Genomic DNA, 57,307 nt, shown 5'->3' with positions numbered 1-57,307 from the left:
CGAGCGCATGTCGGGCTCGGAGACAATTTCCAGCAGCGGCGTGCCGGCGCGATTCAGGTCTATACCGGACGCGCCCTGAAAATCCTCGTGCAACGACTTGCCCGCATCCTCTTCAAGATGCGCACGAGTGATGCCGACGACTTTGACCGAGCCATCCTCGAGCAGGATCGGCATCGAGCCCTTCTCGACCACGGGCTTTTCGTACTGGCTGATCTGATAGCCCTTCGGCAGGTCGGGATAGAAATAGTTTTTGCGCGCGAAGATGGAACGCGGCGAGATCTGCGCGCCGATCGCGAGACCGAACTTCACGGCCATGCGCACCGCTTCGCGATTCAACACCGGCAGCACGCCGGGATAGCCCAGATCGACCAGATTCGCTTGTGCGTTCGGCGCCGCGCCGTACGCGGTGGCGGCACTGGAAAAGATCTTGCTACGCGTTGCCAGCTGCGCGTGAATTTCCAAACCGATGACGGTTTCCCAGCTCATCATGCGTAACCTTTCGGAATGTCTCGATGCCACAGCGTCTCGTTCTGATAGCCGTGCGCGACGTTGAGCAATTTAGCCTCGGCGAAGTGCGGACCGATGATCTGCAATCCGACCGGCAGGCCATCCACCGTGCCGCACGGAATCGACATGGCCGGCAGGCCCGCGAGGTTGGCACCGATGGTGTAGATGTCGTTCAAGTACATGGTGATGGGATCGTCCACCTTGGCGCCGATGTCGAACGCCGGCGTCGGCGAGGTCGGACCCATCAACACATCGACTTGCTGGAAGGCGCGAGCGAAGTCATCCGTGATCAAACGGCGAACCTTCTGGGCGCGCAGGTAATACGCGTCGTAGTAACCGGCAGACAGCACATACGTACCGGTCATGATGCGACGTTTGACTTCGGCACCGAAGCCTTCGCCACGCGAGCGCATGTAGAGATCTTCGAGGCCTTGCGGGTTCTCGCAGCGATAGCCGAAGCGCACGCCGTCGAATCGCGACAGGTTCGACGAGCACTCCGCCGGCGCAACCACATAATAGGTAGGCACCGACAACGGCAGATTCGGCAAGCTCACTTCGATGAGCTTCGCGCCGAGCCGCTCATATACCTGCAGCGCCTCGCGGATCAGCTTGGCCGTCGACTCTTCCAGGCCGCTTTCGAAGAACTCTTTCAGCAGGCCGATCTTCAAACCGGCGAGCGGCTGATCGAGGCTCGCGACGTAATCGGGCACCGGCGTGTCGACGCTGGTGGAGTCGCGCGGATCGAAACCGGCCATGTCACGCAGAACCATCGCCGCGTCTTTCGCGGTAATGGTCATCGTGCCGGCCTGATCGAGGCTGGAAGCGAACGCGATCATCCCGTATCGAGATACGCGTCCATACGTGGGCTTCAAGCCGGTCAAACCGGTGAGTGCCGCGGGCTGACGAATCGAGCCGCCGGTATCGGTCGCGGTGGCGACCGGCGCGAGTCGCGCGGCGACCGAGGCCGCCGAGCCGCCCGATGAGCCGCCCGGTACTTTTTTCAGGTCCCACGGATTTTTCACCGGGCCGTAGTAGCTGGTTTCGTTCGACGAGCCCATCGCGAACTCATCCATGTTCGCTTTGCCCAGCATGACGACGCCAGATTGCGACAGCTTCTCGACGATGGTCGCGTCGTATGGCGCGACGAAGTTGGACAGCATGCGCGAGCCGCACGTGGTCAATACACCGTCCGTGCAGAAGATGTCTTTATGAATCAGCGGCAGGCCGGCCAATGCACCCGCCTCGCCCGAGGCCAGCAACTCGTCGGCCCGTTGCGCCGCGGACAATGCGTACTCGGGAGTGACGGTGATCAACGCGTTCAGCGTCGGGTTCAAGCGCTCGATTCGCGCTAAAAAATGCTTGGCGAGCTCGACGCTGGAAAAGCGGCGCGCCCGCAGTCCCTCGTTGAGCTCGGCCAACGTCAGGTGATGCAGTTCAGTCATGGCTCACTCGATCACTTTGGGCACGAGATACAGATCCGCTTCGACGCGCGGCGCGTTGCGCTGATATTTAGCGTGCTGGTCGGTATCCAGCACTTCGTCCGGGCGCATCCGTTGCACCTGATCCGCGAGCGGATGCGCCATCGGCTCCACCGACGCGGTATCCGCGGCGTTGAGCTGCGCGACGAAGTCGAAGATCTTCGACAGGCTGTCCACATACACCGGCAGCTGCTCGTCGCTGAGCTTGAGGCGCGCCAGCTTCGCGATGTTCTTCACATCGTTATCGGTAAGACTCATAAGCCGAAACTTCCGCTGAAAGACTTGAAAGAAAGCGCGGGCAGTGAGACCTCACGCTCGCCATGGCATGAGGCGAAAGCGTAACGAGGAGCAAAAAAGACCGCAAAAATCCCTGGAAAATTGCGGCGTAATCATACACCTGAAAGCTTGTGCTATGTGAAACCCGTTGCTAGAGTACCGCAACTTTTTTGCCTCCCCTTCCTTCGCGCCTCGACCCGTACGCTCGACGCACAACAACCATGTTTAAAAACCTACGCGGGTATTTTTCCAACGACCTGTCGATCGATCTGGGGACTGCAAACACCCTCATTTACGTGCGCGGCAAAGGCATCGTGCTGAACGAGCCTTCGGTGGTCGCGATCCGTGAAGAGCCGGGTCGCGCCGGCAAGAAGATCGAGGCGGTCGGTCAGGAAGCGAAGAACATGCTGGGTCGCACGCCCGGCCACATCACCGCGATTCGCCCGATGAAAGACGGTGTGATCGCCGACTTCACCGTCACCGAGAAGATGTTGCAGTACTTCATCGAGAAGGTGCACGGCAATCGTTTGATGCGTCCCAGCCCGCGCGTGCTGATCTGCGTGCCGTACGGCTCGACCCAGGTCGAGCGGCGCGCGATTCAGGAATCGGCCGAAGGCGCCGGTGCCCGCTGGGTACGGCTGATCGAAGAGCCGATGGCCGCCGCGGTCGGTGCCGGCCTGCCGGTTCATGAAGCGCGCGGCTCGATGGTGCTCGACATCGGCGGCGGTACTTCCGAAGTCGCGGTCATCTCGCTCAACGGCATCGTGTACGCCTCGTCGGTGCGCATCGGCGGCGATCGCTTCGACGACGCCATCATCAATTACGTGCGCCGTAACTACGGCATCCTGATCGGCGAAGCCACGGCCGAAAAGATCAAGATCGAAATCGGCTCGGCCTATCCCGGCCAGCAGGTGAACGAGATTTCCGTGAAGGGCCGCAACCTGTCCGAAGGCGTGCCGCGTTCGTTCACGCTCAATTCGAACGAAATCCTCGAAGCGTTGCAGGAACCGCTGGCCGGCATCGTCGGCGCGGTGAAAGTGGCGCTGGAACAGACGCCGCCCGAACTGGGCGCGGACGTGGCCGAGCGCGGCATCGTGCTCACCGGCGGTGGCGCCCTGCTGCGTGACATCGACAAGCTGTTGATGGAAGAGACCGGTCTGCCGGTGGTGGTCTCGGAAGATCCGCTGACCTGCGTGGCCCGCGGCGGCGGCCGCATGCTGGAGCTCATCGACGAGCACGGTCCCGCGCTATTCAATCTGGAATAGCCTTTGCGGCGAACTGTAGCTAGTTCGCCCTATCACCTATGGTGACCCTTAGCTCCGACAGCCGGAACATCATTGGCCGAGGCCCACCGCTCGGTGCCGGCTTGTTTTTTCTCGGAATTGTGTCGGTCGGCATGATGATGCTCGACCATCGCAGCAACTATCTGGAGACCGTGCGCCAGTGGCTGGGGGCCGCGGCCTCGCCGGTGTATGCCGTCGTGCAGACGCCCGGCCAGGCCTGGGACTGGCTGACCGGCAGCTTCGCCGACCGCGACCGGCTGCGAACCGAGAACAGCGAGCTTTCTGAACAGCTGCGCGAAGCACGCGTCAAGCTGCTGCAATTCGATTCCTTGCGTGAAGAGAATGTCCGTCTGCGGGCCGTGCGCGAAGCGTCGGCCGGCGTCGGCGGGCGGACCATGATCGCGGAAATCATGCGGGTGGATGTCGACCCGTTCCGCCATCGCGTGCGAATCAACAAAGGCAGCGACGACGGCGTGTTCAAGAATCAGCCGGTGCTGGACGCGTTCGGCATCGTCGGCCAGGTCGTTCAGGTGGATCGATACACCTCGACCATCATCCTGATCAGCGACGCCGAGCACGCCATTCCCGTTCAGGTTAACCGTAACGGCATCCGCTCCATCGCAGTGGGCGCGGGCGATCTGGGCAAGCTCAGCCTGCCTTACATGACGGTGGAATCGGATGTGAAGCCCGACGACCTGCTGGTGTCCTCCGGCCTCGATGGCATTTTCCCGGCCGGTTATCCGGTCGCCCGTGTGAGCAAGGTGGAGCGCAATCCGGCCGACACGTTCGCGCTGGTGGAAGCCAAGCCGCTGGCTCAGCTCGACCGCGATCGCGAAGTGCTGCTGTTGTGGGACGAGACGCCGCAGGTGGAACCACCGGCGACGAAGCCCAAACCGGCGGCTACAGAATCGAAACCCGCGGCCGAAACATCGACTGCGACACCTGCACCTGCGACGTCAGCGCAGCCGGCGCCCGCGGCTCAAGAGCCCGCGCAGCCCGCGCCGCCAGGAACGCAGCCGCTGCCGCAGACCCAGCCGCCCCAGGAATAAATGACGCCCTCCTTCCCAGTCAGGGCCCGGACGAGCCATCGTGAGTGACGGTCGTATCAGTCGCGTGCGCGTCACCTTTACGGTGATCCTGGCGATCATTTTCGCAGTGCTGCCGCTGCCCGAGCCGATCAACGCGGCCCGGCCGGACCTGCTGTTATTGCTGGTGATTTACTGGTCGCTGAGCGCGCCCCGCATCGCCGGCCTGCTGTTCGCCTGGCTGTGCGGCCTGTCCATCGATGTGCTCAAAGGCATCATTCTCGGGCAGCACGCGCTGGCGTTTCTGGCGGTGGCTTACTTGACTCACAAATTCCAGCTGCGTATCCGTATCTTTCCGCTCTCCCAGCAGACGCTCACCGTGTTTGCATTCCTGGCGCTGTATCAGTTCATCGTCTTCTGGCTGGATGGCATCATCGGCCAGCCGGTCACGACCTGGATGCGCTGGCTGCCGGTGATCAGCGGCGCGATTCTGTGGCCCATCCTGGTCGCCGGGCTGGATACCTGGAACCGGCGGAACCGCTAGCGGTCCGTCACCGAGTTAGCGATGTCTCGCTCCGTCCGCATCAAGGATCATCACGCCGAAAGCCAGCTGTTCGAACAGCGGGCGGTCATCGCGGCCGTGCTCATGGTCATCGCCATGGGCCTGGTGATCTCGCGCCTGGTGTGGCTGCAGGTCGTGAAGTACGACTACTTCGCGGACCTGTCGCAAGGTAACCGGATTCGTATTGAGCCGATTCCGCCCAACCGCGGCCTGATCCTGGATCGCAACGGCCTGCCGCTCGCGACCAACGCGCCGTCCTATCAATTGGAATTGACCAAGGAGCAGGTCGAGGACATCGACGCCACCTTGAACGGCATCGCCGAGATCGGGCTGATCGACAAGGACAACATTCCCACCATCAAGCGCGACCTGCGCGGCCGGCGCAGCTTCGACGCAGTGCCGATCAAGCTGCAGCTCACCGAGGTCGAGGTGGCTCGTTTTGCAGCCCGACGCCATCAGTTTCCGGGCGTCGAGATTCGCCCGCGTCTGACTCGGTATTACCCGCTGGCCGAAAGCAGCGTGCACGCCATCGGTTATGTCGGCGCGATCAGCGAGGACGACAAGAAACGTCTGAACATCGACGAATACGCCGGCACCACGCTCACCGGCAAGAACGGCGTCGAGTACGCGTACGAAGGTCAGCTGCACGGCAAAGCCGGCATGCAGCAGTTGCTGGTGAATGCCCAGGGCCGCAGCGTCGAGCGCATCGGTAACGAAGCCGCAAAGCTCGAGCGCAAAGAGCCGGTGTCCGGCAACGATCTGTACCTGACCATCGACATGCGCACTCAGCAGGCGGCGGAAGAGGCGCTGCGCGGTCAGCGCGCGTCGGCCGTCGCGATCGATCCCAACAACGGCGACATTCTCGCGTTCGTCAGCACGCCGGCGTTCGATCCCAATTTGTTTGCTCGCGGCCTGACGCGTACCGAGTACCTGGCGCTGACCGAGAATCCGGATCGGCCGATGTACGACCGCGTGATCCGCGGCGTGTATCCGCCCGGCTCGACGGTGAAGCCGATGATGGCGATGGCGGCACTGGACGCGGGTGTGGTCACGCCGGAGAACTCGGTGTTCTGTCGTGGCGCCTATCGCATGCCCGGCGTCAGCCGGCCGTGGCGCGACTGGAAACCCGGCGGTCACGGCACCGTCGACATGCGCAAAGCCATCGCGACCTCGTGCGACGTTTATTTCTACGGCATCGCCAACGAGATGGGCGTGGACCATATTCACGACTATCTGTCGCAGTTCGGCATGGGCGCCCTCACCGGCATCGATATTCCCGGTGAGAAAACCGGTTTGCTGCCGTCCACCGAGTGGAAGAGGAAAGCGTTCCGTCGCAAGGAAGCGCAGATGTGGTTCCCCGGCGATACGATCAGTATCGGTATCGGTCAGGGCTATATGAATGCGACGCCGCTGCAGCTGGCGCATGCCGCCGCGACGATCGCCAGTCGCGGTCATCGCTTCAAGCCGAGACTGGTGCGCGCCATTCGCAATGTGACGACCGGTCAAATCACGGAGCTCAAGCCGGCGGAGCTGCCCTCCCCGCACGTCAAGGATCCCGCTGCGTGGGATATCGCGGTCGGCGGCATGTATGACGTCGCAAACGCGCCTTACGGTACCGCGCGTGGCGCGACCGCCAATGCGCTTTACAAGATCGCGGGTAAGAGCGGCACGGCGCAGGTGTTCACCGCCGCCGCCAACGAAAGGGTGAAGAAGGCCGGCGAGTTGGTGGAGCATCTGCGTGACCACGCGTTGTTCATTGCGTTCGCTCCTGTCGAAGCACCACGCATCGCGGTTGCCATTGTTGTTGAAAACGCCCCGGGCGGTGGCTCGGCATTCGCGGCCCCGATTGCCCGTCGCATCCTCGATACCTATTTGTTGACGCCCGAGCAGCTGGCAGAGCAGGAAGCGAAAAAGAAGCCGGCGCCCGCCGCAGCGCCGCCTCCACCGCGTCGAGGTGAGGAATGAGCATCGATACCATCGATACATCACGGACTCAGCGCACGCTGACCGGCACCGCGCAGCTGCTGCTGGCATTGCATCTCGACGGCCCGCTGTTCATCGCCCTCTGTATGGTCGGTGCGGTCGGCAGCATCGTGCTGTTCAGCGCCTCGGGCAGCAGTCTCGACATGCTCGAAGCGCAGTTGATGCGTTTCGCGCTCGGTTTGATCTCGATGATCATGCTCGCTCAAGTGCCGCCGCGGATCATTCGTAATGCCGCGCCGGTCGCCTGGGTGCTCGGCCTGCTCCTGCTGCTGGCGGTGATGTTCCAAGGCGATATCGCGATGGGCGCGCAGCGCTGGCTCGACTTGGGCTTCGTGCGCTTCCAGCCGTCCGAAATCATGAAGCTCGCGGTGCCGCTGGCCTGCGCATGGTTTCTGCATGAGCGGCCATTACCGCCGAGCTTCACATCGTTGTTGGTGCTGGCCCTCGGCATCGGCATTCCGACGTTGATCATCGCCGAGCAGCCCGACCTGGGCACGGCGCTGCTGGTCGCCGCGGGCGGCGGCATGGTCGTGCTGCTCGCCGGCTTGCAGATTAAATACATCCTTTCGGTGGTCGGCTTGCTCGTGCCGGTCGCGGTGGGCGCGTGGCATTTCTTGCTCCACGATTATCAGAAACAACGCGTGCTCACGTTCCTCGATCCGCAAAGCGATCCGCTGGGCTCGGGCTATCACATCATCCAATCGCAAATCGCGATCGGCTCGGGCGGCGTGTTCGGCAAGGGTTATCTCAACGGCAGTCAGGCGCAGCTGGAGTTCCTGCCGGAGCGCTCCACCGACTTCATCTTCGCGGTGGTCGGCGAGGAATGGGGCCTGATCGGCCTGGTGACCATCATTCTGCTGTTCATGTTTGTCATCGGTCGGGCGTTGTATCTGTCCGCGACCGCACATGACACGTTCTCGCGGCTGGCCTCGGGCAGCCTGGCGCTGACGTTCTGCGTGTATGTTTTCGTCAATACCGGCATGGTCACCGGCCTGCTTCCGGTGGTCGGCGTGCCGCTGCCGTTCGTCAGCTACGGCGGTACTGCAATGGTGACCCTCATGGCCGGTTTCGGTATTCTCATGTCCTTGTGCGCGAAGCGGAAACTGGTGAGCCGTTGAGATTGAATCTGCTATCCCTTGCGCCCTTGGTCCTGTCCGCTGTTGCGTCGCCTGCGCTCGCCTTCGATATCAAGCGCCCTGAAGTCCGCTCCTTCATCGATACCATGACGCGCGAGCACGGCTTCGAGAAAGCCAAGCTCGAAGCGCTGCTGAAGACCGCGGAGACCAGGCAACCCATTCTCGATGCCATCAGCCGCCCGGCCGAGCGCGTCGTGCCCTGGTGGGAATATCGCGAGCGTTTCCTCACGGACAAGCGCATCAATCAGGGCGCCGACTTCTGGGTCGGCCATGGTGAGAAGCTCAAGCAAATCCCCGATCCGCAGCTTGCGAACATCGTGGTCGGCATCCTCGGCGTGGAGACCTCGTTCGGCCGCATCACCGGCCGCTACAAGGTGCTCGATGCGCTGGTGACCTTGGGCTTCGATTACCCGCCGCGGGGCGAATTCTTCCTCGGCGAGTTGAAAGAATTCCTGTTGTTGTCGCGCGAGGAGAAGGTCGATCCGGCCACCGTGCTCGGCTCCTATGCCGGCGCCATGGGCGCGGCGCAGTTCATCTCCTCCAGCTATCGCAAGTGGGCGGTGGACGGCGATGGCGACGGTCATCGCGACCTGTGGCACAGCTGGGACGACGTGATCGGCTCGATCGCGAATTATCTGGTCGAAAACGGCTGGGTGAACGGTCAGCCGGTGGCGGTCGACGCCACCTTGAGCAACCCGGACCTGTCGCGGTTTGACGCCAAGTTGGCTTTGAACGAGACCGTGCAATCATTGCGCGACAAGGGCGTGAAGTTCGAGACCGATCTGCCGCCGGACGCGCCTGCCATGCTGGTCGTGGGCCAGGGCAAGGACGGGCCGCTGTATCGGGTCGGCTTCAACAACTTCTACGCCATCACGCGGTATAACCGCAGTCCGATGTATGCCATGGCGGTACACGACTTGGGCGAGGCCGTTCAGAACTTCATGAGGGATACCGAGAGATGAGGACGCGGGCCTGGCGACCCTCAACGTCTCATCGGCTTCCTCTGCTATTGGCTCTGATCGTCGCCGGCTGCTCCACGCCGCCTTCGGTCATCAGCCCGCCCAAGCATCCGACGCTGCCGCCGCCCGGGCCCATCCCGGCGGACATAGAAAACATTCCTGACCCCGTGCCTCGCGCCGAGCCCAAGTCGGCTCGCGGCAATCCGCCGTTCTACGATGTGCTGGGCAAGCGTTATTTCGTGCTCAACACCGCCGAGGGTTACCTCGAGCGTGGCGTCGCGTCCTGGTATGGCCCGGGCTTCCACGCCGCCAATACCTCCAACGGCGAAAGCTACGACATGTATGCCATGACCGGGGCTCATAAGACTCTGCCGCTGCCTGCGTATGTCCAAGTCACAAACTTGAGCAACGGCAAGCACGTGGTCGTGCGAGTGAACGACCGCGGGCCGTTCAAGGAAGGTCGCATCATCGATCTTTCCTACACCGCCGCCGCCAAGCTCGGCATGATCAAGGCCGGCACGACGTTCGTCGAAGTGCGTGCGCTCACGCCGATGCAAAAGTCGGCACCGCCGCCTGCACCGGCCGCCACGTCCGATTTGTATGTACAGGCAGGAGCGTTCGGCACCGAAGCCAACGCAAGCAAACTGCTCGGACAGCTACGATCCAAAGGCATCGACAATGCGTTCGTGCGTGAGGACCAGGTCGAAGGAAAGACCCTGTACCGCGTGCGTGTCGGTCCGATTCCGAGCGTCAACGAATTTGATAAAGTGGTGAAACGTCTGCGCATGCTCGGCTTCCCCGACGCCCGCCTCGCCGCCGACTGATTCATCGCACGCAAATGAACTAAGCCATGCCCGATCCGCTGCCGCAGTGCTACCTCAATGGCGAGTATGTAGCGCTGCGCGATGCTCGAATCTCGCCGCTCGACCGTGGCTTTCTGTTCGGCGACAGCGTGTACGAAGTGCTGCCGGTGTTCGGCGGACGGATGTTTCTGTTCCGTGAGCACTTCGACCGGCTGGCTCGCAGCCTGCGTGAGATCCGCATGGAGAATCCGCACACTCACGAGGAGTGGCGCGGCATTCTCGAACAACTGATCGCTCGCAATGCCAGCAGCGATTGTTATGTTTATGTCCAGGTGAGTCGTGGCGCGGAGTACGGGCGCAATCACGCGTTTCCGGTCGTGGCAGTCAAGTCCACTGTGTTCGCGATGGCCTCGCCTCTGCCCGTCTTCACCGATGCTCAGCGCGCGGCTGGTTTGTCCGCAATCACGGTGGAAGATTTTCGCTGGGGGCGATGTGACATCAAGAGTACGGCGTTGCTCGCCAACGTGCTGATGAAACAGCAAGCGGCGGACGCGGGCGCCAACGAAGCCATCATCGTGCGCGACGGCGACGTCATGGAAGGCTCGTCGACCAGCGTGTTCGTCGTGAAGAACGGTGTGGTCGCCACGCCGCCGAACAGTCACCGCATTCTCCCCGGCACGACGCGCGACGCCGCGCTGTCGCTCGCGAACAATGTCATGCCGGTGGACATTCGTCGTATCTCTGTGGATGAGCTACGGAACGCGGACGAGGTCTGGATCTCCGCCGCAACTCGCGACGTGCTGCCCGTGACGCGCATCGACGGCGCGCCGGTAGGCACCGGTCGCCCGGGCCCGGCGTGGCTGCGCATGGCGGACGCTTTCACCAAACTCCGCCAGCAACTGGCCGGCACCCCGGCCTACACGCCCTGAGGGATGAATTGCGGCTTGACTTAGCGCCGCCCTGGCCGCATATCGGGCCCCTATGACCGATACCAGCAAAGACACCCTGTTCGAGTTCCCCTGCGACTTCCCCCTGAAAGTCATGGGCCGACACACGGACGACTTCCGCAGCATCGTGCTTGGCATCGTACAGAAGCACGCCGGCCCAATCGAAGCCTCCAACATCGAAGAGCGGCCCAGCAGCAGCGGCAGCTACCTGAGCCTCACCTGCACGTTCACGGCACAGAGCAAACAGCAGCTGGACGATTTGTACCGCGAGCTCACCGCGCATGAGCGCGTGATGGTGGTGCTGTAAACGTTTCGATGAGCCTTTCGAGACCGCCGCCACCCTATCGGCAGCGGGAGGGTCAGGTAGGTCCTCCCGGCAGCTTCGAATTAGTCTTCCGCGACCCGAATAACAACCTTCCCTGTCGACCGCCGCGTATTCAAAACATCGAGCGCCTCGGTAAATCGATCCAAACCTTCGAGCTCAGTAACGTGAGGCTTGATCTTCCCGCTCTCAAACAGATCGAACAGCGCCTTCAAGTTCGACGCATGAACCGCCGGCTCCTTCCGGGTGTGCGCGCCCCAGAAGACGCCGACGAGTGAGCAGCCTTTGAGCAAAGCGAGATTCAGCGGAATCGCGGGAATCTTCCCACCAGCGAAGCCGATAACGAGATAACGCCCGTTCCAAGCCATCGAGCGAACGACCTGCTCGGCGAAGTCCGCGCCGACCGGGTCGTAGGCGACGTCGATGCCGCGGTCGCCAGTGAATTCCATCACCTTCGCTTTGATCGTGTCCTGCGTGTAATTGAACACCGCGTCCGCGCCGTGACGCTTCGCCAGTTCCAGTTTCTCGGGCGTACTCGCACCGGCCAGCACTCGAGCACCGAGCGCCTTGCCAATCTCGATCGCGGTCAAGCCAACGCCGCCGGCCGCGCCTAGCACGAGCAATGTTTCTCCCGGCTGAATGTTTGCTCGCTGCACGAGCGCGTGATACGTCGTGCCGTAATTCACCAAGAAACCAGCGGCGGCGGCCATGCTCATCGAGCCAGGCAACGGAATCAGTGTATGCGAAGGAGCAACGCATTCTTCAGCGAGTCCGCCCTGCCCCGCCATCGCAAGCACGCGGGCACCCGGTTTGAACTCTGTAACGTCGGATGCGACTTCAGTAATCACGCCGGCGACTTCATTCCCTGGCGTATACGGCGCTTCCGGCTTGACCTGATATTTGCCCGCCACCATCAGCGCATCGGGAAAGCCGAAGCCCACCGCGTGCACTCGGATACGAACATGGCCGGGCTTCAACGCCGGCGCGGGAATCTCTTTTACGGAAAGCTCAGGAGGCGGCCCATAGCTGCTGAGAACGACTGCTCGCATGGCGGAACCTTCGCATGGTTGTTCGCTAGCCGACGCCCGGCGTCAGCTGCAACGACGCAAGCAGCCGCGGCGACAACGCATCCGCGACTTCCTGCACACTTGCGTTCACGCCCAGCGAGCGAAGATCGGTCACTTCCAGGCCGCGATAGCCGCAGGGGTTGATGCGCTGGAACGGCTGGAGATCCATCGCAACATTGAACGCGAGGCCATGATAGCTGCTGCCGCGGCGGATCCGCAGCCCGATGCTGGCAACTTTACGTCCGTTTACATACACACCGGGCGCTTCGCGCTTCGCGACCGCCTCGATGTTCCACGATGCGAGCAGATCGATGACGGCACTCTCCAGCGCCATCACCATTTGACGCACTCCCAGTCCGGCTCTTCTCACATCCAGCAACGGATACACGACGAGTTGTCCCGGCCCGTGGTACGTCACTTGCCCGCCGCGATCGATCTGCACGACGGGAATATCGCCGGGCGCGAGCAGATGCTCCGGCGCGGCATTCATGCCGAGCGTGAAAACGGGAGGATGTTCGAGCAGCCAGATCTGGTCGGGCGTGCTCGCGTCACGCTCGTTGGTGAACGTTTGCATCGCACGCCAGGTGGGCTCGTAGTCGACGCGGCCCAACCAGCGCACCACCGGCTGCGTCGGACTCGACGTGTCGGCGGTGGCTGCTACTGTGGAATTCGACATGAGCGCGAGAGTGGCAACGCCACTCGTTTCATCAAGGACTGCCGACGGCAGGTTTCAATCCTGCATTGTTTCTTTCCAGCGCACGCTCGGCCCGATAGCTCGAGCGCACCAGCGGCCCGGACACGCACTCGAGGAAACCTTTCGCCAGCGCCCACTCGCGATATTTCTCGAACTCGGCGGGCGTGACCCAGCGCTCGATGGCGAGATGATTCGGCGTCGGCCGCAGGTACTGGCCGAGCGTGAGGATGTCGACGCCGACCGTGCGCATATCGTTCATCGCGGTCTCGATCTCTTCGTCGGTCTCGCCGAGGCCGAGCATCAAGCTGGTCTTGGTCAGCACGTCGGGACGGAACCGTTTGGCGTGGCCGAGCACGGCCAATGTTTGTTCGTAGCTGGCGCGCGGGTCGCGCACCGGATGAGTGAGACGACGCACCGTCTCGACGTTCTGGGCGAACACTTCGAGCCCGCTGGCGACGACCGTTTCGACATCGGCCATCACGCCCTGGAAATCCGGCGTCAGCGCTTCGACCGCGGTGTTCGGATTGAGACGTTTGATCTCACGCACGCTCGCGGCGAAATGAGCGGCGCCGCCGTCGGGCAGATCGTCGCGATTCACCGAGGTGAGCACGACGTATTTGAGCTTCATCAGCTGCACGGTGCGGGCGCTGTTGGCCGGCTCTTCGGCATCGAGCCAACCGTGCGGGTTGCCGGTGTCGACGGCACAGAAGCGACAGGCGCGCGTGCAAACGGCACCCATGAGCATGATGGTGGCGGTACCGGCATTCCAGCACTCGCCGATGTTCGGACATTTAGCTTCTTCGCAGACCGTCGCGAGCCGATGTTCCTTCACCGTGTTCTTGACGGAATCGAAGCCGCGGCCGGCCGGCATCGGGGCACGCAGCCAGGTGGGCTTGCGACCGAACTCGACGGGAGCGGATTGAGCAGACGCCTTGATCCCGTCCTTGATGGCGCTGAAGCCCTGCGGCGTACGGTACTTGTCGCCGCTACGAACGATGGGGATGCCTTTGAATTCGGTCACTGAAGGCTCACTAAAAACGGCCGGCTGCCGGCATTAGATGGGGACGGCCCGGCAGCAACCAAGGCGGCCATTCTAGCCGAATCGATCACGGCCGGCCGAATGTGGGGCCGAAACGAAAAAGCCCGGCGATAGCCGGGCTTTTTAAGTCAGATCAGAGCCCGGCCGGGAGCCGGGCTTCTTCGACATTACGTCAGATGGGTCGATCAGGTCGACTGGGCGCGAACGGCCCACAGGTCGGCCAGGTCGTTCCACTTCGAGCCATCCTTCACCTGGTTGAACGCCTGCTTGGCCTGGTCCTTCTGACCCTTCTTCAGGTAGGCGATGCCGAGGCTGATGTTGGCCTCGTCGAGATCGGTCACGCCGGTGCCGGTGCTGATGCCCTTCTGCAACGCTGCGATGGCCTTGTCGGTCTCGCCGTAGCTCAGATAGGCCTGACCCAGCGCGACGCTCGGCTGGCCGGAGCTGGACTTGTCAGCCGCGGTGGCGAGCTGTGCGAGCTCGGCACGGTCGGCGTCAGCCTGCTTCTTGGCCTGGGTCAGCAGGCGGTCATAGCGGCCCTGCTCGGTCTTGTCGGCGCTCTTCAGCACGCCCGCATCCATGCCCTTCTGCACGATGCTCTGAGCTTCGCCCGGCACGCCGGCGTCGATCGCCAGCTGCGCCATTTCCACGAAGTCGCCCTTGTCCTTCAAGGTGCCGACGTCGTTCATCAGGCGGTAGTAGCCGAGGGTCATGCGGTCGCCGCTCGCCTTACGGCGATAGATGTCCAGCAGGTTTTCCCAGTAGTCGGGCTTCGGGTAGTAGCGAACCATGGTCTTGAGCGCCTCGCCGATGCCGTCCTTATCCTGCGGCTGCATCTTGAAGTACGAGCTCATGACGATCTGGATCCAGTTCTCGTCGGGCTTGCGGCCGGCCTTCTCGGCGTTCTTGACCACGTTGCTCATGGTCGCGGCGGCGCCCTTATAGTCATTCAGCAGATACTGCGACTGACCGAGCAGGATGCCCATGTCTTCGGTGTTCGGGTGCTTCTCGAGCCACTTCTTGGCCCAGGTCGACGCCTTGTTGTAATCCTTCATCTGGAAATACAACTGGGCGACCGTCTTGGTGCGCTCGTCGACCTGGTCGGCCGGCATCAGACCGGAGTTCAGCATGCGCTCAAACACCGGCGCGGCTTCGCCGAACTTCTTCTGCTGAATGAGCACGAAGCCCATGAATTCGTCGATCTGATAGGCCTCGAACGGGGTCTTCTTCTCGACCGCGGCGGCCTTCTTGATCTCGGTGAGTGCCGCGTCCCACTGCTTCTTCTGCATGGCCTCCTGGGCGGCCTTGAGCGGAACGGCGACGGCCTTGGTGGTGATCTTGTTCTGCGCCTTGTCCTCGGCGGCCTGCGCCGTGGGGGCCAGCAACGTCACCGCGGGAACCACGGCTCCCAAGGCCAGAGAAATCGCGACGGCAATACTTCGTACTCGAGTCATATGGTTTCCCGATCTATAACTAAGGGCGAATCGACCCACAGCCCACACAAATCGTGCCTGAGCTTATGACCGCGTTCCGGGCCATAAATTCGCTGGCCGCCGCGTCCGTACGGCGTGCAAGGGTATACCGAAAACTGTGAGTCGTTGACTACAAACGATCGGCGGCGGGAATTGTTTCGACCCCCGCCGCCTGAAGAGCTTATCCGAACGGCATCGCATCAGCCCGGGCATGAACCCGGGCTGAATCGATCACTCGCCCATGAATTGTTCGTTGCCGACGAAGCCGATGCGCTGCATGCCATTGCGCTGGGCCAGAGCCAGCACCTTGGCGACCGTATCGTAGTTCGCACGACGCTCCGGACGCACGTGCAGCTCGGGCTGCGGATTCTTAGCCGCTTCAGCCCGGAAGTAGCCTTCCAGCTGATCCAGCTGCACCAGCGAGCCGTTCCACACCACGCTGCCGTCCCAGTCGATGTCGATACGGATCGGCTCCTGCTGAACCTGATTCTCCGGGGGCGGACGATTGGTCTGGGGCATATCCAGCTTCACGGCGTGCGTCATCACCGGCAAAGTGATGATGAACATGATCAGCAACACCAACATGACGTCGATCAACGGCGTCGTGTTGATATCCATCATGGGTTCGTCTGCACCACCGCCGCCTACACTCATTGCCATGGCAAATACCTCTTCTAAGGGGCGCGGCGCTTAACGCGAGTTCGCGCCCGGCTCGGTGATGAACCCGACTTTCTGGATACCGGCGCGTTGCGCGGTGAGAATCACGCGACCGACGAACTCGTAACGCGTGGCCTGGTCGGCACGCACGTGGACTTCGGGTTGCGGCTTCAACACAGCGGCGCCCTTCAGGCGCTCCAGCAATGCGGCGGTATCCGGGATCAGGGACTGGTTCCAGAAGATCTGGCCATCCTTGTTCACCGAGATATTGATGTTTTCCGGCGCGGTCTTGGTCGCCTCGTTACGGACCTTGGGCAGCTCGACCGGGATGGTGTGCGTGATCACCGGGATGGTGATCATGAACACGATCAGCAGCACCAACATGACGTCCACCAGCGGCGTCGTGTTGATCTCGGACATGGCCTTGTCCTCGGTCTCCGAGGGAGCGTACATGCCTTGATATGAACTCATAACGTGCTCCGATGAAGAAAGGCCCCGGATCCGAGAGTGGATCCAGGGCCGTTCACATTACTTGCGGGTCACCGCAGCGGCGGGGGCAGCGGCCGGAGCGCGGCCAGCGGCCGGGAGCGGGCCGGACTCGACGCGGGCGCCGCTCACCAGGTAGGCGTGCAGGTCCGAGGCGAAGTAACGCAGCTTCTCGATGATGTCCTTGTTACGACCCAGGAGCCAGTTGTAACCCCACACGGCCGGCACGGCGACGAACAGACCGATGGCGGTCATGATCAACGCTTCACCGATCGGGCCAGCGGTCTTGTCGAGCGAGGCCTGGCCGGCGAGGGAGATCTGGATCAGCGCGTTGTAGATGCCCCACACCGTACCGAACAGACCGACGAACGGAGCCGTCGAGCCGGTGGTGGCGAGCACCGACAGACCGGTGTTCAGACGCTTGGTGATGGAGTCGACCGTGCGGTACAGGGACGCGGTGATCCACTCGTGCAGCGGGATCTGATCGGTCAGGCGGCCTTCGTGATGCTGGGCGGCGCGCAGGCCGTCTTCCACCATCATACGGAACGCGTTGTCCTTGCCGGTCAGCTTGGCAGCGCCGTCACGGATGTTGCCGGCGGACCAGAAGCCCTTCTCGACTTCCTTGTACTGCTTGAACAGACGGCGCTGATCCCACGCCTTGGTCAGAATGATGTACCAGGAGGCCAGCGACAGGATCACCATGATGATCAATGTGCCGTGCGCGACGACGCCACCCTGCTCCCACAGTGCTTGTAGGCCGAAGGGGTTTTCGACGTTTTCGGTGTTCGGAGCTGCCATGGAACGATGTCCTCTACGATTAAATCAATGACCTGAAAGTCAAAGGGGTGGAGTTTTACTTGCCGTTCTTGCCATTACGGGGGCCCGGCTACGGGCCCTGAGTCACGCAATACAAGCCTCAGTCCGTGAGTTTGAATGTGACGGCGAACTGCCCCCACATCGGAACCGGTTTGCCATTCTCGGTACCGGGCACCAGGCGCCAGGACCGCTTCACTTCGCGCACCGCCGCTTCGTCCAGGCGGGGGAAACCGCTCGACTGCTTCACTTTGGCTTCGCCGACACGGCCGTTCTCGAGCACGTAGACCTCGAGGATGACAGTGCCCGCTTCGCCGGCACGACGCGATGAAGGCGGATATTCAGGCTGCGTCAGCGGCCGGCGCGAATCGGACTTCGGCGCCGTGCGCGACACCGGAGCCGGCGGAGCGGCGACCGGCGGCGGCGTGGTCGGCCGCACCTGAGTGGTCTGTTGAATCGCGTTGGTCGGCGGCGCGTCCGGCGCGATCGAGATGTCGATCTCCGGCGGCGGCACGAACGGCGGCGGGGTTTCAATCTTCGGCGGCGGCGGCGGCGGCGGCTCGTCCTGCTTCGGCGCCTCTTCGATCATGCGGGTTTCGATGGGGCCCAGCACGACGTCGATGATCTGATGGGATAGACCGGAATTCAGCAGCCAGAACATCCCGACGTGCAATCCGATAATGATCGCGAGGACGAGACCGCGGCGGGTGAAAAACGACGTGTCCGTGGCTGGTGCGTAGGGCATGCTTTGCAGCTCAACAAAAATAAAACACGGGGATCAAGGTCAACCCCGCATAGTTAGTGCGCAACCGTTAGTGGTCGTTCGATGCGTATGCTCATTGGGCATACAACCCCCGTTTCTGCCGGCCTTCACTCGCGCGTCCCCATCCAGGGATGGCCGGAATAAGTCCGTAAATTCCGTATTGACGCGTTGTCCTACAGACCGCAGAAACGGCGGGCAAGGTATAAAGTTTCTGCGAGGAAGGCAAGCACTCCGAAACAGAATCTACCTACTTGTAAACTAACTTTGATGATAGGAAACGCGAACCCAAATCCCCTTGCGCACCATTGATGTGCTCACGCCGCAGGCATTGCAGCACCATCGTGCACGGAAGCGGCCGCTCATGTAACTCGCCAAGCGACACACCGGTCACCGTACTGGCAACGATTACCGTAGTCGATTGTTCCACTCGATGATGAACGGCCGGCCCGGTCTCAACACTCTCTCCGGGACGACTTCATTTAGAGACAGCGCACGCGACGAATAGTTACGCCGACCCACGATTTAAAGCGAATTCGATGGGTATCAGCACCAGCGCCCGACGCGGCTCGCCGTCTTCCACGTAGGGGCGGAAGGCGGCGCGTAACACAGCGTCGCGCGCGGCATCGTCCAGTCGCGCATGGCCGCTGGACGTTTCTATTTCAATGCTGCTCGCCTCGCCCCGCTCATCGATCACGACTCGTAAGACGACCAGTCCCTGTTCTCTCAATCGCCGTGACTGAGGTGGATAACGGGGCGAAGGCTCGCGGACATATTCAACCGTCGACACTAACTTTGGTGTGCTCCGGTCCGCCGCTTGCGTGGCGGGCGGCGGCGGAGCCTGCACAGGAACAGTGATCGCTTTAGCCGAGGGCGCGAGCTCCGTGGGAATGTCGATCTGTGGCAGATCGGGCATCTGCAGAATCGGTTGCGGCGTTACCACGGCGACCTGTGGCAACTCCCTTCGCGGCGCAGGTTCAGGCTGAGATACGAAGGTCGCGGTCAGAGGCGATTGCGCAACAGCCAGTCGGATCTGAGGTGCAAAGGTGAGCGCCACATAGAGGCCGAGCGCATGCACGCCCGCAATGGTGGCGGCGACACACAGTCGCCGCGAATGATCTTCTGCGAACACGGCTCTTCTCGCGCTCGAAAATTTGCTTATCGAAGGAACGACAGCGCGAATCATGCCTTGGTAGATCCCCGGTTGCAAATGAGAACCTTTCTCACCTAAGGTGGGACTCACATAACAAAGAGCCAGCCAGTACCGGTGCGCCCCGCGCGCCCAAGTCCGCCAGCCCGACGTCGACTTCATTCATAAAGGGAGACTCAAGCTATGCGCGACTCTATGGTTGGGCGCCGCTCTACTCTTGCGGCCGCTGTATTCACCGCTCTGCAGGCCGCAGCTCCGCAGCTGCAAGCCGCGGACAGCGAGCCACAACAGATGCGGAAAATTCAGGTCGATGCTGTCGAAGACTCCGTGAAAACGGATGTGGCCTCCTCGCCGAAATATTCCCAGCCGCTGCTCGATACTCCGCAGACCATCCAGGTGATTCCGCAGTCGGTGATCCGGGATCGGGCCGCGACCACGCTGCGCGATGTCCTGCGCAACTCACCAAGCATCACGTTTCAAGCCGGCGAAGGTGGCGGCGGCTTGCCGGGCGATCAGAATTTTTCGATGCGCGGCTCCAGTGCGCGCAACAGCCTGTTCATCGACGGCGTGCGCGATGTCGGCAGTTACACGCGCGATTCGTTTAACCTGCAACAGGTGGAAGTGATCAAGGGCCCGACCGGCACGATGGCCGGCCGTAGCGCGACGTCCGGCGCGATCAATCAAGTCACGAAGACGCCTCATCAGGGAGACGCGCAGGAGTATTCGCTCGGTTACGGCAGCGACGATTACAAACGGGTCAGCAGCGACATCAATCTCGGTCTCGGCGACAGCATGGCGTTCCGCTTGAACGCGATGTATCACGATGCCGAAGTCTCGAATCGCGACGTGGTGGAGAACAAGCGCTGGGGCATCGCGCCTTCGTTTGCGCTCGGCCTCGGCACCGCCACGCGCTTCGCCGCCAGCGCGCTGTATGTCGAAGAGGACAATGTTCCCGACTACGGTTTGCCTTGGGGCTCGACCACACAAAACGGTGTGACATATCCCACCGGCGCGTATGACACGACGCCTCCGGTGGATCAAAGCAATTTCTATGGCCTGAAGCATTACGATTTCGAGGACATCGAGACCAAGAGCGGCACGCTGCAGCTCGAGCACGACTTCAGCGATCGCGTCACCGCGCGCAACGTCTTACGTTATCTGGACAGCGAGCGCTCCTCCGCGATCACGGCACCGCGTCCGCCAAACCGGCAGCTGCAACGTCGTGACATGGAGACCGAGAACATCACCAATCTCACCGATGTCACAATCGAATTCAGCACCGGCGCGATTGAACATACTCTGGTGACCGGTCTGGAACTGTCGCGCGAGACCACCGAAGGCCGCAACAGCTCGCAGACCGCCAATCAGCCGATCATTCCGGACTTCTTTCATCCCGATCCGAATCTGCTGCCGATCGGTCCGATGCCGGTCAACAGCGGCAATCCGTCCGAGACCGAGATCGAAGGCATCGGTCTGTATGCCGTCGACACTCTCAAGCTCACCGATCAGTGGGCGATCACCGCGGGCCTGCGTCGTGACAATGTGGATGTCGACTACCAGGCACGCGACTTCGCGACGCGCGCGGTGACCGAGTCGTTGTCTCGCTCGGACACAGAGATCACTTATCAGGGCGCGGTGACGTTCAAACCTGTCGCGGAGGGCACACTGTATGTCGCGTACGGCACAGGCTTCGATCCCACGGTCGACGCGGGCACCACCGGCTCGGGGCTGAGCAGTTTGCCCACGGCGGCGAATAACGTCAGGCTGCCGCCTGAAGAAAGCTCCAATCTCGAAGCCGGCGTGAAATGGGAGCTGCTAGATCGGCGGCTCGCGCTGAACGGCGCGGTGTTCCGCACCGAAAAGAAAAACCTGCGCACGCGCAATTTCAACACTGACCCGTTCATTCTCGACGGCAAGCAACAGATCGAGGGTCTGGAGCTGTCCGCTTCCGGCTTGATCACGGACGAATGGTCGGTGCTCGCGGGCGCGAGCTTTCTCGACACCGAATACAAGATCTCGCGCAACGCGCTCGAGCAGGGCCAGGAGCTGCCGCTGGTGCCGGAGTTCTCCGCCAACGCGTGGACGACTTATGTCTTCCCATTCGGCCTGACGGTCGGTCTGGGCGTGCAATACATCGACGACATGGTCCGCGCGCGTAACGCTCAGCTCGGCACGCTGGTGGTCGATGGCGCAACGCTGTTCGATGTGATGGCGAGCTACACCATCAACGACCACGTGTCGCTGCGGCTCAATGTGCTCAACTTGAGTGACGAAGAGTATGTCGACCGGTTTGGCGGCGGTCACTATGTGCCCGGCGCCGGTCGCTCGGCGCAGCTCACTGCATTCTTGAGCTTCTAAAGATCGAAGGGCCGCGAGCACGCTCGTGCCGCGGCGCTATCAGCGAGGCCGCCGCATGCTGTTACATGTCCCCAATGTCCTCACCGCCGAGCAGGTCGCCGAATGCCGCCGCCAGCTCGACGCCGCCGACTGGATCGACGGCCGCGTCACCGCCGGTCATCAATCGGCCAAAGCGAAAGACAACGCGCAGCTGCCCGAAGACTCCCCGGTCGCGCGTCAGCTCGGGCAGATGATTCTCTCGGCGGTGGAACGCAATCCGCTGTTCCTCGCCGGCGCGCTGCCGCTCAAGATTTTTCCGCCGCTGTTCAATCGCTACGCCGGCGGACAATCGTTCGGCAATCATGTGGACAACGCCATCCGACAGGTGCGTAACACTCCCCATCGAGTTCGCACCGACATCTCCGCGACATTGTTTCTTGCGTCGCCGTCCGAATATGACGGCGGCGAGCTGATGATCGACGACACCTACGGCTCGCACAGCGTGAAGCTGCCGGCGGGCGATCTGGTGCTCTACCCTGCCACCAGCTTGCATCGTGTGCAGCCAGTGACGCGGGGCGCGCGGATCGCGTCGTTCTTCTGGATTCAAAGCATGGTGCGCGATGACGGCGAGCGCACGCTATTGTTCGATCTCGATCTCGCCATTCAACGCCTGGGTGGCGATGTGCCCGATCATCCGAGCGTGGTGCAGCTCACCGGCCTGTATCACAACCTGCTGCGACGCTGGGCCGACGCTTCCTGATCGATCTGCTGCAGCTGTTGAGGCGTGCCGACGTTGTGCCACACGCCTCGATACAACTCGCCACTGACCCGATTCTGTCTGATCCAATTGAACATCAGCGGCGCGAGCGGAAATTTGCCAGGCGATGAGCCCGCAAAGAATTCCGGCCGCATCACCCCGATGTTGGCGTACGTGTAACGTTCGCCGTTATCGGTGAGCCGATCGCCCGCCAGACCGAAATCGCCGCGCGCATGAAAGTCCGGATTCGGCACGACCACGAAGTGGGCCATGTCGCTGGCCGAAAGTCTTTGGATGACGTCGCCCAATGGATACTCGGTCCACACATCGCCGCTGACGACGACGAATGGATCGGTCCCTGACGGGCCAGCAAGCAACGGCAGCGCCTTGAACACGCCGCCGCCGGTTTCCAGTGCGGCGTCGCCTTCGTCGCTGTATTGAATGCGCACGCCGAACTGCGAGCCGTCGCCAATGGCCGCGCGAATCTGCGCCCCCAGCCAAGCAAGATTGATGACGATCTCACGCACACCCGCGGCGGCAAGCGCCTCGATGTGATACTGGATCATCGGCTTACCCGCCACGGTCAACAGCGGCTTGGGAGTGTGGTCCGTCAGCGGACGCATACGCTCACCCCGACCGGCTGCGAGAATCATCGCGCGCATGGTGTGTCCTACAGCCGGGTCATCGCCGGGACGATGCGCTGTTCGATGAAGCCGGTGAGGAAGTCCAGGTCGCTGTAATTCTTCGTGACCTGCCTGACATAACTCAGCGTGCGCGGCAGATCCTTCAAGTAACCGGACTTGCCGTCGCGGTGATACAGACGCGCGAAGATGCCGAGCACCTTGAGCTGACGCTGCACGCCCATCAGATCGAACCAGCGCTGGAACTGCGCGGGATTCGCGCCCACATCGACGCCCTGGCGCTGACCCACGTCCCGGAAATGTTTGATCCAGGCGTGCACGCGCTCGATCGGCCACTGCACATACGAGTCGCGTAGCAGGGACACCAGGTCGTACGTCACCGGCCCCAACACCGCATCCTGGAAATCCAGAATGCCGGGATTGGCGCCGTGCCCGCCCTTATCGTGACTCACGCCGTCGGTGACCATGAGATTGCGCGAGTGATAGTCGCGATGAACGAACACTCGCGGCTGTTCCAAGGCTGCGGCGACCAGCGTGTCGAATGTATTGGCGAGCCCGACCACCTCGGTCTCGCTCAACTGCAGGCCGAGATGCTTGATACAGAACCATTCAGGAAACAGTCCCATCTCACGACGCAGCAGCGCATCGTCATACGGCGGCAGCTGCGCGGCGTGTTGACCAGCCCGCGCTTGAATAGCGACCAATGCTTCGATGGCCTCGCGATACAGCGGCTCGGCATCGGCACCGGCGTCCAGGTCGGCCAGATAGGTCCGCGAGCCCAGATCGGTGTTCAGCAAGAAGCCGTTGGTGTCGTCCCGATGCAGCACCTTGGGCGCGTTCACCCCCACATCGACCAGCATGGCCGAGACGCGGATGTACGGCCCCATGTCCTCTTTACCCGGCGGAGCATCCATGGCAATCCAGGTGTGCCCCTGGCGCGAAACACGGAAATAACGACGGAAGCTGGCGTCGGCGGAGGCCGTGGTCACCGTGAAATCGCGCGCACCGAACAGCCCGGCGAGCCAGAGCTCGAGCTGTTGCAGACGCAGGTCGGAACCATCGTTTGAAAGTGAGGACACGCGAGACGCTGCTCCAATTTTGGTGTGGGACGTAAATAGACGGCCAGCGAAGAACGGCGCTCATTATAATCGCCCCCCGATGCACCGAACTGCGACACCCCTAACAAGCCTTTCAATTGCAATCGCCGCAGTGCTGGCTGCCTCGTCGCTATCGGGCGCGGCGTACGCGGCCGACGACCCTGCAAAGGCTGCAGAGCCGGCGGCTTCGCAAGAAGCGCCCAAGTGCCCGGCACCGAATACTCAAGCCAGCACGTCGGCGACTCGCCGCGAGGTCAAGGCACCTGCGCCGCTGCCCGAAGACGTCGAGTTCGAATCTGACGGCGCCGAAGGCACGCGCGACGGCAATCTGAAGCTCACCGGCAAAGTCGAGATCCGTCAGGGCGAGCGCCGTATCGAGACCCGTGACGCCACCTACAACACGCAGGACGAAAGCTTCGACGTCACTGAGGGCGTCAAGTACACCGATGGCACGGTCACCGTGCAAGGCCAGGGGGCCCATGTCGATCGTGCCGGCGGCGCGGTCTTCGACCACGCCGAGTTCGAGCTGGCGGATCGTAATGCGCGCGGCTCGGCCGATCGTATCCGGGCGACTACCGAGGGCACGCTGTCGCTCGACAAAGTCAGGTACACGACCTGCCCGCTCGGCAACGAAGACTGGATGCTCACCGCATCCGACATCGACATCAACCAGCGCGTCGGTATCGGCATCGGCCGCGGTGTGCGCCTGGACTTCAAGGGCGTGCCGCTGCTGTACGCGCCGTTCATTTCCTTTCCGGTCGGCAACGAGCGCAAGTCGGGGTTCCTGTTTCCGACGCTGGGCACCTCCTCGCGCAGCGGCTATTCGCTGTCGGTGCCCTGGTACTGGAACATCGCCACCAACTACGACGCGACCTTCACGCCCACTTACTTCAGCAAGCGCGGCCTGAAGCTCGACAGTGAATTTCGTTACCTGAACCGGGCCGGCGAAGGTCAGCTCGAGGTCCAGTATCTGCCCCACGACGACAAGTTCGAATCGGAGCGCAGCCTGATCCGCTTCGTCGATCAATCCGATTTCACCAGCCGCCTGCGCCTCAACGTCGACGCCGCCAACGTCAGCGACGACGAATGGTTCGAGGACTTCGGCATGGGCCCCGAAGGCACCAGCGTCACGTATCTGAACCGCTCGGCCAGCCTCACGTATCTCGACGATCGCTGGCTGGCCATCGTGCGGGCGCAGAACTTCCAGACCATCGACTTCGCCACCGACAACCGGATGCCGATCGCGCCGGAAGATCGCCCTTACACCATGCTGCCGCAGATGGCGGTGCGCGCGAGCTTTCCGGATCAGCCGTTCGGGCTCACCTACGGCATGGATTTCGAGCTCGCCAACTTCCAGCACAACGTCGATACCCTGAACACCGGCTGGCGTACCGACTTCGCTCCCGAGATCCGCATGCCGCTGCGAGGCGCGGGCGTTTATCTCGAGCCGTCGGCCAGCTGGCGCTACACGCGCTATCAGCTCGATCGGTCGGTCCCGATCACGGACAGTCTCGGCAATACGATCAGAACCGACGATACATTCACGCGCTCGGCGCCGGTGATGAGCGTCGACGGCGGCATGGTGTTCGAGCGCTTGTTCGGCTCGCGTAAACAGCGGCTGAGCACCATCGAGCCGCGCTTCATGTATTTGTATGTTCCTTATCGGAACCAGGACAACCTGCCGGTGTTCGACACCGAGCTGGCCGATTTGAATCTGGTGCAACTGTTCCGCACCAACCGTTATGTCGGCGGCGACCGGCTCGGCGACGCCAACGAGCTGGCGATCGGCTTCACCTCGCGCTGGCTCGATGCGAACACCGGCGAGCAGTACATCGCCGCGACCATCGGCCAGGCGTATTACTTCGACCGGCCGAAAGTGACGTTGCCGGGCGAAGTGCAGAACGATACCGAGACCTCCGACATCGTCGCCGAGCTCGATCTGCGCGCCTATGGCAATTGGAACATCCGCGGCGGCATTCAATGGGATCCCGGCGAGACGCGCTCGGAGCGCGGCCAGCTGGCGCTCCAGTACAAGCCCGACTTCGACCGGGTCATGAACCTGGGGTACCGGTTCCGTCGCGACCGGCTCGAGCAGGTCGACGGCTCGGTGGCCTGGCCGGTCAGCAAGCAATGGAGCGTGTACGCCCGCATGGTGTATTCGCTGGAAGGCGACGCCATCGACGACGGCTCCCAAAGCAGCTCGCAGACCCGGGTCGACGAGAAGGGCGTGATCGACCAGTTCCTCGGCCTCGAGTATCGCTCCTGTTGCTGGCGGTTCCGTGTGGTCGGCCGGCGCTATGTCAGCGACCGCACCGGCGATCTGGACACCAGCGTGCTGTTCCAGCTCGAACTTAACGGCCTGTCGAATGTCGGAGTGGGGGCCGATACTTTTCTGGAACGGTCGATTCGGGGATACTCCATCGATTCGCCTAAGGATGAATGACGCCTCGCCTCAGAGGCCGCCCCAGTGGGCTCTTAACCCTGGTTACGCATGAAACTCCTCCGCCCCACCTCCAAAGTTACTAGCGCGATCCGTGGCTGCCTGCTTGGCCTGAGCCTGCTCGGCCTGGCCGGCGGTGCCCTCGCCCAGACCCGCGAGCTGTCCAGCAACGGCGTCCTGCTCGACCGTATCGCCGCCGTGGTCAACGACGGCGTGGTGCTGAACTCGCAGCTCGATGAGCAGACCGAGGAAATCACCGCCCGGCTGCGTCAGCAAAACACCGAACTGCCGCCGCGCAACGTCCTGCGTCAGCAGATCCTCGAGCGCCTGGTGGTCGAGGAAATCCAGGTCCAGCGGGCCAACAAGCTCGGCATTCAGGTCTCCGACGAAATGCTGAACGGCGCGCTCGACGACGTCGCCAAGCGTAACAACATCGGTTTCGCCGACCTGCCTCAGGCGCTGGCCCAGCAAGGCATCGACTACCGCACCTTCCGCGACGAGATTCGCCGGCAGATGACCCTGCAGCTGCTCCGTCAGCGCGACGTGATCGGTCGTATCAATATTTCGCCGCGCGAGCTCGAACAGTTCATGACCCGGCAGCAGGCCGCGCCGGACAAGAATGCCGAATACAACGTTTCGCACATTCTGATTTCCGTGCCGGTGAGCGCGTCGCCCGAGCAGATCGAAGCTCGCGAAAAGCGCGCCAAGGAAGTCTTCGACAAAGCGAATGCCGGCGATGACTTCGCGCAGCTCGCGGTCACCTACTCCGATAGCAGCACCAACATCGAAGGCGGTTCGCTCGGCTGGCGTCGCGGCTCGCAGCTGCCGTCCATCCTTGCGGAAAACATTCCCAAGATGCAGCCGGGCCAGACCTCGCAGCCCATCCGCACGCCGAGCGGCTTCCATATCTTCCGTCTGAACGAAGTGCGCGGCGGCGTGCAACAGTCGGTGGTGGCGCAGGTGCATGCACGTCACATCCTGCTCCGGACCACCGAGCTGGAAGACGACCAGACCGTCGAGCAGAAGCTCAACAACATTCGCACCCGGGTCATCGACGGCAAGGAAGACTTCGCCGCCATCGCCGCGGTGACCTCGCAGGATCCGGGCTCGGCTGCCGATGGCGGCGACCTGGGCTGGTCCGGTCCCGGTGCCTTCGTGCCCGAGTTCGAGAAACAGATCACGGCGCTCAGCGAGAATGAGATCTCCAAGCCGTTCAAGACTCAATACGGCTGGCACATCGTGCAGCTGCTCGGTCGCCGTCAGCACGATTCGACCGACGACCTGAAGCGTCAGCGCGCGTTCGCCGAGCTGCGCGAGTCCAAGGCCGAAGAAGAAACCGAACTGTGGCTGCGTCGCCTGCGCGACGAAGCGTTTGTGGAATACAGGATGTGACCCAGCGCCTACCGCGGCTCATCGTAACTTCGGGTGAGCCAGCAGGCATCGGGCCGGATCTGTGTCTCACCATCGCCGCGCGCGATTGGCCTTGCGATGTCGTCGTCGCCGCCGACATCGAGCTGTTGAAACAACGCGCTCAACAGCTGCGACTCAGCATCCGACTCCTCCCTTATGTCAGCAGCACTGTGGTGCCGACTCATCAGCCCGGCACGTTGCGCGTGTTGCATGTACCGACGGCTGCGCCCGTCGAGTCCGGCAAGCTGAACGTCGCGAACGCACGTTATGTACTGAACCTGCTCGACGCCGCCGCTCAAGGTTGTCTCACGGGCGAGTTCGACGCGATGGTGACTGCGCCTGTGCAAAAGAGCGTCATCAACGACGCGGGCGTGCCGTTCTCCGGACACACGGAATATCTCGCTGAACGAACCGGCGGCTCGCATCCAGTAATGATGCTGGCCACCGACTCGCTGCGCGTCGCGCTCGTCACCACACATCTGCCGCTACTCGACGTGAGCGCGGCGATCACCGATGACACGTTGACCCGTGTCATTCGTATCCTCGATCACGATCTTCGCACTCGCTTCGATATCGCCGAGCCGCGCCTGCTGGTGTTGGGATTGAATCCTCACGCGGGCGAGTCGGGCCACCTCGGCCGCGAAGAAATCGAAGTGATCGAGCCCACACTGAATCGGCTGCGTGCGGAAGGCTTGCGCCTCATCGGCCCTGCGCCCGCGGACACGGCTTTCACTCCTCACATGCTTCAGCAGGCCGACGCCGTGCTCGCGATGTTTCATGATCAGGGCCTGCCGGTGATCAAATACGCCGGCTTCGGCGACTGTGTGAACATCACCCTCGGCCTGCCCATCGTGCGCACTTCCGTCGATCACGGCACCGCGCTGTCGTTGGCCGGCACCGGCCAGGCCGACGACAGCAGTCTGGCCGCAGCGATGCAGATAGCGCTTCGAATGACCCATGCACCAAGCTCGCAAACGATTCGGCCAGCACTTCCTGCATGACCCGGGTGTGATCGGGCGCATCGTCGCCGCGATCGCTCCTCAGCCGCAGGATCGTATGGTCGAGATCGGGCCCGGCCTGGGCGCGCTCACGGTCCCGTTGTTGGCCCGCCTGAACGAATTGCACGCCGTCGAGATCGACCGCGACGCGATCCGTCACCTGCAGGAGCTCACCGGCAACGACCCGCGCCTGCACATCCATTCGGCCGACGTCCTGGAGTTCTCGTTCGCTCATATATATGAAGGCGAGCGACTGAGACTGGTCGGCAACCTGCCCTACAACATATCCACGCCGCTGCTGTTTCACCTGATCGAACAGCGCGAGCGCATTCTCGACATGCACTTCATGCTGCAAAAAGAGGTGGTGGACCGCATGGCCGCGGCGCCCGGCTCGGAGCACTACGGCCGGCTGACGGTGATGCTGGCGCCGTGGGTGCGGGTTGAGCCGCTGTTCGATATTGGCCCCGGCGCATTCAAGCCGCCGCCGAGAGTCGTGTCCACCGTGGTGCGGCTGACACCGCATGAACAACCCCTGGCGATCGGCGACCCCCGGCATTATTCGACCGTGGTCGGCGCCGCCTTCTCGCAACGACGCAAGACCCTGCGCAATTCGCTGAAACCTTTCCTGGACAGCGAAGATATCGTCGCGGCCGGCATCGATCCGGGCCTGCGCGCCGAGGTGCTGTCGCCGGCCGAATTTGTCGCGCTGAGCAGCCGGCTGGCCGCCAAGCTCCTATAATCGACCCGACCTTCGTTGGCTCGCATAGAGGGGACTGCAATGCGCGACTACAAGAACATTCTGCTCGTGGTCGACCTGTCCGACGACAGTCAGATCATCGGCGAACGGGCCAAGGCCATCGCCGCCTGTTACCAATCCGAGATCACGCTGCTCCACGTGGTCGAATATGTGCCGGTCGAGCCCATGGGCGAAGCGCTGCTGCCGACGGTGCAGATCGAAGGCGAGCTGGTGGAGCGGGCCAAGCTGCGGCTCGCCGAGCTCGCCGCCCGACTGTCACTGTCGAACAGCCGACAGGTGGTCGAAACCGGCGGCATCAAGGCCGAAATCATTCGAGCCGCGCAGCGTCTTCACAGCGATCTCATCGTGCTCGGCAGCCGTGAGCGACACGGCCTCGCCATCCTGCTGAACTTCACCGAAGACACCATCCTGCACGCCGCGCCCTGCGATGTGCTGGCGGTCCGTCTGCACTAAAGCGGACATAAGATTCGGACGCGCGGTCCATCACCGACCGGTGCTATTTTTCCGGCAAGATCGTACCTCGGGACTGCTAGAATCGTTCCGGCTTAGAGCCAGTCATCCGGATATGACAGACACCACGCCCCCAAAAAGTCGCGCCTCCTCCAGCCATCCGGTGCGCGATGCCGACCCCGCGTCTGCCGCGCTTCATAAGATTCGCGTCGACGTGAGCGCCAACTATGTCGGCGAGCAGTCCAAGCCGGACGAAGGCCACTATGCCTTTTCCTACACCATCACCATCCGTAACGAAGGTCAGGTGCCGGCGCGCCTGCTGACGCGTCATTGGGTGATCACCGACGCCAACGGCAAGGTGAAAGAAGTGCGCGGCGAAGGTGTGGTCGGCGAGCAGCCTTACCTGCTGCCCGGCCAGGGTTTCCGTTACTCCAGCGGTGCCGTGCTGGAAACGCCGGTAGGCGCCATGCAGGGCAGCTATCAGATGCTGGCCGATGACGGCGCGCACTTCGATGCGCCGATCGCGCCGTTCACCTTGGCCATGCCAGGGCTGCTCCACTAAGCGACGCCGCCATGGCCGTCTACGCCATCGGCGACGTTCAGGGTTGTGACGAAGAATTCTCGCAGCTCCTGACCCGACTCAACTTCTCCCCTTCGCGCGACACGCTGTGGCTGGTCGGCGATCTGGTCAATCGCGGACCGCGCTCGCTGGAAGTGTTACGTCGAGTGAAAGCGCTCGGCAACGTCGCGATCAGCGTGCTCGGCAATCACGATCTGCATCTGCTCGCGCTGGCGTTGTCGCCGACCGAGCCGGTTAAATCCAAAGACACGCTCAAAGAAATCCTCGCCGCACCCGATCGCGACGAATTGCTCGACTGGCTGCGTCATCGTCCGATGCTTCATCACGATGCCAGGCTCGGCTACACCATGATTCACGCCGGGCTGCCGCCGCAGTGGGATCTGAAACTGGCGCAGGCCTGTGCGCGCGAGCTCGAAGAAACATTGCGCGACGAGCGCAGCTGTCGCGAGTTGTTCGCCAACATGTACGGCGACAAACCGGATCGCTGGTCGGATGACTTAAAAGGAATGGAGCGCCTGCGCTTCATCACCAACTGTCTCACGCGACTGCGCTTCTGTCGCGCCGACGGGCGTCTGGATTTGAAGTTCAAAGGCGAAGTGAAAGACGCGCCGAATCACCTGATGCCGTGGTTCCGGGTGCCCGATCGACGCTCGCGCGAGGCTCGCATCGTTTGCGGTCACTGGTCGGCTCTCGGTTATCACGATGCCGACGGCGTGCTTGCGATCGACACCGGCTGTGTGTGGGGCGAAAAGCTCTGCGCGGTGCGGCTCGATCAATCGCCGCCCACGCCGGTGTTCGTGGCGTGCTACTCGTCGGGGCTCAAGCCCGGCAACGACTAAGTGCCCTGCTTTTGTTGGGCTTCGTCGGGCTTGGGCACTTCGATCAGCGCCTCGACTTCCAGCCGGGGCTGTCCCATCGTGAGTTGATTCGGTGAGCACTGCACGTCGTCGCGCACGATGCGCACGGCCAGCTTCGGCAACACCTTTTTCTGCAGCTCGTCGATCAGCTCGCAATCGCCCGGTTGCAGGTCCAGACGACCGCGCGTCAATGACACCGGCCGCCACTGAGCCGGAAATTCCTCGAGGCTGTCGAGCGGATGATCGCTCTTCTTGCCCCGGACCCGCTGGGCCAGCTCACGCACACTCTTATTCTTATCCCGGTCGGCCAGCGCCGCCGGTGTCGCCTCGACGGGACTGACGACTTGCATGACGACCCGAGGCATACGAGCCACCGAGGACGGACAGTCCGCCGAGCGCACCTTGACCCTGGCATGCACCCCGAGCTCGCGCATGATGCGCTCGAGCTTCGATTCCAGGCTGGTACAGGAATAGAACGTGGTGAAACTCTGGAAATAGAAGGCGATTTCCTGGTGCTTCCAGATGGATTGAACCGGGTCGGCGCCCGTCACCTGCGTATCGGGCGTGGCGGCCTGACCCTCGGCGACTGCCGTCGCGGGCAGGCTGAATAGCAGCGTCAGCCACAATAGCGACGCTGAAGTTACGCATTGACGCGTCATGAGCGGTGTCCTCCGCATTGGCTGACAAGCATGGTCTGTGACCGCGCCGGACGCAAGGTATACTGGCCACCCGCGGAGAACCCAGCATGAGCCCGCTCAAAGCCTTCAATTTTCGCGACTGGATCGACAAGCATCGCGAATACCTCAAACCGCCGGTCAACAACCGGCTGGTGTTCCGTGAGTCCGAGTTCATCATCATGGTGGTCGGCGGCCCGAATTCGCGCACCGATTATCACGAGGACCCGGGCGAGGAATTCTTCTATCAGCTGGAGGGCGACATGACCCTGCGCACCATGCAGGAGGGCGCCCGGGTCGACATTCCAATCCGCGAAGGCGAAATCCTGCTGTTACCGCCGCGCGTGCCGCACTCCCCGCAACGTTATGCAAACACGGTCGGGCTGGTGATCGAGCGCAAGCGGCGGCCCGAAGAGCAGGACGGCTTTCTCTGGTTCTGCGAGCACTGCTCCTACCCGCTGCATGCCGAATATTTGCACGTCAGCGACATCGAGCAGCAGTTGCCGCCGGTGTTCGAGCGCTTCTACAGCTCGCTGGAAATGCGGACCTGTCAGGCCTGCGGCGCCGTCGCGCACAAGCGCTGATCAGCATCGTTCGATGCGTGACTCGTCCTCTGCTTCCACTGCGTTCGCTGTCGAGATTGGCGGTCGGCGTTGGCACGTCGCGGCCGCCGGCCACGACATTTCCATTCCGCTGCGATTCAACGAAGCGCAGCCGACGTTCTTCGGCGCCGCGGCCGCAAGCTCGCAACCGATAACGGCGGGCTCGTTCGTCGGCGACGTGCGTCATGGCGGCAGCTGTAATTGCTCCGTTCATACACTGGCACCTCATTGCAACGGCACGCACACCGAGTGCGTGGGCCACATCACCGCGGAACGTTTGAGTGTGCGCGATCTGGCGATCCGGCATTTGAGCGCCGCGTTGCTGATCACCGTCACACCTGAGTCATCCGCTGAAATTCCTGGCGATCGAGTGATCTCCATGGCTGCGCTGAGCAAAGCAATCGGCACTGCGACGTTGAGCGACTATCAAGCGCTGGTCGTGCGAACGCTGCCGAACGAATCGTCCAAGCTCACGTGCAACTACGACGCGGGCCCAATGCCGGCGTACTTCACCATCGAAGCCATGCGTCACATCGTCGAGCACGGTATCGATACGTTGGTCGTGGACCTGCCTTCGATAGATCGAGCTCAGGATGGCGGCAAACTCGCCAACCATCGCATTTTCTGGGGCATGCCAGCGGGAAGCACGTCCGCAGCGACTGTGACTCGCAAGCACGCCACCATCACGGAAATGGCATTCATCGACGATGCCGTCGCCGATGGGCCGTATTTGCTGAACCTGCAGGTCGCGCCGTTTGTGATCGACGCCGCGCCTGCACGACCCATTTTGTTACCTCTGTCACCCGCATGAACGTTTCCGTCGAGCGCACCTTCGCCGAACAGCAGGATGCCGCCGATTCTCTGGCACCGCTGCGCGCCGAGTTTTTCATTCCTCAACGCGAGCACGGCGGCGACAGCGTTTATCTGTGCGGTCACTCGCTTGGCCTGCAGCCGCGCGGTGTGGCCCGTGTGCTCAACGAAGAACTCAAGCATTGGGCGGAGTTTGCGGTCGAAGGTCATTTCGCATCGTCGCGTCCGTGGCTGCCGTATCACGAGCTGCTGACGAATTCGCTCGCGACGCTGGTGGGCGCGCAGCCCATCGAAGTCGTCGCGATGAACTCGCTCACGGTGAACCTGCACCTGATGTTTGCCAGCTTCTACCGTCCGCGTCCTGGACGAGACGCCATTCTGATCGAGCAAACGGCGTTCCCGTCGGATCAGTACGCGGTCGCCTCACAGATCAAATATCACGGCTTCGATCCGAAGACCGCGCTGATCGAGATCGGCCCGCGAGCGGGCGAAGACGTGCTTCGCACCGAAGACATTTGTTCGCTGATCGAACGCGAAGGTCAGCGCATTGCCACGGTGATGTTGCCGGGCGTGCAGTACTTGACGGGTCAGCGCTTCGATATCGAAGCCATCACTCGCTGTGCCCGACAACAAGGCTGCACCGTCGGCTTCGATCTGGCCCATGCCATCGGCAACGTGCCGCTGCGCCTGCATGACTGGGGCGTCGATTTCGCGGTGTGGTGCAGTTACAAATATCTGAACGCCGGCCCCGGTGCGATCGGCGGCTGTTTCGTTCATGAACGTCACGCCCGCTCGGTGGACCTGCCCCGCTTCGCGGGCTGGTGGGGCCACGACAAGCAGAGCCGGTTTCAAATGCCGTCCACCTTCCAACCCATTGTGGGCGCGGAAGGCTGGCAGCTGTCGAATCCACCGATTCTCGCCGCCGCGCCCTTGCTGGCTTCGCTGCCGCTGTTCGATAAGGCGGGCATGGACAGGTTGCGAGCCAAGTCGCTGCGATTGACGGCCTACCTGCAATCGCTTCTCGAGGCTCGTTTGTCCAAGGCACTCACCGTTACGACGCCGAGCGATCCCGAAGCGCGCGGCTGCCAGCTTTCGATTCGCCTGCATCGTTCGGCCGACGAAGCTCGTGTAGCGTTCGACGCGCTCGCCGCGCAAGGCATCTTTTGTGACTGGCGCGAACCCGACATCATTCGCGTCGCCCCCGTGCCGCTCTACAATTCGTTTCTCGATGTGTGGCAATTCGTCGCCGCGCTGGAGCAGGCGCTGCAATGACCGATGGTAGACGTAACGAACCGATAACCGTTGTTGGCGCGGGGCTGGCCGGCACGCTGCTGTCGATCATCCTGGCCCGTCGCGGTCACCGCGTGCGGTTGTATGAGCGCCAGGACGATATGCGACGCGTCGTCCTCGATGCGGGTCGCTCCATCAATCTCGCCCTCGCGGCACGCGGCATTCGAGCGCTGGAGCTTGCCGGCGTGATGAAACTGGTGGAGCCCGAGTTGGTCCCCCTGCCCGGCCGCATGCTCCACGACCTGAGTGGCGGACTCACCTTCGTACCTTACGGCCAGCGTCCCGAGGAAGTCATCTATTCTGTATCGCGGCCCGGTTTGAACTGCATTCTGCTCGATGCCGCCGAGCGGGCTGGCGTCGAGCTGCTGTTCCGTCATTCGGCGGTCAGCGCCGATTTCGCACGCAATCAGATCACGTTCCAGGGGCCCTCTGGCCAGCCGCACGACATCGCAATGGAGCGCGTGTTTGCGACCGACGGCGCCGGCTCGATCTTGCGCCGGACGATGGTGGAGCAACTCGACATTGCCTGCACTGAAGACCTGCTCAAGCACGGCTACAAAGAACTGACCCTGCCGCCGTTTCCAGACGGCCAACCCCGCATCGACAAGCATGCCTTGCACATCTGGCCGCGCGGCGGCTTCATGCTCATCGCGCTTCCAAACATCGACGGCAGCTTTACGGTCACGTTGTTCCTGCCCCTCAATGGCCCCGAGAGCTTCGAGACGCTGACGACACCGGCCAGCATCGAAACCTTCTTCGCCACGCACTTCCCTGACGTGCGACAGCTGATGCCGGATCTGGCGGCGGAATTCTTTCAGCATCCCACCGGCATCATGGGCACAGTGCGTTGTGAGCAGTGGTCTTTCGAAGATCGGCTGTTACTCATCGGCGATGCGGCCCATGCCATCACGCCCTTCCATGGTCAGGGCATGAATTGTTGTTTCGAAGACTGCAGCGAGCTCGATGCACTCCTCACCAACAGCAACGATTGGGCACGCAGCTTCCGCGAGTTCGAAACCTCGCGCCGGCCGAACACCAACGCCATTGCCGATATGGCCATCGAGAACTATCTGGAGATGCGCGATACGGTGCGCGATCCGAAGTTCCATTTGCACAAAGCCCTGTCGCTCGAGCTGGAGCGCCGCCATCCGACGCGCTTCGTGCCGCGCTATTCGATGGTCATGTTTCGCGACGACATTCCTTACTCGGTCGCCTTTGAGCGCGGCCGTATTCAAAGCGAAATCCTGTTCGCACTGACTCAAACAGCCGACACGCTCGCGGCCGTGGACTATGCCGCGGCTGCGCAAATGATCGAAGCGAGATTGCCGCCGCTGCCTGGCTGAATCTGTGCCGGCGTTCACGCGCCGGACTGTGCATTTACGCCCTGACCCGATCCGCTTACAACAGCGCATCGGCTACGAGGTTCGATTCATGCGCACTCTGAATTTCCGCATCGTCAACGTGTTCACGTTCAACGGCGGCACGCTCACCGGCAATCCGCTGTGTGTCTTCGAAGACGCCAGCGGCCTGGACACCGAGACCATGCAGGCGCTGGCGCGTCAGTTCAATTTATCTGAAACGACGTTTATCGAACCTTCGAGCTCGGCCAACGCGCACGTGCGCATCTTCACGCCCAGTTACGAAATGCCGTTCGCCGGGCATCCCACACTCGGCACCGCGTTTGTTTGTCGCGAACTGGGACTGGGCGGCGATCAACTGCGTCTGGAAATGAAGGCCGGCATCATTCCGGTCGAAGCGAAAGGCAATCGCTGGACCCTGCAAGCCAACGCGCCCACATGGCGTCCGTGCGAGGCGTCGCGTGACAAATTGGCGGCGATGCTCGGCCTCGACGCAGGTGACATCGGTGAGCAACCGCTGTGGGTGAAAGCAGGCAAGGAACAACTGATCATTCCTTTGACCAGCGAGGCTGCGGTCCGTCGTGCCACGCCGCGGCCCGATTTGTTTGGCGCCGTTCGCAGCGAAGACGGCCACAGCATGGCGTATATCTTTGCGCCGCCCGCCGGTGGCCGCACCCTGTCCCGCTTCTTCTTTCCGGACGGCCCCGCCATCCTCGAGGATCCCGCAACCGGCTCGGCCACGGCCAATTTCGGCGGCTGGTGCCTCGCCACCGGTCAGCCTCTGCCCTGCCAATTGCAGATATCACAAGGTGAGTACGTGGCGCGCCCGTCGACGCTGTTTCTGCACGTGGACGCGGAACGACGCATCTTTGTCAGCGGCGATGTCGTGGAGATCGCACGCGGCACGCTCAATTTTTAGCCCCAGAGCGTTTTTTTGCCGCCGTCTACGATTACTTCCGGATTGGCAACCTCTTGCGCAGCCCCTAAGGTCGTGCCGGGACTGAGTCCCGGTAGCGCTTGGGAGCGTAGATGCCTGAGGTCGGATCAGTAATAACGCGTATTAGAAACGACTGGTTTGTCACACTCCGGCAAGTCATACACGCCGCCTCGGTCAGCCTGCTGGCTCTGGCCATCGTCAGTCCTGCACAAGGCAGCGAGCCGCCGCCGCTAGCAGCGCCGCGACGTATCTCGTTCGCCGAGCTGGGCGCGCCGCCGTTGGAACTGCGGGGCACTCAGCCTACCGGCACGCTCAATATCGGCGTGCGGGGCGATGAGGTCATTGCCTCCGCCAAACTGCGGCTGCGTATGACTTACTCGCCCGCGATGCTTCCACAACTGTCCCATCTTCGGGTCAGCCTCAACGGGCAAGTACTCGCAGCTCTACCGCTCTCGGCCGAGCAGGCGGGACGGGAGATCGAGCGCGAAGTGGTGCTCGACCCGCGTTACTTCAGCGACTACAACCAACTGCGCTTCGACCTCGTCGGTCATTACACGATGGAGTGCGAAGACCCGAGCCACACCTCCTTGTGGGCCACCTTGAGCGCGCTGAGCGAGCTGGAGTTTGCAACCACGCCGCTCGAGCTGCGTAATGAACTGGGTTTGTTACCCGCGCCGTTCTTCGATCGACGCGACAATCGCCGTCTCACTTTGCCGATCGTGCTGCCCGAGCAGCCCTCGAGGGAAATCGTGCGCTCGGCCGGAGTGGTTGCGTCCTGGTTCGGCGCGCTTGCCGACTATCGCAGCGCTCGTTTTCCTGTCTCGTTCTCGGCCCTACCCCAGCAGCATGCATTGGTGTTTGCGACCAATTCGGCGCGGCCCGCGCATCTGCAGCTTGGCGATGTGTCGGCGCCGACCGTGAGTATCATCGATCATCCAGGGAATCCCGCGCTGAAGCTGTTGGTGTTTCAAGGCAAGGACGAAGCGCAACTTCGCCAGGCCGTCGAGGGCGTGGTGCTCGGCAGTCCGGTGTTGAGTGGATCGCAAATCACGGTGACCGCCATCGAGTCTCCGAAACGCGAGCCGTATGACGCGCCACGTTGGTTGCGCACTCATCGACCGGTCAAGCTCGGTGAATTGGTCGATGCGCCTCAACAGTTGCAGACCGGCGGCATCGCGCCCGAACCCATTCGTATCAATCTGCGCTTGCCGCCCGATCTGTTCACGTGGAATCAGCCGGGCGTGCCGATGGACCTGCGTTATCGATACACCCCGCCGCGTGAACGTGACAGCTCCTCATTAAATGTGAGCATCAACGAGATGCTGTTGCGCTCTTATCCATTGCGTCCGGAAAGCGGCGACGATGGCGCACGCAAAGTGCTCGTGCCGTTACTGGACAGCGGCACAGTTCAACACAGCGAGGAGTTGCGCATCCCGGCCTTCCATCTGGTCAGCAATAACCAGCTGCAGTTCCGTTTCTCGCTCGATCCGCAACGCAAAGAGCCCTGCGATAGTGTGCCGGGCGAGCAGGCCCGTCAGGGTATCGACCCGGACTCAACCATCGATTTCAGCGGCTTCGCGCACTACACCGCCATGCCCAATCTGGCGTTGTTTGCTAACGCCGGCTACCCGTTCACGCGCCTCGCCGACTTGTCTGAAACCGTCATCGTGCTCTCGGATACGACGCAAGTCAGCGCACTGGAGCAATTGTTCTTTCTGCTGGGCCGCATGGGCCGTCACACCGGCGCGGTGGCCCTTTCTTATGAGCTGTTGAATGCCGAACAAGCGAAGCAAGCCAAGAACGCCGACGTGCTCATCTTGAGCGGCGAAGGCGCCGCGCCGCTGTTGACCGAGTGGCAGCAGAATCTGGCGCTGGCCATCAACGGCGATCAGCGCAAATTCCAGGAGCTGTCGGTCGCCTCGCGTTTCGACAATTCCATCGCAATCGATCGCCCGCCGTCGAGCGGCGGCAACGTGCAACTCACCGCCAATGGCTCGCTCGGCGCATTCATCAGTTTTGAATCGCCGCTGAGCTCCGACCGGACCGTGGTGGCGCTGGCGGGCAATGACAGCCAGGCTGCCCAAGCGCTCCTGACCGCGCTGGAAGACGATGGCAAAGTGCCTTTGATCCTCGGCGATCTGGCCATCGTGCGTGGAGACACCGTACAGAGTTACCAGGGCGACTCGGTCTACTATGTGGGCTCGCTGTCGTTATGGAAGCGATTGTGGTTCCACCTGTCGCAGCACGTGGTGTTGTTCACGCTCGTGGCTTTGGCGGTCGTGGTCGTGGCGGCAATGCTGCTGTATGGCGGACTGCAGCGACGCGTCGCGCGTCGCCTCGCCGCCAGCGGCTCGCAGTGACCGCCCGGCTGCTGTTCGGGGTGCTCATGCTAAGCACTTCATTGTTACTGACGGACAGCGCCCTGGGCGCTGGCGTGAAATGCGACGCCTGGCCAGCCTGGCAACGTTTCAAGTTGCTGTACATGAGTCACGACGGTCGGATCATTGACGCCAGCACCGAAGCTCAGATCACCACATCGGAAGGCCAGTCGTATGCATTGTTCTTCGCGCTGGTCAGCAACGATCGCGAGGCCTTCGACCGCATCCTGCGCTGGACTCATAACAATCTGTCCGGCAGCCAGCTGGAGAAAATATTGCCGGCGTGGAAATGGGGTCGGGCCGACAACGGCACCTGGCACGTGCTCGATAGCAACTCCGCCAGCGATGCCGATCTGTGGATTGCCTATACGCTCGGCGAAGCGTCGCGACTCTGGCATGAACCACGCTATGCTGCCCTGGGCGCGGAGATCGCAACAAACATTCTGCGACGGGAAGTGGCGACGGTGCCCGGCCTCGGCACGGTGTTACTACCGGCTCCAATTGGCTTTGTGACAGAGGACAGCTGGCGCCTGAATCCCAGCTATTTGCCCTTGCCCCTGCTGCGCGGCCTGGAGCGGCAAACCAAAGACCCCCTTTGGAACCAGATCGCCGACTCCTCCGAGCAAATCATTTTGAGCTCGGCGCCGAAAGGATTCGCGGCCGACTGGATCGAATTCACTCGCAACGGTTTCACGCCCGATCGACGCACTCATGGCATCGGCAGCTACGACGCAATCCGCGTTTATTTGTGGGCCGGCATGTTGCCTGCCTCCGATCCAGCGCGTGACAAGATCGTCAACGCACTCAAGCCGGTCCTCGACAGCGTCGCCAAGCGCGCTACGCCGGTTGAAACAGTGGATATTCAAACGCTCGAAATGCGTGGCGATGGCCCGCCCGGGTTCTCGGCGGCCCTGCTGCCCATGCTGGCCAACGCCCGAATGACCGCCGCGCTACAAACGCATCGTCAGCGGGCCGCGGACAACTCGTTACAAGGAAATCAAAGTTATTACAGCGACGCATTGACGCTGTTCGGGCTGGGCTGGCTGGAGCAGCGCTATCGTTTCAATCGCTCGGGCCTGTTGAGCGTGCGCTGGACTCCCGCATGCGATCGGCCGCACTAACGATCGTTTGTCTGCTTCTGCTCGGACGCGGCGCCCTCGCTGCCGAACCCTCCATCGCCGGCGACGAGCTGCTACAGAGCGCACGCCTGTGGGAATCGCGTCAGCGTGGCGATCTGGCGCGGCTGGCGCTGGAGAAGCTGGTCACGACCCGACCCGATGCTCCCGAGGCTCTGCTCGAGCTGGGCGAGCTCCATTTGCGCATGTCGGATTTCGCAGCCGCGGATCAGGTCTTAAGACGCATGGAAGATCGTTTTCCCAAGTCGACCGCGACGCAGTCCCTGAGTATTCAATATCGACTGGCGACCCGGGATCGGCTGCAATGGCTCTCGATACAACGCCTGGCCGATCTGGGCAAAGGTTCCGAAGTGCGTCAGGAGCTGCAACGTTTGTTTCCTGACGGCGCTCCGGAAGGCTCCATCGCCATTGAGTACTACCGACTGCTCTCGATCACGCCCGGCGGCCAAGACGAAGCACTTCGCGGGCTGCGCTCGCTAGCGGCCAAACATCCGAGAGATCCGCGTTATCAGAATGCGCTTGCGAATATGCATCCGGTTGTCGCCGCCAAGGCAGCAGCCAAGCGCTCGGCGGCGCGACCGCGCCCTGCTCCCCGCGCTGTTGCGACCACGCCGTCAGTTAGTCCTGAAGCCCTCGCTGACGCAACTGACTGGGAAGCGCGCAGTCGGGCGGCCACCGCGGCTCAACAGTTGCAACTCGCCTCACTTCAGCTGCAAGCCGCGTCGTCTCTTCGCACCGGCGACTTCGAGTCTCTGATTGGTATCGCCGATCGGTTGGAATCGCTCGGATTCGCGCATCAAGCGGGCGAGCTGTTGACCGTCGGCAATCGCCTCGCGCCGGAGTCCACTTGGTTGCTCGAAACCCGCGTTCGTTGGCTCGTCGCGCACGACGAAGCGAATCAAGCCTTGCAACTCATCGACGCACGCTCGCTCGATGACAAGTGGACCGCCGCCAAACGAGACGAGCTGCGAGCCACCGCCCTGGCCGCACGAGCACGCGTCGCTGTCGCCGCTTCCAATGAAGATGCAGCTATTGGCGATCTCACCGAAGCGATCGAGCTGCAGCCCACCGATCCCTGGACGCGGCACCGTCTTGCGAGCCTGCTGGCTCGTCGTGGCCAGAAGGAACAAGGACGCGAAGTGATGGACGCTGGGGCGGCACTCGCGCCCACGAATCCCCAGATGCGATTCGCGCAGGCCCTGTACTTGGAAACCATCGATGACGCTCGACAAGCCGTCGCAGCCATCGAAGCCGTTCCACCGGAAAGTCGCGACACGGACATGAACGCCGTGCGCGATCGTGCGCAGCTGACCGTCGTTCGTGAGCTCATCGACTCTGGAGACACTGCGCAAGCGCGCTCGCTGTTATCCGACGTCCGCGCACGCGCCAATCCCGACGACCTGGGCGTACAACTCAACATCGCCTATCGCGAATGGCAACTCGGCGACGAGCGAGCGACCGCCGAGATTACCGATCGCCTGGCTCAACTCGCCCCGGAGCGGGCCGACGTCGCGATGCTCGCCGCACGCGCCAAGTATGCTCAGCGTGCATTCGGTGCCGCGCGCGATTACTTCAAACATGCCGAGACCGTCGGCGATGCGGCCACTGTTTTGTCGGCGCGACAGACGCGGGAGCAAATCGAGAATCGGTTGCACAACTGGATGTCGGTGGGTGCCGAGATGCGCCACAAGCCTGGAGACGACGGCATCTCCAGCTTCGATGCGCGAGTGATCTCCTCACTATGGCATCACGCTGTCGACTATGAACGACGCGTGTGGATGCAGGCGGATGCAGTGAGCATCGACGCTGGTAGATTGAGCGCTGACTTCGACGACGCTGCGGACTTCGGCTCAATCCGGGCCGCAGGACCGAACGCCGCTCGACACTACACTAACGACAGGCAAGATGGCGTCGCCCTCGGCGTCGGCTATGTCACCGACAACTTTGCCGCCGATATCGGCAGCACGCCGCTCGGATTCGAGTTACACCACATGGTCGGCGGCGTGGAGTGGCGGCCGGATCTTCCTGAAGTTTCCATGTCACTCGGCTTCTCTCGACGAGCCGTTCGCAGCAGCGTGTTGTCGTATGGCGGGATGCGCGATCCCATCAGCGGCGTACGTTGGGGCGGAGCTGTGCAGACAGGGCCTTATGCCGACGCCGGCCTCTATCGCGAACGTTACTCGATCGCCGGTGCCCTGCGTTTCAGCGAGATCACTGGCGAGCACATCCCGGACAACAAATTCCTCGGTGCACGAGCCGCCGGGGACTGGAAGTTCTTCTCTCAACCGTATGCGAACGCTTCCCTGGGCCTGGCCCTCAACTACTGGCAGTACGACCACAACCTGCAGAACTACACGCTGGGTAACGGCGGCTATTACAGCCCGCAGTCTTATGTGAGCGTCACCCTCCCGCTCGAAGTGTGGGGCGAATATCGGGATTGGAGTTATCGCGTGCGCGGCTCCGTGGCTCACTCACAAAGCAAGACTGACACCATCTCGATTTATCCGACGGACCCGGCGTTACGAAGCGCGGTGAGCTCAGCCGTCTTCCAAGGCGACAGCAGCAGCGGCAGCACGAGCTTCTCCGCCTACGCCGCGGTTGAGCGCCAGCTTTCAGCGACGTGGATCATCGGAATGAAATTGGATATCGACCGCGCGGACTACTACGACCCGACTGTGTTCTCGATCTATCTTCGACACACGCTCGCGCCCTGGACAACGCGCATCGCCGTGCCGCCGCGCCCGATTCAGCCGTACAACGACAAGTAGTTCACTCCCTTCCCGCATCCCACGCGGTCCACTCGCCGCTCGGCATGCGCACCATGCTGGTATCGCGAATCTGTAGCAGCGTCGTTCCTTCGTTCTGCGCCACTGCATCGGTCTGCGGCAGATTCTGCGTGTACGAGCTCACATGCAGATCCTGCTTCGCGAAGGGATTGTCGGCGATGAACCGCGACAACAACTCACTGACCGCAAGATAGCTGGTCGGCGACGACACGCGCTGCTGTACATCCGCCGCATCGCTATTCGCATTGACCAACAACACACCCACCGGCACGCGGGTGATCGCACGCGTCGGCACTTCGCGTAACCCAGGAATCTGGCGGCGATCGCCCCGCACGGCCGCGCCATGCTCGGGAATGAACATCACGACCACTCGTCGGCCCGACGCCTGCAAGTCATCGAGAAAGCGGCGAATGTCACTGGAGAAGCGCGTCATGCGAGCTTCATAGGTGGACCCGGTACGTCCGGCGCCGTCGACGCGATTACCGTCGTGCAAGCTGATGCTGTTGTAGTAAAGCGCGACTCGCGTCGTCTCATCGCTGAGACGCTGATTCCACCAGCGCGACAGCACCGCGTAGTCGTCGTAGATCGGCGAGCCGTCGAACGCATGCTGAGTGACCGGCGCGTTGGTATGAGGCAACGGCTCGGCGGGAAAGCCGCCATGCACGCGCACGTCGCTGAAGAAATCGCCGAAGTGACCGTCGTGATTCATCAGCCATTGCGGCTCGAAGCCCACGCGCTGCAGGCCGTCGATCAACAGGCACTCCTTCTTCGGCGGCTCGTACAACTCACGCTGCTCGACCTGACCGCAGTTCGCGCGCAGCAGCCGAATCGCCGCCGGACCGCTATAGCTCGCGCCCGAACTGAACTGGTCGAACACAATATTGAAGCGATGTAACAACGGATCTTCGTTGTCGCGCACGAAGTCCAGATCGTCCCAGGACAGCGAGCAGACGTGCAGCAGGATGATGTCGTAAGGCGCATCGTCGCCCGCCAGCGGCGAGAAGCGCACTTGTCGCTGCTGTTCCTTCGCGTAGAACTCGGCCAGCATCGTATTGAGCGCGTCGGCGCGCATGTTGCGCGGATCGATGACTGCCGCGGCTTGTGCCGGCCTCGCGGCCTGAGGGACGTTGGCCATCGCCGGCTCCAACGGAAAATGCGCTTCGGGCTGTACCAGAATGATCAGGATCGCGATGAAAACGAACGTGCTGAGCCGCAACTTCCGACGCGCTAACGCATACACGAACCCGAACACCACCAGACCGAGCAGCAGCCGCCAGTTGATGAAGCGCTGGGCCAGCTCCCACAAATAGTCGGGCGTGAAGTCCTTCAGAAAATTGGTTTGCTCCAGCACGCGCGCGAACGGCGGCAGCCAGGAATCGTGATACAGCAGCAGGATGCCGAGCGGGATCGCGATCAGATTCTTGGTGAAGCGCTGGCGTGGATTCTGGGGCGGCAGCGCGGTGAAGATCGCGAATGCCAGATTCCACCAGGGATTGAAGCCAATGTAGCCCAGCGCGAACAAGCCGAACTTGGCGAAGAAATAGGCGCTCCACAATCCCATCAGCTCACCGCCCGTTTGCGTACATCGTTGTGCCACCAGGCGACCAGCGCGTTGTGCACGCTTTCGAACAAGCGCAGATAACCGGTCGCGCCAAACGAGAACACTTCAGCCAGGCTGGCCAGCGGACGATCCGGCTCGGCGCCGCGATCCCAATCCGCCCAGGCGCCCGGCGCCGCAAACGTGCAGCGGACATAGCGCGCTTCATCCTCGATAGACATCGGCAGCAGCTTCAATCCGACGTGCACGCCTCGTACGACGGCCGCTTCGACCGGGAACCGGAAGTCACAATCGTCGCTGACCAGCTCGACGGTGAGCACATCGCCGCGTCTGACGGAACCCGGATTCAGCAGCTGAACGCCCAAGCCTCCCATGGAGAAATCTTCGGTTTCGCACCCGATTCGAGTGCCATCCGCGGCGACCAGCATCGCGGGCATTGACTTCACTACTCGATGCGCGCCGCGCACCTGACGCGTCTCGGCAGCCACACCCAGCACGGCGCCCAGCAACGTCAGATTGAACAGCGTCCAGATCAGATTCACGACCACGGTCGCCGCTTCAAAGGAATTCCAGAACAGCAGCCGTGGAATGGCGATCAGCGCACCGATCATGTTCAACAACACCAGCACCAGATACGGCGCCGAGATGCGCCAGTCGAAGAAATCGTGCTCGATCAGTCCGCCCTTGGCCGTGACATTGAACTTGCCGAGCCGCGGATTGATCAATGCCACCGTGGTCGGCAGCGCGATGTACCAGGACAGCACCGCTTCATACGCTTCATTCCAGAACGAATGGCGGAAGCGTCCCTGCAGATGCGAGTTCGCGATACTCGACTGCACCAGATGCGGGAGCGCATAGGCGCCGAGCGTCACGGCGGAGGCATTGATAATGTGCAGCTCGAAGAACAAATACGTGAGGGGCGATGTGAGAAAGATCAGCCGAGGGATGCCCGAGAAGAAATGCAGCATCGAGTTGGAGTAGCACAGCCGCTGAAAAAAGCTCAGTCCGCGCCCCAGTAATGGATTGTCCAGCCGGAAGATCTGCGCCATGCCTCGCGCCCAGCGAATGCGCTGACCGATGTGCCCCGACAGACTCTCCGTCGCCAATCCACCGGCGAGCACCTGGCGTAGGTACGCGGTGGTGTAGCCGCGCCGATGCATCTTCAATGCGGTGTGCGCGTCTTCGGTGACGGTTTCAACGGCGATGCCGCCCACCTCCTCCAACGGTCCACGACGCAGCACCGCGCACGAACCGCAAAAGAACGTCGCATTCCAAAGATCGTTGCCGTCCTGGATCAACCCATAAAACAAGTTGCCCTCGTTGGGCACGCGACGGAACGTGCCGAGATTGCGCTCGAACGGATCGGGCGAAAAGAAATGATGCGGAGTCTGGAGCATCGCGCACTTCGCATCGCGCAGGAACCAGCCCATGGTGGTCGTTAGAAACGTGCGCACCGGGATGTGATCGCAATCGAAGATGGCGACGAACTCGCCTCGCGTGAGCTTGAGCGCGTGATTGAGATTGCCGGCCTTGGCGTGAAAATTGTTGCCGCGGATGATGTACTGCGCGCCGCAAGCCTCGGCGAATTCCTTGAACTCGCCGCGACGGCCGTCGTCCAGCACATACACTCGCAACTTATCCGGCGGCCAGTCCAGATTGAGTGCCGCGAGCACCGTGGGCTTCACCACTTTCAGCGGCTCGTTGTACGTCGGAATGAAAACATCCACGGTCGGCCAACTGCTGCGATCCATAGGCAGCGGTGCCGGCTTGCGCCGTAACGGCCTCGCATTCTGGATATAACCGAGTACCAGCACGACCCACGTGTAGCACTCCGCCGCCAGCAGTCCCATGCCGAGGAACGCCTCGAGCGGCGAATCCAGATCGGTGGTCTGCGTCAGTCGCCACCAGATGTATCGCGACGACGCGAGTACCGAGACACCCATCAGAATGATGGCGGGGCCGTACCCGGTGAGCTGGCGCGTCAACAATGTGAGCACCCACATCGCCACCAGCACGATTGCTTGCTGCCCCAGACTCAATGGCGTGGTGGCAGCGACGATGAATACAACAACAATGCTCGCGATCAGCGCGTGACGAACGGCCCCATGCAAGCGTGAGAATGCCCGACTCAACGCCAGCGACGCGCTCTCGAGCTTCTGCGAGCTCGACCAGGCGAGCGGCATGATGTAGGGATAGGCCGCCTGATGTAACAGAGTACGTATCGAGGGCGGACGACCGCGCCTGGCATCTGCCGCATACGTCTCGGGCTTCGACCAATATGCGCGCGGAGGATCGACGAGCAGCAGGCTGAGGACCCACGAGCGCACGCTGCTCGGATTCGTCACCCGCAATTGCCGGGCCAGCGCGAATACGACCGGCCGAATGTAGCGAATAACCCATTGCGGCCAGGGGCGCGCCTGTTCCGCCGGCAGTACGATGAGATGCCACAACCAGCGCCCGAACGCCTGGCCCCAGCCGACTTCCAGCGGCCGCCCTGGCGGCGTGCGCGGATGGAAGCGGGAGACCTGAATGGTGTCGTTCGGATTCAGCACGAAGGTTCGCGATCCGCCTGGCTCGTCCTGGGTCGGCGGGGAGAATAGCGACGCGCGCTGTTCCGGTGCAGCGGGTATTTCCACAGCATGCTGGATTTTCAAAGCCCCCGCCCCCACACGGGAACCATCGCTGGTCGCGGGACATCTATCCCTCGATACTGTAATCATGAGCGACCGAACTGCCGCTCACCCTTTGACGCCCGGGTAACTCACGATGACGTCGCGCTCTTCTGGTGCAGCTGTCGCCTCGCATTACGACGACATGCCGTTGTCGCTGGTGCTGTTTCGCTATCTGTGGCCCTTCTGGTTGTTCAAGGACGCCAGCCGCGGCGATCGCATGACCCGCGCGGCCGCTTACCGCCACAACCGCAGTATGCGAATCTATCTGCCCGGCTATCTGATGAAATGGATGCTCAGTTGCGTCACCGCGTTCGCCATCGCCGCTGGCTTCGGCTCGCTCTCGACGGCGCAGGCCGCGAGCGCGACCGGCTCGCTGGACGTGTTCGCCATCATTGCCGCCGGCTGGGGCATCATCTTCGCGTGCAGCATCTGCGTGCTGTTCCTGACCAGCTACATTTATTTGTATTTGAGCCGCAACGACGCCTGATGCGATCGCTGCTGGCAGTCCTGTTGTTGTTCAGCGGGGCTCTGGCTTGCGCCGCTCCTCCTTACGAGACTCGCGCCGAACACGATCCCGATGGCATCGGCAAGTTCTATCTCGGCCGTGAGATCGCCCACGTCATGGGCCCAGGCGGCGTGCCCTGGCTGGAACGGCCGGAACGTGAAGTTGAAGAGCGGCCGCAGCTGACCATTGACGCGCTGGAAATCAAGCCCGGACAGACCATCGCCGATCTCGGCGCCGGCTCCGGTTATTACAGCTTTCGAATTGCGCCCTTGGTGGGCGAGCGAGGCTCGGTGTTCGCAATCGATGTCGAGCCGCGGATGCTTAGGATTATTTCCGAGCGCGCCAAACGGGACGGCATCAAGAATGTCACCACCGTGCTCGGCACACCCAGCGATCCCAATCTCGAGCCGAACAGCGTCGACCTGTTGTTCATGGTGGACGTGTATCACGAGCTGGAGTTTCCTTTTGAAGTCATGACCAAAGTGCGTGAGGCGCTGAAGCCGGGCGGCCGGGTCGCACTCATCGAATATCGCGCCGAAGATCCGGCCGTCATGATCAAGCCGGTCCACAAGATGACCGAGCGACAGATCGTCCGGGAGCTGACCGCCGCCGGTTTCCGGCATCAGAAGACCGTCCGCACCCTGCCCCTGCAGCACCTCGTCCTGTTCCAGAAATAGCGTTATCCTTGCCCGATATCGGGCAGGATTGTTGGGAAATGACGCACGAGTCGGCAGACTTCGCCTCCGCATCGGATTCGAAGGGGGCGCAGGACGACATGAGCGAGTTGGTCGACTATCTGGCCCGCTCCAGCCGCCTGACACCCCAAGAAGCGGCCCGGCTGGTCAACGAAGTTCTGGCCTTCATGAGCGAAGTGCCCGAGGACTTCGTCCGCCGCCGCCATCTCGCCCTGCAATCGCAGGGCCTGTCGAACCGTGCGATTTATCTGCAGATCAGCGACGAGCTGGCCGGACGACGTTTTCGCGCACCGGAGTACAGCGAGCGGCAGATCCGCAGAATCATTTACGGTTGATTCGCTTCGGAAGGTTTACTCATGTGCGGCATCGTCGGTTATATCGGCAAGCGCGAGGCGGCGCCGATTCTCGTTGAAGGCCTGCGACGGCTCGAATATCGCGGCTACGACTCGGCAGGCATCGCCTGCGCACGCAACGAGAAGCTCACGGTCTTCAAGAGCAAGGGCAAAGTGCGCGACCTCGAGCGCTCGTTGCCTGAGCGACTGAAAGGAACAACAGGCATAGCCCACACCCGCTGGGCAACGCACGGCGAACCGAGCGATCGGAACGCGCATCCACACACCGATACCAGCGACCGCTTCGCCATCGTTCACAACGGCATCGTGGAGAATGCCGCGCAGCTTCGTTCGAAGCTTCAGGCCAGCGGCGTGACCTTTCGATCGGATACCGATTCCGAAGTGCTGGCCCATCTCATTGCCGCCATGCCTGCCGACACCCTGGAAGGCCGGGTTCGCGGCGCGCTGCGCCTCATCACTGGCACTTACGGACTCGCTGTTATCGACGCCGAGCGGCCCGAAACGATTGTGGTCGCCCGCAATGGCAGCCCGGTCGTGCTCGGCATCGGCGACCGTGAAATGTTTGTTGCCTCCGATCCTTCCGCGCTCGTGCGACACACGCAAAGCGTCGTGCATCTGGACGACGGCGAAGTCGCCGTGGTCCGCGCCGACGGCTTCGAGACATCGACGCTCGATGGCGGCGCCACCGCCAAGAAACCTTCGACGATTCCCTTCACCGACGAATCGTTCGACAAGGAAGGCTACTCGCACTACATGCGCAAGGAGATCGCCGAGCAGCCCGAGTCGATCCGTCGCACGCTGAGCGGTCGACTCGACACGCGTTTCCAGACAACTCACATCGGCGGCTTGGAAATGGCGGCGCGCGAGCTGCTGGAAATCCGTCGCGTGAAAATTCTTGGTTGCGGCTCGGCGTACATCGCCGGCTGCGTCGGCGCGCATCTGATCGAGCAATTGGCTCGCGTGCCGGCGCATGCGGAGCCTGCGTCCGAGTTTCGTTATCGCAATCCTGTGATCGAGCAAGACACGCTGTACATCGCCGTCTCTCAATCCGGCGAGACCTTCGACACGCTCGCAGCCGTGCAAGAAGTGAAACGCAAAGGCGGCCGCGTGCTGGGCATCGTCAACGTCGTCGGCAGCACCATCGCACGCGAATGCGGACGCGGCATCTATTTGCACTCCGGCCCTGAGATCGCGGTCGTGTCGACCAAGACTTTCACGTCCACTGCCGTCGCCTTCGCGCTGCTCGCCATTCATCTCGGCCGCATCCGCGACATGTCCACCGCCCACGGCGCTCGCCTGCTCAAAGCGCTGGAAGCGTTACCTTCGCAGGTTGAAGAGATCCTTGCGATGGAACCGCACATCGCGAAACTGGCGAAAGAACTGGCGCCCCACGAAAGCGCCTATTTCGTCGGCCGCGCCGCCGGCTATCCGGTCGCGATGGAAGGCGCGCTGAAGCTGAAAGAGATCAGCTACATTCACGCCGAAGCCTACCCCGCCTCCGAGCTGAAACACGGCCCCCTCGCCCTCATCAGCCCGGAGACCCCGACCGTGGTGATCATGCCCCGGGACGATCTATTCCCAAAGAACATCTCCACCCTCGAAGAAATCCGCGCCCGCAGCGGCCCGATCTACGCCATCACCCACCGCGGCGATCCCCTGCCGGTCGCGGTGAACGGCGTCATCGAAGTCCCGAAATCCGAGCCTGAACTGGACCCGCTGTTATTGAATATTCCTCTGCAACTGCTCGCCTATCACGTGGCGCTCGCCAAGGATCGGAATATCGACCAGCCGCGGAATCTGGCGAAGTCGGTGACGGTGGAGTGAGGGGGAACCGGTCACAATCTGTGACCGGTTGATCGCCGCCACCAGAAACGCAACCCCTTACCCTGAATAGGAACGAAGTGTTCGCGATATTTCTGGCGAAAATCGCAATTAATTGACATGTCCTAGCGACCGCCAGGCTGCAGGCTTTCCGTCCCGGCCCAACCAGCAAGATAGGACGTCGCTATGTCGCGAACAAGCAAAGATAAGGAGACGGCGCTCGTACCCGTGGAGCGCATTACACAGTCGATACTAATTCTTCGCGGACACCGCGTACTGCTCGACAGTGAGATCGCAACGCTCTACGGCACAACCACGAAAGCACTCAATCAAGCCGTCAAGCGCAACGCCGCTCGCTTTCCAGAGGATTTCATGTTTCGGCTATCGCCTGGCGAAGCCGATGCGATCAACCGGTCACAATCTGTGACCGGTTCCCAAAGACATCGCGATCCGCGCCTGCCGCCTTTCGCCTTCACCGAGCACGGCGCGATCATGGCTGCCTCGATCTTGAACAGCAAACGTGCCATAGAGATGAGCATCTATGTCGTACGCGCTTTCGTACAGCTGCGCACTCTCCTAGCCTCGAACAAAGAACTCGCGAAGCGTCTCGATGCGCTGGAAGCTCGTGTAACGCGCAAGTTCGCTAAACAGGACGAGGTGATCGTCGAAATGGTCAAGGCCATTCGCCAGCTCATGAAGCCACGAGAACCCAAGCGTCGCGGTATCGGCTTCATGGCCGACTGGAGCTAACAAATATTAGTGACCACCGCGCTGGCGTGCAGCGATCTCTGACTGTCGCAGCGCACTACTTAGGCATCCCTCACGCCGACTTCATAAGACCAAGGAGGAATCGGCGTTCAGCATCTAACGATGCATAGCGATAGGGTCGATCCACCGGTCAGGGAGTGTTTTGCCCCGGAGATTTGTGATGCTCAAAAACCTGACCATCCGCGCACGCCTGCAGTTCGCCTTTGGCGTCGTTTGCGTGCTCATGGTGATTGCCGCCACCGTCGGTGGGCTGGGGACGAGAAGTATCGTCGCGGTGGCCGACCAGACGATGAATGGCGAGCTGAAGCTCGCGCAGCTGGCGACCGAGCTGCGGGTCGATGTCTTGCAGCTGCGCCGCTTCGAGAAAGATGTATTCATCAATATCGAAACAGCGGGCAAGGTGCAGGAGTATCGAGGCAAGTGGGAACAGTCTCTGCGAGATGCACAGCAGGCGCGCAGCGAAGCTCTTGCGCTGGCGAGTGACGAAACTCGGGCACCGTTGAACCAGCTCGAGAAAGAGCTGGAAGCATATGCGGCCGGCTTCCGGAACACGCTGGCGGAAATTCAGTCAGGCTCGCTGAAGACCACTGCGGAAGCCAACGCGGCGATGAGCAAATACAAACAGTCCGTTCATCAAGTCGACGCGCTCGTTCTCGAAATTGTGGGCGGGGCCAATAAGGAAGCGGGCAAGGTCGACGCCCTCATGAAAGGTCATAGCGATTCGGTCATGACCACGCTGGTTGGCCTGACCGTCGCTTCCCTGTTGTTCGCGGCCAGTCTGTCGATCGCCATCACCCGAGGCATCGTCCGCCCGGTTCGCTCGGCGGTGCAGCTGGCGCGCAGTGTCGCGGACGGCAAGCTCGGGCATGACTTCACCATCAACAGTCGCGACGAAGTGGCGGAGCTGCTGCATGAGCTGAGCCGCATGGACAGCAAGCTCTGCGAAATCATCGGCGAGGTGCATGCGGGCGCGGGCAAAGTGCGCTCGACGGCGGCCGAGCTGGCAGAGAACAACGATCAGCTCTCACAGCGAACGCAGGGGCAGGCCAGCTCGCTGGAGGAAACAGCAGCGGCCATCGAGGAGATGACTGCCGCCATCAAGGCGAACGCCAGCAGCGCGACCAATGCCAGCAACCTGGCTCGCAGCGCCAGCGAAGTGGCGACAGCCGGCGGCAAAGTTGTGACATCCGCAGTCGGTGCGATGTCGGCCATCAACGATTCCAGCCGCCGCATCGCCGACATCATCTCGGTCATCGATGAGATCGCCTTCCAGACCAACCTGCTCGCCTTGAACGCCGCGGTCGAAGCCGCCCGCGCTGGCGAGATGGGCCGTGGATTCGCGGTGGTCGCCGGCGAAGTTCGCAGCCTCGCTCAGCGCAGTGCTGACGCGGCGAAAGAGATCAAACAACTCATTGGCGACAGCGTGGAGAAGGTCCGCGCCGGCTCGCAGCTCGTGTCCATGTCTGGCGAGCAGTTACAACAGATCGTCGAAAGCGTGCGACGTGTTGCCGGCGTCGTCGAGGAAATCGCGAGTGCGAATTCCCAGCAGGCTTCAGGCGTGTCGCAGCTGAACGATTCGGTCTCGCAGCTGGATCACATTACTCAGCAAAACGCGGCGGGGACTGAGGAAATCGCGGCGGCCAGCAAGATGATGCATGAGCAGTCGGAGCGACTCGCGGCGACGGTCTCTTATTTCTCGATACCGCACCAGCCCACGAGTATCGGTCGGCAGCGTCCGCAGACGCGGACATCGCAGGCGGCCAACATCAACGAAGAGTACGAAAGCGAGGCGCGATACGGCACTTAAGCAGCAAGTTTTGACGTTGCAATCTGCAACTTCAAAACAGCCTCAGTGGCAGACCTTATTTCTTCCGGTCCGCTTCGCTTTGTAGAGCATCTCGTCCGCGGTCTTATACAAATCCGCAAGCGACATGTTCTCTTGCAGCGAGCCGGCGCCGACGGAAATGGTGACGCGGATATTCTTATCCTCGGCGACGAACGCGTGCGCCTCGACCAGCGAGCGCAGTTCTTCGCCGATCTTGGCGGCGTTGTGAAGTGAGGTCTCGGGCAGGATGACACAGAACTCCTCGCCGCCATAACGACCGAGCCGATCGCTAGGACGCAACCGTCGCTGCAAGATGCCAGCGAGCCCGCGAAGCACCGAGTCGCCGGTCAGGTGACCGTGCGTATCGTTGATGCTCTTGAAGTGATCGATGTCGAGCATCAATACCGACAGCTCGCGACCATGCCGACGCGCGCGGGGAATCTCTTCTTCCAGCAACGAATCGAGCCGCTTGCGATTGGCGAGATCGGTGAGGCCGTCGGTCACGGCCATGCGATGGATGATCTCGTGATATTGCAGCTCGATGTCCGAGCCGGACAGGTATTTGAAAATCGTGTCGCCGACCTTCAGCCGATCGCCCCGCTGCAGCTGGCGCTCGCGGACGGTATGGACGTCGTCGTTGATGAAGGTGCCGTTGGTGGACACGAGGTCGACGACGAACAGGTTGCCGCCCCGCTGCTCCAGGCGGGCATGCCGGCGGGAAACGCAGTCGCTCGGTAGGACAATGTCATTGTCACGACCGCGCCCGACGGTGGTCTCGGACTTGTCGAGGACATAACGTCGGCCCAGATCGGCCTGCACCGGCGCATGGATGACCACCAGGCACGCCTCACCGGGCCGCCTGACGCGCAGCTCATCGAGCCCCGTAACCCGGGTTTGTACGTCGTAGTCGTGGTCCACGCGCGCAAGATACTGTGCGCAGTGAGGAAACGTCTAGCGCTCGCCGACCACCCAGCCGACAAACGGCCACCCCGGGTACACGGAGGTACCCCGCCGCCACAGGCGGCGGCGAGAGGCAAAAGTCACGCCTTTTGCCGGTTCGCACGAGGGTCGTGGCAGGATGCCCGATCCCTCGTTTATTAAAAGTTGAATCCGGGCTTATGGGGCAGCAGTCCGCGCACCTCGGCGTCCTTCAGCTCGCGCCATTGCCCCGTTTTGAGCCCATCCAATGTCAAATTGATGATCCGGACGCGTTGTAGCCGCAACACTTTGTAGCCGAAGAACGAGCACATGCGCCGGATCTGGCGGTTCAAGCCCTGGGTCAGAATGATCCGGAAGGTCGCCGGCGCAACCCGCGTGACTTTGCAGGGCCGGGTCACAGTGCCGAGAATCCGCACCCCGCTCGCCATGCCATTGAGAAAGATCTCAGTCACGGGCCGGTCCACCGTCACGACATATTCCTTTTCGTGGGCGTTCTCGACGCGCAGGATTTCGTTGACGATGTCGCCGTTATTGGTCAGCAGGATCAGCCCTTCGGACTCCTTGTCCAGACGACCGATGGGAAAGATCCGCTCGCGATAGTTAACGAAATCGGTGATGTTGCCGGGAATCTCGCGATCGGTGGTGCAGATGACGCCGACCGGTTTGTTGAGCGCGAGATAGACGTGTTTCTGCTCGCCGCTGACCGGCTTGCCGTCGACGCAGACGACGTCGCCTTCCTTGACCTGAGTGCCCAGCGTCGCGACCGCGCCGTTGATGGTGACCCGCCCCGCTTCGATCCGTGCATCAGCCTCGCGCCGCGAGCACAGCCCCGTCTCGCTGATGAACTTGTTCAGCCGCATGTCACGTCAAGCGGACGGGATGAACTCGTCGTCGCCCTGGTGCTCGCGCTCGAACATCAAGAACTCGTGATAGCCGCAGCGGTTGCCGTACGGATACTTGCGACATACGTTCGGCCGCGCTTCATAGACGGTGCAGCGGCGCTCGTCGGTATCGAAGAAGCGGCAGATGGTCTTGTAGATGTGATCTTTCTGATGCCGCAGGATCTGCTCGTCCACTTCCTTGGTCTTGTAGTTGTAGGTGAACTTCTTTTTGGCCTCGTCGTGCGACAGACCGAAATGCTTGGCCAGGCGCGCGATATCGTGCTCGCTCACCGCGATCCGCGAGTGACTGCAACAATAGCCGGGACAGGTCGCACAGTCGTAACGCATCTTGGTCATGGGACGACTCGCTGCAGCGTGCTGAAGGTAAAGGCGTGGGCGTGACGTTCGTCGGCCGGATGATACTCCTTCGCGACCTCGCGCCACTCCTGTTCCTTCAACTCAGGGAACACCACGTCGCCCTCGACGCTGGCATGCACGCGCGTGAGATGGATGACCTGTACCTGCGGCAGGACTTGTCGGTAGATGTCGGCGCCGCCGACGATCACGATCTCCGGCGCCGGCTGCGCGGCCGCAATCGCCGCGTCGATCGAAGTCACCACGGTGCAGCCGGGAATCTCCAGCCCCGGTTGACGCGAGATCACGATGTTCTGTCGACCGGGCAGCGGACGACCGATGGAATCGAACGTCTTGCGCCCCATCACGATGGGCTTGCCCAGGCTGAGCGCCTTGAAACGTTTCAGATCGTCCGGCAGTCGCCACGGCAGCTGATTGCCGCTGCCGATGACGCCGTTGTCGGCCACTGCGACGATGATGGACAGCATCAGCGCTTTTTGGCCTTCTTCTTGGCCTTTTTCTTCGCCTTCGCGTCGCGCAGGTCGGTCGGCTCCTTGTCCAGCATGGTGCCGCGACATTTCTTGGCGCCGCAGCGGCAGGCGTACAACGCCAGCTCGGCCGGATCGTCGGTGCTTTCCCAGGTGAGCTGATAGTCGTAACCCAACTCTTCACCGGGCTTGATGTCACGGATCGCGTCGATGAACACGCGGCTGTTCTCGATCACCGTCTCGCAATTGGGATTGCAGCTGTGATTGATGAAGCGCGCGTCGTTGCCGTCCACGCCGGCATCGATCACGGTGCGATTGCTGGCGATGAACAGGAAGGTGTGACCGTCGTCATCGCCCTTCTTCTCGTAACGGGCATCCGCCTCGCCATGAGAAATGCGCTCGCCGAGATACTCGATGACGCGTGCGCCCTTCTTGATCGGCACGATCGCGTAGACGCCGCGACCGTGAATCGGCGAGTTGCGAGCTTCGACCAGCGGCGAGTTCAGCACCGCCGCCTTCTTCTTGGCCGCAGGCCGGCGCGCTTTGCGTACCGACTTCTTCTGCGAACCTCGAGTGGACTTGCTGGACGAGCGAGTTTTAGTGCGCGACTGAGTGCGACGGTTCTTCGTAGCCATTTAGACAGCGATGGGCGCTTTGATGGAAGGATGAGCCTGGTAATCGACGATCTGAAAATCTTCGTATTCGTACTCGAAGATCGAGGGCGGCTTGCGCTT

Annotated in this window: 55 protein-coding genes (2 of these 55 cut by a window edge); 32 read left to right on the top strand and 23 right to left on the bottom strand. The window is 62.1% G+C overall.

The features are described from left to right. The 3 genes in view from gatB to gatC are tightly spaced (at most 12 nt apart) and all read right to left on the bottom strand, a layout consistent with a single transcriptional unit that may run on beyond the window. Window positions 1–486: the start of an Asp-tRNA(Asn)/Glu-tRNA(Gln) amidotransferase subunit GatB gene (gene gatB, locus ACFPN2_RS04945; RefSeq protein ID WP_380595614.1), read on the bottom strand. It extends 966 nt beyond the left edge of the window; 486 of the gene's 1,452 nt are visible here — the first part of the coding sequence; it begins with the start codon at window positions 484–486; its stop codon lies off the left edge, out of view. Continuing rightward, complete coding sequence (gene gatA / locus ACFPN2_RS04940; protein ID WP_380595613.1) at window positions 486–1,940, bottom strand: Asp-tRNA(Asn)/Glu-tRNA(Gln) amidotransferase subunit GatA; 1,455 nt, start codon at window positions 1,938–1,940, stop codon at window positions 486–488. Before gatA ends, gatB begins: the two co-directional genes overlap by 1 nt. A gap of 12 nt (window positions 1,941–1,952) precedes the next feature. Beyond that, entirely contained in the window at window positions 1,953–2,243 is a 291-nt protein-coding gene (gene gatC, locus ACFPN2_RS04935) for an Asp-tRNA(Asn)/Glu-tRNA(Gln) amidotransferase subunit GatC (RefSeq protein ID WP_380595513.1), read from the bottom strand. 239 nt (window positions 2,244–2,482) lie between these two features. Between gatC and ACFPN2_RS04930 the strand changes: the two genes are divergently transcribed. From ACFPN2_RS04930 to ACFPN2_RS04890, 9 genes are read left to right on the top strand one after another with little or no spacing between them, the layout of a single operon-like run. Further along, on the top strand, window positions 2,483–3,526 hold the full coding sequence (locus ACFPN2_RS04930; RefSeq protein ID WP_116812772.1) for a rod shape-determining protein: 1,044 nt from the start codon (window positions 2,483–2,485) through the stop codon (window positions 3,524–3,526). Between the two features lie 38 nt (window positions 3,527–3,564). Next, complete coding sequence (gene mreC, locus ACFPN2_RS04925; RefSeq protein ID WP_380595512.1) at window positions 3,565–4,593, top strand: rod shape-determining protein MreC; 1,029 nt, start codon at window positions 3,565–3,567, stop codon at window positions 4,591–4,593. Window positions 4,594–4,633: 40 nt separating this feature from the next. Continuing rightward, complete coding sequence (gene mreD, locus ACFPN2_RS04920) at window positions 4,634–5,113, top strand: rod shape-determining protein MreD (RefSeq protein ID WP_380595511.1); 480 nt, start codon at window positions 4,634–4,636, stop codon at window positions 5,111–5,113. Window positions 5,114–5,134: 21 nt separating this feature from the next. After that, window positions 5,135–7,096 carry a penicillin-binding protein 2 gene (gene mrdA, locus ACFPN2_RS04915; protein ID WP_380595510.1) on the top strand — a complete coding sequence of 654 codons (1,962 nt, stop codon included), beginning with the start codon at window positions 5,135–5,137 and terminating at the stop codon, window positions 7,094–7,096. Next, window positions 7,093–8,232, top strand: coding sequence for a rod shape-determining protein RodA (rodA, locus tag ACFPN2_RS04910; RefSeq protein ID WP_380595509.1), 1,140 nt, complete (start codon window positions 7,093–7,095; stop codon window positions 8,230–8,232). The genes mrdA and rodA overlap by 4 nt, the downstream gene beginning before the upstream one ends. A 2-nt stretch (window positions 8,233–8,234) precedes the next feature. Beyond that, complete coding sequence (mltB, locus tag ACFPN2_RS04905; RefSeq protein WP_380595508.1) at window positions 8,235–9,212, top strand: lytic murein transglycosylase B; 978 nt, start codon at window positions 8,235–8,237, stop codon at window positions 9,210–9,212. 47 nt (window positions 9,213–9,259) lie between these two features. Then, entirely contained in the window at window positions 9,260–10,033 is a 774-nt protein-coding gene (locus ACFPN2_RS04900; protein WP_380595507.1) for a septal ring lytic transglycosylase RlpA family protein, read from the top strand. 26 nt (window positions 10,034–10,059) lie between these two features. Further along, window positions 10,060–10,941 carry a D-amino acid aminotransferase gene (locus tag ACFPN2_RS04895; protein ID WP_380595506.1) on the top strand — a complete coding sequence of 294 codons (882 nt, stop codon included), beginning with the start codon at window positions 10,060–10,062 and terminating at the stop codon, window positions 10,939–10,941. Between the two features lie 52 nt (window positions 10,942–10,993). Further along, complete coding sequence (locus ACFPN2_RS04890; protein WP_380595505.1) at window positions 10,994–11,266, top strand: YbeD family protein; 273 nt, start codon at window positions 10,994–10,996, stop codon at window positions 11,264–11,266. An 80-nt stretch (window positions 11,267–11,346) separates the two neighbouring features. Here ACFPN2_RS04890 and ACFPN2_RS04885 read toward each other — a convergent pair whose 3' ends face one another. From ACFPN2_RS04885 to ACFPN2_RS04845, 9 genes are all read right to left on the bottom strand, one after another. Continuing rightward, a complete protein-coding gene (locus ACFPN2_RS04885; protein ID WP_380595504.1) occupies window positions 11,347–12,330 on the bottom strand; it encodes an NADPH:quinone oxidoreductase family protein in 984 nt (327 codons plus the stop codon). A gap of 25 nt (window positions 12,331–12,355) precedes the next feature. Continuing rightward, on the bottom strand, window positions 12,356–13,024 hold the full coding sequence (gene lipB / locus ACFPN2_RS04880) for a lipoyl(octanoyl) transferase LipB (protein WP_380595503.1): 669 nt from the start codon (window positions 13,022–13,024) through the stop codon (window positions 12,356–12,358). 31 nt (window positions 13,025–13,055) lie between these two features. Beyond that, window positions 13,056–14,063 (bottom strand): lipoyl synthase, encoded by a 1,008-nt coding sequence (gene lipA, locus ACFPN2_RS04875; protein WP_380595502.1) that lies wholly within the window; start codon window positions 14,061–14,063, stop codon window positions 13,056–13,058. 203 nt (window positions 14,064–14,266) lie between these two features. Then, window positions 14,267–15,535, bottom strand: a complete 1,269-nt coding sequence (locus tag ACFPN2_RS04870; protein ID WP_380595501.1) for a tetratricopeptide repeat protein — start codon at window positions 15,533–15,535, stop codon at window positions 14,267–14,269. Between the two features lie 249 nt (window positions 15,536–15,784). Then, window positions 15,785–16,213 carry an ExbD/TolR family protein gene (locus tag ACFPN2_RS04865; RefSeq protein ID WP_380595500.1) on the bottom strand — a complete coding sequence of 143 codons (429 nt, stop codon included), beginning with the start codon at window positions 16,211–16,213 and terminating at the stop codon, window positions 15,785–15,787. Window positions 16,214–16,243: 30 nt separating this feature from the next. Further along, window positions 16,244–16,681: an ExbD/TolR family protein gene (locus tag ACFPN2_RS04860; RefSeq protein WP_380595499.1), complete on the bottom strand. Its 438-nt coding sequence runs from the start codon at window positions 16,679–16,681 to the stop codon at window positions 16,244–16,246. Between the two features lie 57 nt (window positions 16,682–16,738). Further along, on the bottom strand, window positions 16,739–17,494 hold the full coding sequence (locus tag ACFPN2_RS04855; protein ID WP_380595498.1) for a MotA/TolQ/ExbB proton channel family protein: 756 nt from the start codon (window positions 17,492–17,494) through the stop codon (window positions 16,739–16,741). Between the two features lie 118 nt (window positions 17,495–17,612). Next, window positions 17,613–18,254, bottom strand: a complete 642-nt coding sequence (locus ACFPN2_RS04850; protein WP_380595497.1) for an energy transducer TonB — start codon at window positions 18,252–18,254, stop codon at window positions 17,613–17,615. 523 nt (window positions 18,255–18,777) lie between these two features. Beyond that, window positions 18,778–19,401 (bottom strand): energy transducer TonB, encoded by a 624-nt coding sequence (locus tag ACFPN2_RS04845; RefSeq protein WP_380595496.1) that lies wholly within the window; start codon window positions 19,399–19,401, stop codon window positions 18,778–18,780. A 201-nt stretch (window positions 19,402–19,602) separates the two neighbouring features. On the opposite strand from ACFPN2_RS04845, the gene ACFPN2_RS04840 reads away from it, so the two are divergent. Further along, on the top strand, window positions 19,603–21,777 hold the full coding sequence (locus ACFPN2_RS04840; protein ID WP_380595495.1) for a TonB-dependent receptor: 2,175 nt from the start codon (window positions 19,603–19,605) through the stop codon (window positions 21,775–21,777). Between the two features lie 55 nt (window positions 21,778–21,832). Further along, a complete protein-coding gene (locus tag ACFPN2_RS04835; RefSeq protein WP_380595494.1) occupies window positions 21,833–22,516 on the top strand; it encodes a Fe2+-dependent dioxygenase in 684 nt (227 codons plus the stop codon). Here the strand turns inward: ACFPN2_RS04835 and murU are convergent. Together murU and ACFPN2_RS04825 are read right to left on the bottom strand one after the other, a co-directional pair. Continuing rightward, window positions 22,480–23,175, bottom strand: a complete 696-nt coding sequence (gene murU / locus ACFPN2_RS04830) for an N-acetylmuramate alpha-1-phosphate uridylyltransferase MurU (protein ID WP_380595493.1) — start codon at window positions 23,173–23,175, stop codon at window positions 22,480–22,482. The two genes, ACFPN2_RS04835 and murU, sit on opposite strands and share 37 nt — an antisense overlap. Before the next feature lie 8 nt (window positions 23,176–23,183). Further along, window positions 23,184–24,233, bottom strand: coding sequence for an aminoglycoside phosphotransferase family protein (locus tag ACFPN2_RS04825; protein WP_380595492.1), 1,050 nt, complete (start codon window positions 24,231–24,233; stop codon window positions 23,184–23,186). Window positions 24,234–24,363: 130 nt separating this feature from the next. On the opposite strand from ACFPN2_RS04825, the gene ACFPN2_RS04820 reads away from it, so the two are divergent. The 7 genes from ACFPN2_RS04820 (at window position 24,364) to ACFPN2_RS04790 (ending at window position 31,725) form a co-directional block, all read left to right on the top strand. Further along, entirely contained in the window at window positions 24,364–26,694 is a 2,331-nt protein-coding gene (locus ACFPN2_RS04820) for an LPS-assembly protein LptD (RefSeq protein ID WP_380595491.1), read from the top strand. Between the two features lie 48 nt (window positions 26,695–26,742). Next, complete coding sequence (locus ACFPN2_RS04815; protein ID WP_380595490.1) at window positions 26,743–28,083, top strand: peptidylprolyl isomerase; 1,341 nt, start codon at window positions 26,743–26,745, stop codon at window positions 28,081–28,083. Next, window positions 28,080–29,102: a 4-hydroxythreonine-4-phosphate dehydrogenase PdxA gene (pdxA, locus tag ACFPN2_RS04810; protein WP_380595489.1), complete on the top strand. Its 1,023-nt coding sequence runs from the start codon at window positions 28,080–28,082 to the stop codon at window positions 29,100–29,102. Before ACFPN2_RS04815 ends, pdxA begins: the two co-directional genes overlap by 4 nt. Next, complete coding sequence (rsmA, locus tag ACFPN2_RS04805) at window positions 29,059–29,838, top strand: 16S rRNA (adenine(1518)-N(6)/adenine(1519)-N(6))-dimethyltransferase RsmA (RefSeq protein ID WP_380595488.1); 780 nt, start codon at window positions 29,059–29,061, stop codon at window positions 29,836–29,838. The genes pdxA and rsmA overlap by 44 nt, the downstream gene beginning before the upstream one ends. 39 nt (window positions 29,839–29,877) lie before the next feature. Beyond that, window positions 29,878–30,309, top strand: a complete 432-nt coding sequence (locus tag ACFPN2_RS04800; RefSeq protein WP_380595487.1) for a universal stress protein — start codon at window positions 29,878–29,880, stop codon at window positions 30,307–30,309. 112 nt (window positions 30,310–30,421) lie between these two features. After that, a complete protein-coding gene (apaG, locus tag ACFPN2_RS04795; RefSeq protein ID WP_380595486.1) occupies window positions 30,422–30,868 on the top strand; it encodes a Co2+/Mg2+ efflux protein ApaG in 447 nt (148 codons plus the stop codon). Between the two features lie 11 nt (window positions 30,869–30,879). Further along, a complete protein-coding gene (locus ACFPN2_RS04790) occupies window positions 30,880–31,725 on the top strand; it encodes a symmetrical bis(5'-nucleosyl)-tetraphosphatase (protein ID WP_380595485.1) in 846 nt (281 codons plus the stop codon). Here ACFPN2_RS04790 and ACFPN2_RS04785 read toward each other — a convergent pair. Next, entirely contained in the window at window positions 31,722–32,402 is a 681-nt protein-coding gene (locus ACFPN2_RS04785; protein WP_380595484.1) for a hypothetical protein, read from the bottom strand. The genes ACFPN2_RS04790 and ACFPN2_RS04785 overlap by 4 nt on opposite strands. 86 nt (window positions 32,403–32,488) lie before the next feature. Here ACFPN2_RS04785 and ACFPN2_RS04780 point away from each other — a divergent pair, with 86 nt between their 5' ends. From ACFPN2_RS04780 to ACFPN2_RS04745, 8 genes are all read left to right on the top strand, one after another. After that, complete coding sequence (locus ACFPN2_RS04780; protein WP_380595483.1) at window positions 32,489–33,001, top strand: 3-hydroxyanthranilate 3,4-dioxygenase; 513 nt, start codon at window positions 32,489–32,491, stop codon at window positions 32,999–33,001. 13 nt (window positions 33,002–33,014) lie between these two features. Further along, the gene (locus tag ACFPN2_RS04775) at window positions 33,015–33,830 is read left to right on the top strand and encodes a cyclase family protein (RefSeq protein WP_380595482.1); all 816 of its coding nucleotides are present in this window, start codon (window positions 33,015–33,017) and stop codon (window positions 33,828–33,830) included. After that, the gene (gene kynU / locus ACFPN2_RS04770) at window positions 33,827–35,101 is read left to right on the top strand and encodes a kynureninase (protein ID WP_380595481.1); all 1,275 of its coding nucleotides are present in this window, start codon (window positions 33,827–33,829) and stop codon (window positions 35,099–35,101) included. Before ACFPN2_RS04775 ends, kynU begins: the two co-directional genes overlap by 4 nt. Continuing rightward, window positions 35,098–36,462, top strand: coding sequence for an FAD-dependent oxidoreductase (locus ACFPN2_RS04765; protein ID WP_380595480.1), 1,365 nt, complete (start codon window positions 35,098–35,100; stop codon window positions 36,460–36,462). Before kynU ends, ACFPN2_RS04765 begins: the two co-directional genes overlap by 4 nt. 88 nt (window positions 36,463–36,550) lie before the next feature. After that, the gene (locus ACFPN2_RS04760) at window positions 36,551–37,396 is read left to right on the top strand and encodes a PhzF family phenazine biosynthesis protein (protein ID WP_380595479.1); all 846 of its coding nucleotides are present in this window, start codon (window positions 36,551–36,553) and stop codon (window positions 37,394–37,396) included. A gap of 110 nt (window positions 37,397–37,506) precedes the next feature. Further along, window positions 37,507–39,774 (top strand): cellulose biosynthesis cyclic di-GMP-binding regulatory protein BcsB, encoded by a 2,268-nt coding sequence (bcsB, locus tag ACFPN2_RS04755; protein WP_380595478.1) that lies wholly within the window; start codon window positions 37,507–37,509, stop codon window positions 39,772–39,774. 26 nt (window positions 39,775–39,800) lie between these two features. Then, the gene (bcsZ, locus tag ACFPN2_RS04750) at window positions 39,801–40,913 is read left to right on the top strand and encodes a cellulose synthase complex periplasmic endoglucanase BcsZ (protein ID WP_380595477.1); all 1,113 of its coding nucleotides are present in this window, start codon (window positions 39,801–39,803) and stop codon (window positions 40,911–40,913) included. Further along, window positions 40,895–43,696 (top strand): cellulose synthase subunit BcsC-related outer membrane protein, encoded by a 2,802-nt coding sequence (locus ACFPN2_RS04745; RefSeq protein ID WP_380595476.1) that lies wholly within the window; start codon window positions 40,895–40,897, stop codon window positions 43,694–43,696. The genes bcsZ and ACFPN2_RS04745 overlap by 19 nt, the downstream gene beginning before the upstream one ends. Before the next feature lies 1 nt (window position 43,697). On the opposite strand, the gene bcsG is transcribed toward ACFPN2_RS04745, so the two are convergent. Continuing rightward, on the bottom strand, window positions 43,698–45,275 hold the full coding sequence (gene bcsG, locus ACFPN2_RS04740) for a cellulose biosynthesis protein BcsG (protein ID WP_380595475.1): 1,578 nt from the start codon (window positions 45,273–45,275) through the stop codon (window positions 43,698–43,700). Beyond that, the gene (gene bcsA / locus ACFPN2_RS04735; RefSeq protein ID WP_380595474.1) at window positions 45,275–47,824 is read right to left on the bottom strand and encodes a UDP-forming cellulose synthase catalytic subunit; all 2,550 of its coding nucleotides are present in this window, start codon (window positions 47,822–47,824) and stop codon (window positions 45,275–45,277) included. Before bcsA ends, bcsG begins: the two co-directional genes overlap by 1 nt. A gap of 214 nt (window positions 47,825–48,038) precedes the next feature. On the opposite strand from bcsA, the gene ACFPN2_RS04730 reads away from it, so the two are divergent. From ACFPN2_RS04730 to ACFPN2_RS04705, 6 genes are all read left to right on the top strand, one after another. Continuing rightward, window positions 48,039–48,431: a hypothetical protein gene (locus tag ACFPN2_RS04730; RefSeq protein ID WP_380595473.1), complete on the top strand. Its 393-nt coding sequence runs from the start codon at window positions 48,039–48,041 to the stop codon at window positions 48,429–48,431. Further along, entirely contained in the window at window positions 48,431–49,126 is a 696-nt protein-coding gene (locus ACFPN2_RS04725; protein WP_380595472.1) for a class I SAM-dependent methyltransferase, read from the top strand. The genes ACFPN2_RS04730 and ACFPN2_RS04725 overlap by 1 nt, the downstream gene beginning before the upstream one ends. Window positions 49,127–49,164: 38 nt before the next feature. After that, window positions 49,165–49,479, top strand: coding sequence for a hypothetical protein (locus ACFPN2_RS04720; RefSeq protein ID WP_380595471.1), 315 nt, complete (start codon window positions 49,165–49,167; stop codon window positions 49,477–49,479). Between the two features lie 21 nt (window positions 49,480–49,500). Further along, window positions 49,501–51,321, top strand: coding sequence for a glutamine--fructose-6-phosphate transaminase (isomerizing) (glmS, locus tag ACFPN2_RS04715; RefSeq protein ID WP_380595470.1), 1,821 nt, complete (start codon window positions 49,501–49,503; stop codon window positions 51,319–51,321). A gap of 183 nt (window positions 51,322–51,504) precedes the next feature. Continuing rightward, a complete protein-coding gene (locus ACFPN2_RS04710) occupies window positions 51,505–52,068 on the top strand; it encodes an ORF6N domain-containing protein (RefSeq protein ID WP_380595469.1) in 564 nt (187 codons plus the stop codon). 178 nt (window positions 52,069–52,246) lie between these two features. Next, window positions 52,247–53,893 carry a methyl-accepting chemotaxis protein gene (locus ACFPN2_RS04705; RefSeq protein WP_380595468.1) on the top strand — a complete coding sequence of 549 codons (1,647 nt, stop codon included), beginning with the start codon at window positions 52,247–52,249 and terminating at the stop codon, window positions 53,891–53,893. 42 nt (window positions 53,894–53,935) lie between these two features. Here ACFPN2_RS04705 and ACFPN2_RS04700 read toward each other — a convergent pair whose 3' ends face one another. The 6 genes from ACFPN2_RS04700 to thyA form a co-directional block, all read right to left on the bottom strand. After that, window positions 53,936–54,829: a diguanylate cyclase gene (locus ACFPN2_RS04700; RefSeq protein WP_380595467.1), complete on the bottom strand. Its 894-nt coding sequence runs from the start codon at window positions 54,827–54,829 to the stop codon at window positions 53,936–53,938. A gap of 179 nt (window positions 54,830–55,008) precedes the next feature. Continuing rightward, complete coding sequence (rluF, locus tag ACFPN2_RS04695; RefSeq protein ID WP_380595466.1) at window positions 55,009–55,710, bottom strand: 23S rRNA pseudouridine(2604) synthase RluF; 702 nt, start codon at window positions 55,708–55,710, stop codon at window positions 55,009–55,011. Between the two features lie 6 nt (window positions 55,711–55,716). Then, window positions 55,717–56,088, bottom strand: a complete 372-nt coding sequence (locus ACFPN2_RS04690) for a YkgJ family cysteine cluster protein (protein WP_380595465.1) — start codon at window positions 56,086–56,088, stop codon at window positions 55,717–55,719. Then, the gene (gene folA, locus ACFPN2_RS04685; protein ID WP_380595464.1) at window positions 56,085–56,573 is read right to left on the bottom strand and encodes a type 3 dihydrofolate reductase; all 489 of its coding nucleotides are present in this window, start codon (window positions 56,571–56,573) and stop codon (window positions 56,085–56,087) included. The genes ACFPN2_RS04690 and folA overlap by 4 nt, the downstream gene beginning before the upstream one ends. Beyond that, window positions 56,573–57,208 carry an SET domain-containing protein gene (locus ACFPN2_RS04680; RefSeq protein WP_380595463.1) on the bottom strand — a complete coding sequence of 212 codons (636 nt, stop codon included), beginning with the start codon at window positions 57,206–57,208 and terminating at the stop codon, window positions 56,573–56,575. Before ACFPN2_RS04680 ends, folA begins: the two co-directional genes overlap by 1 nt. Next, window positions 57,209–57,307: the 3' portion of a thymidylate synthase gene (thyA, locus tag ACFPN2_RS04675; protein ID WP_380595462.1), read on the bottom strand. Its footprint extends 696 nt past the window's final position; 99 of the gene's 795 nt are visible here — the last part of the coding sequence; its start codon lies beyond the right edge, outside the window; the stop codon is at window positions 57,209–57,211.

It is taken from the genome of Steroidobacter flavus (genome assembly GCF_042651805.1).
GTDB lineage: Bacteria > Pseudomonadota > Gammaproteobacteria > Steroidobacterales > Steroidobacteraceae > Steroidobacter > Steroidobacter flavus.
Note: the sequence above shows the minus strand (reverse complement) of the source record. Positions and strands in the feature narration are given on the sequence as shown.

Coding starts and splice junctions, on each gene's coding strand:
- rsmA (WP_380595488.1), top strand. CDS start 29,059: ATGCACCAAGCTCGCAAACGATTCGGCCAGCACTTCCTGCATGACCCG.
- apaG (WP_380595486.1), top strand. CDS start 30,422: ATGACAGACACCACGCCCCCAAAAAGTCGCGCCTCCTCCAGCCATCCG.
- ACFPN2_RS04860 (WP_380595499.1), bottom strand. CDS start 16,681: ATGAGTTCATATCAAGGCATGTACGCTCCCTCGGAGACCGAGGACAAG.
- ACFPN2_RS04790 (WP_380595485.1), top strand. CDS start 30,880: ATGGCCGTCTACGCCATCGGCGACGTTCAGGGTTGTGACGAAGAATTC.
- bcsB (WP_380595478.1), top strand. CDS start 37,507: ATGCCTGAGGTCGGATCAGTAATAACGCGTATTAGAAACGACTGGTTT.
- rluF (WP_380595466.1), bottom strand. CDS start 55,710: ATGCGGCTGAACAAGTTCATCAGCGAGACGGGGCTGTGCTCGCGGCGC.
- kynU (WP_380595481.1), top strand. CDS start 33,827: ATGAACGTTTCCGTCGAGCGCACCTTCGCCGAACAGCAGGATGCCGCC.
- rodA (WP_380595509.1), top strand. CDS start 7,093: ATGAGCATCGATACCATCGATACATCACGGACTCAGCGCACGCTGACC.
- ACFPN2_RS04725 (WP_380595472.1), top strand. CDS start 48,431: ATGCGATCGCTGCTGGCAGTCCTGTTGTTGTTCAGCGGGGCTCTGGCT.
- ACFPN2_RS04785 (WP_380595484.1), bottom strand. CDS start 32,402: ATGACGCGTCAATGCGTAACTTCAGCGTCGCTATTGTGGCTGACGCTG.
- ACFPN2_RS04840 (WP_380595495.1), top strand. CDS start 19,603: ATGCGCGACTCTATGGTTGGGCGCCGCTCTACTCTTGCGGCCGCTGTA.
- ACFPN2_RS04780 (WP_380595483.1), top strand. CDS start 32,489: ATGAGCCCGCTCAAAGCCTTCAATTTTCGCGACTGGATCGACAAGCAT.
- ACFPN2_RS04930 (WP_116812772.1), top strand. CDS start 2,483: ATGTTTAAAAACCTACGCGGGTATTTTTCCAACGACCTGTCGATCGAT.
- ACFPN2_RS04720 (WP_380595471.1), top strand. CDS start 49,165: ATGACGCACGAGTCGGCAGACTTCGCCTCCGCATCGGATTCGAAGGGG.
- ACFPN2_RS04775 (WP_380595482.1), top strand. CDS start 33,015: ATGCGTGACTCGTCCTCTGCTTCCACTGCGTTCGCTGTCGAGATTGGC.
- ACFPN2_RS04835 (WP_380595494.1), top strand. CDS start 21,833: ATGCTGTTACATGTCCCCAATGTCCTCACCGCCGAGCAGGTCGCCGAA.
- ACFPN2_RS04865 (WP_380595500.1), bottom strand. CDS start 16,213: ATGGCAATGAGTGTAGGCGGCGGTGGTGCAGACGAACCCATGATGGAT.
- ACFPN2_RS04680 (WP_380595463.1), bottom strand. CDS start 57,208: ATGGCTACGAAGAACCGTCGCACTCAGTCGCGCACTAAAACTCGCTCG.
- ACFPN2_RS04885 (WP_380595504.1), bottom strand. CDS start 12,330: ATGCGAGCAGTCGTTCTCAGCAGCTATGGGCCGCCTCCTGAGCTTTCC.
- murU (WP_380595493.1), bottom strand. CDS start 23,175: ATGCGCGCGATGATTCTCGCAGCCGGTCGGGGTGAGCGTATGCGTCCG.
- ACFPN2_RS04730 (WP_380595473.1), top strand. CDS start 48,039: ATGACGTCGCGCTCTTCTGGTGCAGCTGTCGCCTCGCATTACGACGAC.
- ACFPN2_RS04800 (WP_380595487.1), top strand. CDS start 29,878: ATGCGCGACTACAAGAACATTCTGCTCGTGGTCGACCTGTCCGACGAC.
- ACFPN2_RS04690 (WP_380595465.1), bottom strand. CDS start 56,088: ATGACCAAGATGCGTTACGACTGTGCGACCTGTCCCGGCTATTGTTGC.
- ACFPN2_RS04765 (WP_380595480.1), top strand. CDS start 35,098: ATGACCGATGGTAGACGTAACGAACCGATAACCGTTGTTGGCGCGGGG.
- ACFPN2_RS04760 (WP_380595479.1), top strand. CDS start 36,551: ATGCGCACTCTGAATTTCCGCATCGTCAACGTGTTCACGTTCAACGGC.
- bcsZ (WP_380595477.1), top strand. CDS start 39,801: ATGCTAAGCACTTCATTGTTACTGACGGACAGCGCCCTGGGCGCTGGC.
- ACFPN2_RS04850 (WP_380595497.1), bottom strand. CDS start 18,254: ATGCCCTACGCACCAGCCACGGACACGTCGTTTTTCACCCGCCGCGGT.
- lipB (WP_380595503.1), bottom strand. CDS start 13,024: ATGTCGAATTCCACAGTAGCAGCCACCGCCGACACGTCGAGTCCGACG.
- ACFPN2_RS04710 (WP_380595469.1), top strand. CDS start 51,505: ATGTCGCGAACAAGCAAAGATAAGGAGACGGCGCTCGTACCCGTGGAG.
- mreC (WP_380595512.1), top strand. CDS start 3,565: ATGGTGACCCTTAGCTCCGACAGCCGGAACATCATTGGCCGAGGCCCA.
- bcsG (WP_380595475.1), bottom strand. CDS start 45,275: ATGGGATTGTGGAGCGCCTATTTCTTCGCCAAGTTCGGCTTGTTCGCG.
- mrdA (WP_380595510.1), top strand. CDS start 5,135: ATGTCTCGCTCCGTCCGCATCAAGGATCATCACGCCGAAAGCCAGCTG.
- ACFPN2_RS04895 (WP_380595506.1), top strand. CDS start 10,060: ATGCCCGATCCGCTGCCGCAGTGCTACCTCAATGGCGAGTATGTAGCG.
- ACFPN2_RS04745 (WP_380595476.1), top strand. CDS start 40,895: ATGCGATCGGCCGCACTAACGATCGTTTGTCTGCTTCTGCTCGGACGC.
- gatC (WP_380595513.1), bottom strand. CDS start 2,243: ATGAGTCTTACCGATAACGATGTGAAGAACATCGCGAAGCTGGCGCGC.
- folA (WP_380595464.1), bottom strand. CDS start 56,573: ATGCTGTCCATCATCGTCGCAGTGGCCGACAACGGCGTCATCGGCAGC.
- ACFPN2_RS04870 (WP_380595501.1), bottom strand. CDS start 15,535: ATGACTCGAGTACGAAGTATTGCCGTCGCGATTTCTCTGGCCTTGGGA.
- ACFPN2_RS04890 (WP_380595505.1), top strand. CDS start 10,994: ATGACCGATACCAGCAAAGACACCCTGTTCGAGTTCCCCTGCGACTTC.
- ACFPN2_RS04855 (WP_380595498.1), bottom strand. CDS start 17,494: ATGGCAGCTCCGAACACCGAAAACGTCGAAAACCCCTTCGGCCTACAA.
- ACFPN2_RS04815 (WP_380595490.1), top strand. CDS start 26,743: ATGAAACTCCTCCGCCCCACCTCCAAAGTTACTAGCGCGATCCGTGGC.
- glmS (WP_380595470.1), top strand. CDS start 49,501: ATGTGCGGCATCGTCGGTTATATCGGCAAGCGCGAGGCGGCGCCGATT.
- ACFPN2_RS04705 (WP_380595468.1), top strand. CDS start 52,247: ATGCTCAAAAACCTGACCATCCGCGCACGCCTGCAGTTCGCCTTTGGC.